Source organism: Bacteroides pyogenes DSM 20611 = JCM 6294 (genome assembly GCF_000428105.1).
Taxonomy (GTDB): domain Bacteria; phylum Bacteroidota; class Bacteroidia; order Bacteroidales; family Bacteroidaceae; genus Bacteroides; species Bacteroides pyogenes.
This window is the reverse complement of sequence record NZ_KE386626.1, coordinates 1-41,759: the sequence shown is the minus strand read 5'-3', so window position 1 is coordinate 41,759 and position 41,759 is coordinate 1. Positions and strand designations below refer to the sequence as shown.

Sequence of the window (41,759 nt, the reverse complement as noted above, 5' to 3'; positions counted from 1 at the left end):
CGTCTCGTGTCTGGGCTATGAGACGGTCAGTATGCCGGTTGGCGCTTTCAAGGCGCATGCCACCATCTATCTGTCCGAAAAAACCTTCGCGTTGAAGAACGTTGTGGTCACCCCGAAACGTATCGTGGTACGAAACGATACGCTGGCTTACTCCGTAGCCGGTTTCTCCATGCCGCAGGACAAGAGCATAGCCGACGTAATAGCCAAGATGCCCGGCTTCGAAATCAAAGAAAACGGGCGCATTGAATATAACGGCGTAGGCATCAACCGATTCTACATAGAGGGGATGGACTTGATGAACGACCGTTATGCGTTGGCAGGCAACAACCTCGACCGGCGAAAAGTGAAAACGGTGGAAGTACTTAGAAACCATCAACCGATTGCCGCCTTACGGGGAAAACTCTTTAGCGAGCAAGCCGCCGTCAATCTGGTGCTGGAGGACAACGCCAAGCTAAACTTTACCGGAACGGCAGATGTGGGATTCGGATACAATTCCGACAAATCGCTTTTGCACGACAACCGACTGATCGGGATGACATTTCAGAAACAGCGTCAACAGCTCACCATGTACAAAAGCAACAATACGGGCGCCGATATCGGAGCCGAACTGATACCCATCAGGCTTCAGCTCTCCACCGTGCGCCCTTCGGCAGAAGCCGACATCCTGACGCCGCTTACGCCTTCGGCCGGAAACGCCTTGCCGGGCAAGCGATATACGTTCAACCAGTCGCACCTCTTCGCCACCAATCACTTGTATAAGGTCGGAAAAGTAACGACTTTGCGCGCGCAGGGAAGTTACCTGTACAACGATATCCGGGGATACCGGGAAGTCATAACCGACTATCTGTTTGCCGGGCCGCAAGCCGCCATCGTTCATGAAGACTACCGGACAGGAAGCATACAAAACAAGTACGACGCAAGTCTCACTTATGAGCAGAACAGCCGCAAACTCTTTGTCAAGAACGAATGGAAGGCCTCACTGACGAGGCAATCCGACCGCGGACGCCTGTATCTGAATGCAAACCCCGTCGACATCTGGGTGAAACCGGATAAGGAGTTCTTGCGAAACGATTTGCAACTGACCATACCCACTTCTTCTTCTTCCGGAGCGATATCGGTGAGTTCGTCCGTGGCTTACAACCGGATGCCGCAAAGCCTGCTCGTATTGAACGATCGCGTTCAAAACGTCACCTATCGCAGTCTGCACGCCGACAATACGCTCACCCTGCGCGGCAAAGTGTTGGGGCTTTATGTTAAAAACGAGTTTGGATACGAATATTATCGTCAGTCGCTCATTACGTTGTCGGATGGGCAAGAGGAAAAAGCTGTCCTGAGCCGCTCCGTGCCTTCGTGGCAATCGTCGTTGACCTTGCGGAAAAACAGTCTCCGTTTTGCGGGAACGGTGGGACTGAAGTGGTGGAACATTCATAGCCCGTTGGAGAAAGTTTCTACCTGCCTTCCCGAAGGAAGTTTGTCGATGAGGTATGAGATCAGCGGCAGCAATGCGTTCGATCTGGCCTATCGCTGCACACAGGCCTTTCCCGACCTGCAACACATTTACGGCGGTTTGCTCTATACGGGCTATCGCACCGCGCAAATCAACCGGGCGAAAGTAGAAGCCGCTCCGTCGCACTCGGTAACCGCCCGTTACGAATATTCACAGCCTGTGGATGGGCTGTTTATGACCGCATCGGCACGAGTGGGAATGGATAAGCGCAACGCCGTGTTCTACGGCACGGTGCAAGACAATCACCTCTACCTGTATTCATCGGAGCCGGCAAGCTACTACCGGAAGTCGGCCAATATCCATGCGCGAATCAGTCAGGCGGTGAACTTCTGGAAGACATTGTTCGCGCTGAGCGGGAGCTTGATTTATACGGAAGACAAGCGGATGAACAACCACGTGATCGACAATGTCTATCACCGTCTGGTGGTAGGAAAGCTTTCCATTTCATCGAGACCCGCGCGCTGGCTGTCGGTGGAACTGAACGGATCCACTATCCACAGCGGTATTTCCGGTCCGGGACTGGGTAACGCGAACACCCGTCTGGTATTGGACGGCAATCTCTTTTTCATCGTGAACGATGCCTTAACCATCGGGTGGCGAAACAGCGGAAACCGCTACATGCAGCTCAATCAAAATGTTTTCTTCTCCGATTTGTCGGTGACGTACAAGCATCGCCGCGTGGATTACGAACTTACGGCGAACAATCTTTTGGGGAAAACCTCTTATCAGCAAGACGCCATTGCCGTGAACTATTACGTAATCAGGCGTTATGTGCTGCGTCCGCGCGATATATTGCTCAAGGTTTCTTTCAGTTTCTGACAAGTATGCGCCGCCTCATTTCTTCGTCGCGCGCCACCCGCCGTTATGGGGATGGGGGAATATCCGTCATGGCAGGCGGCTTCAACGTGGGGAGAAGAAAGCGGACGGGAGAATCGCAGGCGCACGAAGCTGCGGCTGCGCACGGCAGCACATGTCGTGCGAGGCTTAATGATAGAATTAAGGGTAAGAAACTGTTTCGACTTTCTGCATCGAGGCTGTCCATGCAGGGCTTTATGATAGAATTAAGGAGGTGTGTCAAAACTCCATTTTCCTTAAATCAACTGTCATTTGTAAAGAACAATCGCTATCAAAGAGCTAAAAACTCAATGATAGCGATTGTTTTATTTGATTAGAAAGGGTGGTAGTTATCAATATGAAAGGGAACTTCTCCCAATTCCATGTTTTGACACCGCCCCTTCGTTTCGTTCTTATTTGGAACTGTTTTTATTATTTCTCTTTTTCGATTCCCAGCAGTTCCACTTCGAACACAAGCGTAGAGAACGGTTTGATTTGTCCCGACTCTCTCGATCCGTAAGCCAGATTCTGCGGGATGTAAAGTTCCCATTTCGAACCTACGGGCATCATAGTCAGGGCTTCCGTCCATCCTTTGATTACCTGGTTGGCGCGGAACGTAGAAGGCTCGTTGCGTTTGTAAGAGCTGTCGAACTCTGTTCCGTCGATCAGCGTACCCTTATAATGTACTTTTACCTTGCAAGTGTCTGCGGGAACTTCGCCCTTACCTTCGGTGATCACTTTGTATTGCAGTCCGCTCGGAGTGGTCTGCACGCCTTCTTTGGCTTTGTTCTCTTCGAGGAATTTCTCGCCGGCGGCTTTGTTGTCGGCATATTTCTCTGCCATCGCTTTTTCTTTGATGGCGTCCATTGCCGTGCGGGTGTATTCTTGTGCGGTTTCCATGGTCATTACGTTGGTTTTCTCCAACGTTCCGGCAATGAAACCTGCCATGAAGTTCTCTTTGCTGATGGTCTTGGTAGAATCTCCGGCAAACAGCTCCTGATTGATACCCTTCATCATCTGGTTGCTGATTTGCTGCCCGATTTGCAGACCTGCCATATAAGCGATGTCTTTTTTGCTTGTTTTAGAAGCTCCTTCGTTCAGACCTTTGATGAAATCTGCCATGTAAGCAGTGTCTACATCCAACCGGCCCACCAAATAGCCTTTCAGGCCCTGTGTCTGCGACATACCGATAGAGTATGACAATGAGTCGATGTCTGTTTTCAGGTTTGCTTTCGGAGATTGAGCCGTACAGGAAGCGAGTCCCGCTGCGGCTGCGATTGCCATAAAAATGCTGATTTTTTTCATGTTGCTTAGAATTTTTGTTTTATATTATAATACTTCTATTAATTCGACTTCAAATATCAAGGTGCTGTGCGGGGGAATCATTTCTCCGGCTCCCTGCGCGCCGTAAGCCAGATCGGAAGGGATGTAAAGTTTCCATTTCGAACCTTCGGGCATCAGTTGGAGGGCTTCCACCCATCCCGGAATCACTTGGTTTACCCCGAACACGGCGGGTTGTCCGCGCTTCACGGAACTGTCGAACAGTGTGCCGTCTATCAGCGTTCCTTCGTAGTGGCATTTTACCTTGTCGGTAGCCTTTGCCTTTTTCCCCTTACCTTCGGTGATTACTTCGTACTGCAATCCGCTGGGCAGGGTTACGATGCCGCCTCTCTTCTTGTTCTCTTCCAGAAAAGCCTTGCCTTGTTCGATGTTGGCGGCGTTCATCTTCGTTTCCAACTCTTGGAAGTATTTGTTTACTATGTCGCGTGCTTCCTGATGGCTGATCGCTGTTTGGTTGCACTCCAATACGTCTTTTATTGCTTGCGCGAAGTCGTCTACCGCGATGCCTTTGGCACCCATGCTTACTAAGTTTTGGCCAATACCGAGCCCGATTGCGTAACTGAATTTATCCATCTTCTGTTTTGTTGTAGATTGAAGTTTTCGCCTTCATGGTTTTAACTTTCAATCGGTTGCAAATTTACAAATGACAAAAGTACATGTTTTATTTGAATGATTCGGCATTTGGTCTTTAAAATTTCTTATATCGCCGAAAGTTCGTGGGTTTTCGTTGGCTATTTCGCCCCGAAAGGAGAAAAGAGCGCCCGCCCTTGAATGGAAATCGCATTAGCCGCAGGCGGGCCCGCTTGCAAATCGAGACGAAATAAAACACGGATTGGGCATCAGCCGTTATGGGATGAGCTGTCGTCCGCTTGCAAATTAAGACGGAATAAAACTGAAAACGTTGAAAGGCTATGTGGGAAACAGCCGTCGTCCGGTTGCAAATCGAGACGGAATAAAAATCCGCCGTGTATGCCCAATCATACTAAGCCGCTATGCACAGGTTGCTGTATGTATAGCGCCCGTCGAGTTTCCCACTGGGGAAACTTTATTTTCCCAAGCGGGAAACTTTTGTTTCCCCAGTGGGAAACTTTTGTTTCAATGCTGGGAAACTTTTGAAACTCTGAAGGAGACTTTGGGAATATTGAATAGCAGCTGTTGGAACTTCGGATAGCTGCTGTTGGTTAAGGAAGCGAACGTTCTCGGACAAAAGCTGTTCAATGACGGATATATTGGTAGCAACCGGACGATGCTGAAAAGGGTATAGGTTGTGTAGATGGATTCGATGACGAATGTATCGGTAGCAGCAGTTGGAACTTCGGATAGCAGCTGTTTGTTAAGCAGGCGAACGGCTGTTACGGCGGAAACGGATAAGGCGCAAAGATTTTCTTTTTTCCGCCTTTTCTGCGTATATTTGTATGGTTTCGCGCCCGTGCTCCGACAAAGGCGGTGAGCGTTCGGCTATCAGCCTGCCGTGAAGGCGCGCGGAGCTTTGCGTGTAGAATGAATGTCGCAATAAATATGCAGGAGGATTGTTTATGAAAAATCTGGTTGTTTTGTCGGGCGCGGGGATGAGCGCCGAGAGTGGAATAAGTACGTTTCGCGATGCGGGCGGATTGTGGGACCGTTATCCGGTGGAGCAGGTGGCGACGCCTGAGGGGTATGCCCGCGATCCGGCATTGGTGACTCGTTTTTACAACGAACGCCGGAAGCAGTTGCTCGAGGTGAAGCCGAACCGGGGGCATGAGCTGGTGGCGGAATTGGAGAAGGACTTCCGTGTGACGGTGGTGACGCAGAACGTGGATAATCTTCACGAAAAGGCGGGAAGCTCTCACGTCATTCATCTGCACGGCGAGCTGACGAAGGTGTGTTCGAGCCGCGACCCGTATAATCCGCGTTACGTAAAGGAACTGAAGCCTGAGGAGTATGAAGTGAAGATTGGCGACCTTGCGGGCGACGGAACGCAACTGCGACCGTTTATCGTGTGGTTCGGCGAGGCTGTGCCCGAAATAGAGACTGCCATTCGTTATGTGGAGAAAGCCGACGTGTTCGTCATCATCGGCACGTCGCTCAATGTGTATCCCGCCGCAGGTCTGCTGCATTATGTTCCGCATGAAGCGGAGGTTTATCTCATCGACCCTAAACCGGTGGATACGCATTCGTCGAGAAGGGTGCACGTGATAGCCAAAGGAGCTTCGGAAGGTATGGCGGAATTGAGGTCGATCCTGTTGCCATAGAAGGAATACTGCGGTTGAGGAACCTGATGGGCGACGCGATGCCTTTGATGTCTCCGCGTTGCGATAGAAGGAATGCCCCGCTTGAGGACGGAGGTGCAAGGCTAAACCGAGCACCCGGAAAAGCAGATGAACTTCTGCCGCCGAGCCTGCGCTACTTCCTTTTCACAATTGCCCGCAACACGAACCATGCGTGATGCGCCAGCGTGCTCGCCCATCCGTAGTGTTTCACCATGATGCGGAAACGTTCTTTCAGCGAAGCGCGGCGGTTGCGGGTAGTCATTCCTTCGTCGAGGTAATCGACTATGGTGACGTGCGTATGATGCAGCAGTCGGGCTTTCTTCATGATGCGGATGCACCAGTCTACGTCGGCAGAGAAGCGATACTTCAGGTCGTACGACTCTGCCAGCGCGCGTTTCGGGAAAAAGGACTGATGGCAAACCACCATTCCTTGCTTGAAACTTCTCCATGTAAGCCGTTCGGGAGCCGACAGACGGCGCATGTGCAGGAAATTCCGGTTCGCGTCTACAATGGCGGTTTCTCCATACAACACATCGGGCAACGCTCCGTCGGGCAGGCTGTCCGCCATCTCTTGCAGCGTATGCTCCGAGTGAAAGCAGTCGCCCGCGTTCAGGAAACAGAGATAATCTCCGTGCGCAAGGGCGATTCCTTTGTTCATTGCGTCATACAGGCCTTTGTCCGGCTCGCTTACCACGGTCTGTATCCGCTCCCGGTATTTCTCTATCAAGGCGAGGGTATTGTCTTTCGAAGCCCCGTCTACGATGATGTACTCCACGTGCGGATACGTCTGCGACATTACGCTCCGTATGGTCGGTTCCAGCACCTGTCCGGCATTGTAGGTCACCGTGATGATGGAGAATATGGGGGCTGTCGTCCGGTTGTCACTCATGTTGTCCCGTTATTTGGTTGTATATGTTGATGTACTTTTTGGCTATCGCGCTTTCCGAATAGTTGGCCATTGCTTTCCGGCATGTCTGTGCGGAGAGTTCGGCGTAGTCCTTCTCCGTCAATACCCAGTGAATGCCGTTGGCGAAGTCCTCCGCCGATTTGTATTGCGCCACGTATCCGTTGTGCAGGTGGTCTATCATCTCGGGGATGCCTCCCGTGTCGAATCCTACGCAGGGTACGCCGCACGCCATGGCTTCCATAATCATGTTGGGCAGGTTTTCTTCGAGCGAAGGAGTCACGAAGAGGTCGACGGCATTGTAAATATCCGCCAGCTCGTGTTCGTTTTTCACATACGGCAATGCGTGTACACGGAAAGGGAGCAGGTCTTGAAGTTCTTCCGACCGGTTGCCGAATGCAACGACATTCAGCGACTCCTTCCATTCGGGATGCTGTTCGGCCAGCAGCTTGCACGATTCGATCAGATAGTCTATCCCTTTTCGTTTGTCGGTAATCTTTACGGAACCGAAAAGGAGCAGTTTCCCTTCTGAAGGAAGGTTGCATCTGCGGCGGGCTTCTTTCTTATCGTGCGGCTTGAACAAATTCGTATTGATGGCGTTCGGAATGCTGACAATGCGATGACCTGCGAGCAGTGCGCTCGCTTTTGCTTTCTCTTCGAGCCAACGGCTGCATGCGACGAATGTGACGGGAGCCGCTTCGTACAGCTTTTTCTTTTTCCGGAATATGCGTGTCGACAAGTCTTTCCTGCTTCCTCCTCCGTATAGGAAAGGGCAGTGCCGGCATTCTTCTTCATAACGGGTGCATTCGCGGGCATGGTGGCAGATTCCCGTGCAGGGCCACATGTCGTGCATCGTCCACACTACCGCCTTTCCCGTTTCCAATATGCTGCGAATATCGGTCAGCGCAAGCATCCCTTGATTGATCCAGTGCAGATGAATGATGTCGGCTTGCTGAAACTCCGGCAGTGAAGTGATGTCCGTACCCGTATTGGCGATGCTCACCGCAAAAAGGTTGTTTCGCCGGAAGCGGTTGGCTTTCCAGATCACGACACGTTCCCACACAAACCGCCATACTTGCAACCAATTGCGGTTAATCTCCACCACACTGGGGCGTTCGGTCTGCTTGTCGCGTACCAGCATTTTGGCTTTTACGCCGTTGTTCTTCAGCGCTTCCAGCAGACGACCGGCAGCTACCGCCGCGCCGCCTGTCCGTTCGGACGTATTGATGATGAGTACCCTCATAATGTTCGGAAGAAAGTTTAGGCAAAAGTACTCTTTTTTATGCTTAATCGAGAGTTTTACGCCCCGAAATCTCCTTTCAGCGTTCGTTTTATTCTCCTGATGGCTTTGGGCAGGAACGAATTGGTGCGGTGATAATAGCGGGCGAACACCCTCCGGGCTTCCTTGTTCTCTTCCACCGGAAGCAGTTTCTCTACCGGCAAAGGCTGCATCCAAAGGTCGGAGTCGTATAGTCCTTCACTTCCGCAGTGCGTTCCGCTGCCGTCGAACCCGATGTTCCGTACGAGAGAGCGACCGGTATTGAGCGATAGCACGTCGGCGAGAAACAGGCTGGCGTTCCAGCGGATGGCCCATGAATTGTTTTTTCCTTCTATCTGCCTGCGCAACATGCGTGTAAATCCGTACGTACCGTCGAAGTCGAACGTGCGGGTGAGCTTCCGCTCTTCCAGTTGGCGCAGCAGTTCTTTCCCGTCGGGGTTGAAGAGCTGCCACGCCCTTTCCCAAGTTCCCCATCCCCAGCTTCCCGTCCATTTGATATAAAAGGTATCGGGCAGCGAAGGTTCTTTGGTGAAATCGCAGGCCTGTATATGTCCCACGCGCGGTTCGTCCCGATAGGTTTCCAGCGCGTCGTTCATGAATTGCAGGAAGTAAGGCGCCACGATTAAATCGTCTTCCAGCACGATGACCCGTCCGAAGCGTTTCACCTGTGTCGTCACCCCGTCTATTACGTTCTTTGCCAGACCCCAATTTTCTGTCCGTTCGATGATGGTGACCGACGCGAATCCGTCGATGCTGCGAATGAACTGCCGGGTGGCTTCCACCGCTTCGCGGTTTTCCGGCGTGCGTGCGGCGTCGGAGTAGACGAACAGCATGCTTTGTGCCGCCGGAGCGTTTGCTTTCAGGGCGGCAATGCAACGGCGCGTATGCTCGGGGCGGTTGTAGACAAACAGCAGGATGGGAGATAGATTCGTCATCGGTTTTTATATTTCGGGTTCGACAAGGTGGATTCTTCGTTTTTGCCTTCATCGGAGCAGGACGACGGAAGTTCTGCCTGCCGTATGAAGTGAGGAGAGGGTTGACGCACGGCTTTCCGCACCTGCATGATTGCTCTGCTCCGGAGAAGCAGTTCACCGCTGATGGAGAGAAAGGCTCCGGCATTCGAGAACTCCCCTTTGGCGAGCGCTTCCGCCGCTTTTTTTATTCCTGCCAGCACTCCGTATCCGAAAGCTTTCCCAAGAGAATGGTTGATGTTGGCATACTCCGAAAGCAGATACACTTGTTCGGAGCGGAGAAAGGCCTCGCGGGTGACTTCTCTGTATTCGCGGTCGTGGCAACCGTATACGGTAGGCACATAGCCCGTCCGGTAACCGTGGAAGCTGAGGCGGTTGATGTAGTCTTTGTCTTCGCCGTAATGATAAAACAGCGAAGAGAAACCGCCCACGGTGCGTAGCACATTGGCCGGAATCATCCAGAAAGCGGCATTGACGAAGGGCACGTCGGTTATTTTTTCTTCTTCGGGCAAATCTTCTAAGGAGAAAATCCGGGCGTATTGGGCGAATCCCGGATCGGGTTTGTCGCCGTTGCCCGTCAGATGAACGGGAGAGAGTATGCCGTATGCCGGTTGACGGCGGAGCATCCGCGCCAGTGTGCCGATTGTCTTTTTATCTACCCAGGCGTCTTGATTCAGCAGAAAAACAGCATCGTACCCTTCTTCGAGGGCAATCTTCATGCCGATGTTGTTGGCTTTCCCGAACCCCAGATTCTTCGGGCTGCGTATGAGGCGCACCTCCGGATAGCGGGCGGCTATCAACTCCGGCGTGCGGTCGTGCGAAGCGTTGTCTACCACCACCACATCGGCGGGGTGTTCGCTCTCGCGGATGCTTCCCAGACATCGGTCTATCCAGCGTTCGAAGTTGTACGATACGATGATTGCGAGTATTCTCATGTTTCTTTTTTCGTTGTTAGAACCTTATTTTTTGCCACAGAGCGGTTTGCAGGTCTTTCAGCTTCTTTCGCGCGCTGATTCTCGGAATGCCGGTGTAGAAAGCGGCCTTTTTCCAAAAGGCTTTTTCGTCGGCAATGAAAGGTTGCTTGCGCAAGAGCCGGTAAAGATAATACAGCCCTCGCTTCTTCTCGTAAGGCAGATGCCATACGGCAAGCGATTCGTCGCCCTCTTTCACATTGTTGAATCGGGGGGAAGTCCACATACGTTTGGTATACCGGTTGGCAATATCGTTGCGGATGTGCAGGCGCTCCGCCAATACGCTGAAGAACAAAGCCTCTTCATTCAGCTTCGGGCGTGCATCGGCAAAGAGTTGCAGGTTGTATTCCCAAAGCGGGCGGTAAGCTTCATTCACCGCTTTCACCTTGTCGCCGCGAAGAACGATGAACTCTCCGCCGTAATAGTACAGCGGAGTCGAGGGCTTCTCGCCGTAGCAGGCTTCGTAAAGCTCGTTCATCTCTTTCAGCGTGATGCCGTTCACCATGGTCCCGGCATCGGTTGTAAACTCGTACAGTGCGCTTCCGCAGGCGGAGGCTTCTTCAAACAAAGGCGTCAGTGAGGTGGTGCACAGACAATCGGCATCGCATATCAGCAGGTTGTCGGCCGCCTGCATCCGCCCGCCCATATATTGCCATATATCGTACAGGTAAAACTGGTTTCTCCATGCTTTGTACCATCCTTTGGGGGGAATGCACCGGTAAGGAAGGCGAACGATTTCGACATCGAGCCCGGCAAACAGTTCGTCCAGATAATGAGGCAACTGCTCTACGTTGGTGAAGAACAGCAGCTTCGCGTCCGGGTTGTAATGTCTGAACGTGGTAAAGAACGGGACCTGTATCTGCATGTAGATGGAATGCACCAGCTCCGAATCTCCGGTTTTTCCGGCTTGCGGATAGAAACTGGCTTCCTCTTTCGATTCTTTGTAAAACCAGGTGGCGATGTAGTTCTGAACGGTTGGCATGGCTTTTCCTTTCTTCTTTTACTGATTGATTGAATGGAACCGGAGCTCGATCGGATCGTTCCGGTTCGTTTATTTATACCGGGCTTTTCCGGCGGATGTAGGCTATTACCTCTCTGAAGATGGCTGCATGGCTTATCCACATGGCGAATGTGTAGATGGCGGCCGCCGTCAGTATTTTAGCTCCCAGCATCAGGTATCTGTTGCCGATGGACATCGTGATATAATAGGTGGCAATCATCGTGGCGGCGGCAATCAGCGCGAACGGAAGAATGTCTTTCATCGCTTTCCATACGCTGAGCCCGGTGAGTTTCCATACGAAATATTGCCAGACGCCCAGCCATCCCACATTGATGAGCACAAACAAGAGAATCATTGTTTGAAGGCCGTAGGGGTGGGCGGCAAGCATCACGCCTAACTGAAGCAGGCTCAGCGCGATGGTATTCCACATGTAAATATCGGATTTCCCTTTGCTGAGGATCAGATTCGAATAGAGGTTGGTGACGGGAACGAATGCGCCCCACAAACAAAGCGCTTGAAGAACGGGAATACAGGCAGCCCATTTCTCGGTGATGGTAATGATGATGAACTCTTCCGAAATCAGCGCCAGTCCGAACATGGCGGGAAAAGACAGGAACGCGGTAAAGCGCAACATCTTCCGCAGCACGTTCTGCTGCCGCTCGTTGTCGTTGGATACTTCAGCGAGTACGGGTTGCGCGACGCTGTTTACCATGCCTCCGATCAGTGAGAACCCCATGGCTGTCCATTTGTTCGACTGAGTGTAGATTCCCACTTCCGCTTTCGAATAGAAGCGTCCCAATATGGTGGAAAGCAGGTTGTTGTTGATTTGAAGGAAGATGTTCGTCACAAGAATCTTGCTGCTGAATCCGAACATCTCTTTAATCGGGCGGAAGTTTATTTTGAAAGTTGGCCTCCACGGAGAGAAGTACCAGAAGCAAAGATTGATGGTTCCGATATAGACGAGGCTTTGTGTGGCGATGCCCCAATAAGACATTCCGTGGTATGCCATCAGGATGCCGACCGTTCCCGACAGGATGAGGGAAGGAATCTGTGAGATGGCTTTCTGCTTCACCATCAGATTCCGGAATAAGTAGGCGCTGTGCGCTGTGGCGGAACTTGAAAAAACAAAACCCAGAAACAGGTAGCGGGAAAGCGGAACCAGTTCGGGGGCTTTGAAGAAGCGGGCTATCAGCGGAGCGGAGAAGAACAGCACGATGTACATCCCTGTTCCCATGAGCAGGCTGAACCAAAAGACAGCGTTGTAATCTTCGTGGGTAATGTTTCGCTTATTGGCGAGGGCGGCGGTGAATCCGCTTTCCTGAAGCGTGTTTGCCACAGCCATAAAGATGGCAAGCACGCCGATCATTCCGTAGTCGGTATCGTCCAGCAGGCGGGCAAGAACAATACCGAAGAGAAGATTCAGCAATTGCTGAACGCCGTTGCTGAATCCTCCCCAGAAGAGTCCTCTGGCTGTTTTTTGTTTCAGTGACTGTTCCGTCATTTCGTTATTTTACTTCACTGCCCGGCTTTACCTCCTTTCCCGGCATGATAACGGCCAGGCTGCCGTCGTGATTTTCGGCGCTCAGAATCATTCCTTCGCTGACAATACCTTTCAGTTTGCGCGGCGGCAAGTTGGCGATGAAGCAAACCTGCTTGCCTGTCAGCTCTTCCGGAGCGTAATATTTGGCGATGCCCGAAACAATGGTGCGCGTCTCCAGCCCGTCGTCTATCTTGAATTGAAGTAGCTTGTCCGCCTTCGGCACTTTTTGGCATTCGAGCACTGTTCCCACGCGGATATCCAGCTTCAGGAAATCATCGAACTCGATGTTTGCCCTTACGGGGTTTGCTTTATGGTTGGCTTCATCGTTGGCTTTTTTGGTATCGAGCAGTTTTTGCACTTGCGCTTCGATAGTGGCGTCTTCGATCTTTTCGAACAGGAGTTCCGGCTTGTTCAGCTGATGTCCCATCGGAAGCAGGTCGCTTCGTCCGAGTTCGCCCCATTCGAAATTGTCCATATTCAGCATTTTGCGAAGTCTTTCCGAGCTGAAAGGCAAGAATGGTTCGAAAGCGATGGCAAGGTTGGCAACCAACTGCAGAGAGATGTTGAGGATGGTGCCCACACGCTCCATATCTGTTTTGGCCAACTTCCACGGTTCGGTATCGGCAAGGTATTTGTTTCCGATACGTGCCAGATTCATGGCCTCTTTCTGTGCGTCGCGGAACTTGAATACATCGAGCAGTTTCTCCACTTCGGCTTTTACGTCGGCAAACTCTTTCAGTGTTTCCCGGTCGTACTCCGTCAGTTCGCTGCAGACCGGCACACATCCGTTGAAATATTTCTGCGTCAACACCATGGCACGGTTGACGAAGTTGCCGTATACCGCCACCAACTCGTTGTTGTTGCGGGCCTGAAAGTCCTTCCACGTAAAATCATTATCCTTTGTTTCCGGAGCGTTGGCTGTGAGCACATAGCGAAGCACATCCTGCTTGCCGGGGAAGTCGGTCAGATACTCGTGCAGCCATACAGCCCAGTTGCGTGAGGTGGAGATCTTGTCGCCCTCCAGATTCAAGAACTCGTTGCCGGGCACATTGTCCGGCAGAATGTAGCTTCCTTCGGCTTTCAGCATGGCAGGGAACACGATGCAGTGAAACACGATATTGTCTTTGCCGATGAAGTGAACGAGGCGTGTTTCAGGGTCTTTCCACCAAGTCTCCCAACTGTCGGGAAGCAGCTCCTTCGTATTCGAGATGTATCCGATAGGCGCGTCGAACCATACATACAACACTTTCCCCTCGGCGCCTTCTACGGGAACAGGAATCCCCCAGTCGAGGTCGCGGCTCACGGCACGCGGTTGCAAGCCCATGTCGAGCCAGCTCTTGCATTGTCCGTATACGTTGGGACGCCATTCTTTATGGCCTTCCAGTATCCATTGGCGGAGCCATCCTTCGTGCTTGTCGAGCGGGAGATACCAGTGTTTGGTCTCTTTCATCACCGGTTTGCTTCCGCTGATGGCGCTTTTGGGGTTGATCAGATCGGTAGGCGAGAGAGAAGTTCCGCACTTTTCGCATTGGTCTCCGTAGGCTCCTTCCGAGTGGCAGTGCGGGCATTCGCCGATGATGTAGCGGTCGGCAAGAAATTGACCCGCCTCTTCGTCGTAGTACTGTTCCGATGTTTTTTCAACGAATTCGCCTTTCTCGTACAATGTTTTGAAAAAATCCGAAGCCAGCCGGTGATGAGTCGGCGAGGTAGTACGGCTGTATACATCGAACGAAATTCCGAACTCTTCGAACGATTTCTTGATGAGCGTGTGATAGCGGTCTACCACATCTTGCGGCGTGACTCCTTCTTTCTTGGCACGGATGGTGATGGGCACTCCGTGCTCGTCCGATCCGCCGATGAACAACACGTCTTCTTTCTTCAGGCGCAGATAGCGTACATAGATATCCGCGGGTACATATACACCGGCCAGATGACCGATGTGAACGGGACCGTTGGCATACGGAAGCGCCGATGTCACGGTGGTTCTTTTGAATTGCTTTTCCATTTATTGAGTGTGTATTTTGTTGTTTCCGAGTTACAAACATGCAAAGATAACGACTTTTTTCGGTTGAAACACAAATCTGTGCATACTTTCCGCCATTTCCCGGCTCTTGCTGCTTCGTCGTTTGCGCACCGGATGCGTCTCTTGCCGTTCGAAGCCTTTTCTCATTATTCCTTTTTGTCTTGTTTCCTGTATGCGGAGGGCGTTTCTCCTTTCATCGATTTAAAAACCTTGCTGAAATAGCGCAAGGACGAGAATCCCGTCATTTCCGATATTTCGGTAATATTCATCGAGGTTGTTGTGAGCAGCACGATTGATTTTTCAATGCGCTGCTTGTTCACATAATCCACGATGCCCATTCCCGTGATGGCCTTGACTTTGTTGAACAGCAGAGAACGGCTGACACACATGTTGGCAGCCAGAAAGGCGACGTCGAGCTTCGGGTCGCTCATGTGTTCTGCTATAAGGGTGTCGAGCTTCAAAAGAAAGCTCTCATCCGCATTGCTGAAGCTCATCTCTTTATGTGTGAGCAGGTTGTTCTCTTTATATCTTTTCCTGACTTGTTCGCGCTGTTTTAGCAGATTGTTGATCAAGGCCAATAAACCGTCTGCCTCGAAAGGTTTCGGCAAAAAAGCGTCGGCTCCTGTTTTGTAGCCGGTATACATGTTTTGCGAATCATGGTAAGCTGTCAATAAGATAAAAGGGATATGGCTGATGTCGAGGTCCGTCTTCACTTGCCGGCAGAGCTCGAAGCCGTTCATGCGGGGCATCATTACATCGCTGATAATGATATCCGGCAATCGCTCTTTGATTTGTTCCAGTCCGTCTTTACCGTCTTTTGCGGTATATACACGGTCGAAGTAATCGCTCAGCGTATCCTTCAGATAACCTCGTAATTCAGCGGTATCTTCGACCACCAATACGGCGAATTTTCGTAAAAAGGCAAGGTCTATGTCGTATGACTCTTTCGTTTCGACCTCCGCCGGTGTTTCCGCAAAAGCGTTGATTGCCGCTTCGCCCGCATTGGTTACGACGGGCAGTTCGAAGTAAAACACGGCGCCTCTTCCGGGAGCGTTCAACGCGCCTATATGTCCTCTGTGGTGGGTTATGAGACTTTTTGCATACGACAATCCGATGCCGCTGCCACCCTTGTCATGTTCCCCTTGATAGAAGCTGGAAAATAAAGAGTCCGTATTTACCATATTCAGTCCCATTCCTTCGTCTTTTACGGAAACCCGTACCCGGTCTCCCTCTTGCGAAAGAGCGGTAACCAACGTGGTAGTGCTGCCTGAATCACTGAACTTCAGCGCATTCATCAGGAAGTTGGAAAGAACGAACTCACACTTGTTTTTATCAAAAGGAACTTTACCTATCCGCTCGTCCAACTCATAAACCAGCTTGATGCCTTTTACTTCGTATTCAAGAGCGAATTTATCGCCGACCGACCGTACCCATTCGTTCAGAAGGTGAGGCAGGATATGCAATACATCCTTTCCTTCTTCCAGTTTTCTTACGTCCAGTACCATATCTATGATATTCTTCATCTGCCGGGCTTGTTTGTAGATAGGGACCAGCTGATTCTCCATGCTCTTATTTTCCGGCTCCCGGTCGATGATTCGCTTCAAGGGTGCGCAAATCAGAGTGAGAGGAGTGCGAAGTTCGTGACTGATGTTCGTGAGGAAATTGATTTTCTCTTCATACATTTTGTTTTTCAGCCGAATGATTTCTTGTTTTTGCCGGGCTCTTTTCTTTCGGTAGAAGAAATACGCGGTGCCGTAGACCAGCAGGGCGGTCAGCAAGATTAACGCTGCATAAAACCATCCTGTCTTCCACCAGGGAGGGGTAACGATGAGATAGAGAACCTGCTGTTTCGGACTCCATTCGCCGCTTCGTGTATAATAGGAGGCGTTTATGGCATACTCTCCTATGGGAAGGTGGTTGATGACCAGAGAGTTGGACCCGGATATCGGCAAGCCCGGATCGAGCCCGTCGATACTGAAGCGGAAGATGTTCTTGCGGAACACATCATCTTCTTTCAGCAACACCTTCAGCTGTAAAGAAGAAAAGTTCCAGGGAATTTCTATGGTTCCGGAAGTCTTGCCGGATTCCTCACCAACCGATACCGGCAAGCCGTTTAAGAGCACATCCAGCAGTTCTATCGCATGCCCGGCATCGGCGTCGAAGTGAACGGAGGCGTTTATCACCGTCATGCCCGTAGTGCCTCCCATAAAGATGTCCCCATTCTTAGCCGGAAGGGTTGCGTGGAAAATGTATTCGTTCGGCAACACCCCGTCTACCTCGTCCAGCTTGACGAAATTATGGGTAAGCGAAGAGTAGACATACAAATGGCGTCTTGTTCCGATCCATATCCGGTTCCGACTGTCGGCCACCACCGAAGTGGCTTCCTGAAACAAGCCGGTTTGTATCAACTCGCTTTTTCCTGTTTGAGGATTGTAGCGTACCAACCCTTCGGCAGAAGCCAGCCAAAAGATTTCGTTGCTGTCCATACATGCGTCGTTGATGATGTGTTCTCCCCGATAAATTGTTTGGAAACTCTTATCCGAAGAGTCGTACACACAAATATTCTTTAAATCGGAAAGGTATGTTTGGGTTCCGACAGTCTTGATAACCAATGGTGAGTTTCTTTCATAGTCCTTTCTCATACTGGCTACGATGTCGAACTTCCGGGTCCGGGTGTCGTACACGAAGATGTGCTGGGCGCTGAAGAGAATCTTATGCTCCGCTATTCTTTGAATGTTCACGGAAAAGCCGTTGATACAGGTTTTATCGTTCATCTCTTTGTCCATCAGCATGAAAGGACGCATCTGCCCGGTGTGTTTGTTGAAAACGAAAAGCCCTCTGTTGAAAGAAAAGAACAGTAGCTCGTCGGGCGTATAAGCTACGATGGAGACAACTTTTTCGTGTTGTGTGGCAGGGTAGTGCCTGAATGTTTCTGTTACCGGATCGAAACGGTTGATGCCGCCGCCATCCGTTCCGATCCAGATCATCCCTTCCTCATCTTGAAAAAAACTGTTGATGGTCTGGTTGCTCAGTCCGTACAGATTGCCGAAAGGTACGTTCCGGAAGGAGCGTGCATATACGTTCTTTATACCGATGAGTCCGTGCCGGATGCTACCTGCCCACATATTGTTCGCCGGGTCTGAGTAAAGGCGGTAAATGGTGTTTGCGGGGAATGAATGCACGTCGTCCTGCATCCGGCGGATATGGGTGAATGAGAAGTCGTCGGTAGAGATTATATTGATTCCCCCGCCGTCTGTCGCCACCCAGAGTTGATTTTCCCTTTCCGTGATATCGTGTATCACATCATACGTCAGCGGAGAGTTCGATGTGGTAAAGTGTTTCAGCAATTTGTTGTTTTCGTAACAATACAGTCCGTTGCCATAAGAGCTTATCCAAAGTCTTTTCCGCGAGTCGAGGTACATGCAGGTGTAATTCTTTTCCGTAAAGGAGTCGATTTTTTTAAGCTCATGAGTTTTCAGGTTGAACGAATAAATGCCGTGCCAGCGCGAATTGAGCAGTACTTGCTCGTTGTTGCAACGCTCCATCTGCCAAAAAGGGGTATAGAAAGCCGGATCGTCGGCATAGTATAAAGCTTCGAGCTCTTTGTTGTCGTAGGCATACTTGTAGATAGCTCCCGACCCTGCCAGTAGCATTCCGCTTTCTACCCGGAGGCAGGAGGCGACAAAAACGGGCTTGCCGTTGTTCCGCAAGGTCTTAAAGCAGTCATTCTCCCTGTCGTACAGACAGATTCCCGTGGTTGTGCCTACCCAAAGGTTGTAGAGAGAGTCTTCTGCGATGAAGAATATGTTATTGGCCGGAAGGGTTTTCTCGTTTCCCGGCTGATGAAGGTATTGCTTCAGATGGTCGCGGTCGTAGCAGTTCAGCCCCGACTCCGTGCCGACCCATAGATAGCCCCTGTGGTCGTTCAGTATGCATTGTACTCTCGATTGCGAAAGGCCTTCACCTATACCGAGCTGTTTGTAATAGTAGTAAGGAGGTTGTGCCCGGAGTATCCCTGCGCTTCCGCCAAGCAACAGAAAAAGAGAAAGTATTTTAAGTATTAAACTATTCATATTTTGTTTATAGGGCATAAGAATTCTGAAGCTGTAGAACAGGCCATACCGGTTATCGGCTTTTGTCATTAAACAAGCAATGAACCATCCCATGATTTCTCCAACTGCGGGTCTATCAAGCTGGAGAGTCGGGAGAATAACGCGATTCGATTCCGAACTGTCGGTTGACTCTTTGGCAATGATTCATACAAAAATAAGAAAGTTTTTTGTTTTTAAACCTATTACCGGTCTGAAAAGATAGTGCATCCGGCAAATCAAGAATCATTCTTTATTATGCCGAACGCGGGTTAACGTGCGTGTATACAGAAAGTTTCTATTTGTATACATGCATGTTAACCCGCGTTTGTGATAAGGTTGTAGATACTGATTGAACGGTACTATGGAAAGCTTTTCCAAAAGCTCCGGATTTCCGGAAAGCCTGCTTCCGAGAGTTTTATAGCTTCACAGTAATTGTGAAAGCAAGAGTTACTTTCTTTTAGAATCCTCTTTCAGAAAATTTCGCCCAATCATTCTCTCATATACGCCGGCAGGAACTCATTGCTCGTTGTTCAATCTGTGAGCTCTTCTCTTTTGGCTCCTACCCATAACGGCAGGAACTTATTGCTTCTTATCCAGTCCGGCTTTTACTTGTTCGATCATCCGGTTATAAGGCTTTGCAAAGGATTCGTTGAACAAGGTTACTAATTCCTCTTCTTTTTTTTCTTTCACAAATTGGGTTCCTTCATGTTGCACATATATATATCCGATATTCTTAATTTTCCCGATAAAGTTTTGTGCCAAAGTCGATAAACCGGGATGAGATTCTGCCAATGTTTGCTTGATTTGATGAGCTTTTACAAATAAGAAATTGATTTTTGCATATACGACAGCATCGTGAAAATCTTTATATGAGCTTGCGATGGAAGAGGCTTCCGATATCTCATATTGGGCACTATATTCTTTTTTCGAATATTCTATGGAAATTGCGATCCAACGTTTGATTTGCACCGAATATTCGGGAAAAAGGGGTAGCGGTCGCTGAAGCTTCTTCATTTCCTCATTCAAGTTTTCCCATTCTTGGATTACCTTAAGCAATTCTTCTTTATTGATTGCTTCTGTTGATAGCAGGTTATGCTGTGATTCCTGTGAATGGTCGATAAACGGTGCAATGTTGGGATAGAGCGTCCTCCACTCATTCCGGTTGTCTTTATTGTTTTCTGTAGATTCTTCTTGTTTTTGTTCTACCTTCTGAGGTCTTTCCGTTTCAACTTTTTTGTTCAATTCTTTTTCATCGATTCCTACTCCATCTTTTCCGCAGGAGGATAACATTACATTCAGACTAAGTGCCAAAAAAGTAAAAGCACCTACATAAATCATCTTTAAATTCTTCATTCTTTTTTCTTAATTTATTATACTTTAATTTCGTTGCAAATGTAACTTATTTATTTCTTGTGCTTTTATAGTAAGCTTTTCTTTTAAATGTATTTTCATAAAAAACCAATGTTTATACGTTTTTTATGAAAATAAAGAAGCGTTTTGAGAGAGAATCAAGGTGTCAGTCCGGAATAAGATATTTTTCAAGGGAGGCGTATCTGTAAGTTCTAAAAGTAGAAAGCTCAGGATGAGCGGACACAGCGTTGAAAGTTAAAAAAGGAGAATTTCGCAGGAAGTATGGCCGGAAAGATTATGTTTGCAGATATAAATATTTGAATAGTACAGCATTATGATTATGGGTATGAGGCGTTTTATAGTCGTAATTTTTATCTGTTTGGGTTCTCTCACGGCATTCGGACAGCAGATGACTTTCGGAGAGAAGCTCTCCGATGCAGCGCTTCTGCTTACGAAGGAACGTGTGGTTTATGATCCGGCTTATGTGCGGATCGACTATCCGAATGGAGATGTGCCTGCCGGCAGAGGCGTATGTACCGATGTCGTGATTCGCGCTTACCGTAAACTCGGCATTGATTTGCAAAAAGAAGTACATGAAGATATGAAAGCGAATTATCGGCCGGGAGATATTGTGACATGGGTGCTCGATAACGGGATGACGCATATCGGGCTGGTGGTGAATAAGAAGTCGAGAGACGGGAGGCGCTTCCTGATTGTTCATAATATCGGTGCGGGACAGGTGTTGGAAGACTGTCTGTTCCGGTTTAAAATAACGGGACACTACCGGTATGGGAAAGAAAGAGCACATCTCGGAGGAGGATAGATGGAAAAAATATCCATGTTCACAAACCTTGTTTGCAGGAGGGGATAATTATGGCTTTCGCATCAGGGAAGATACGTGAAGAATAGCTCGACCGTTATTGCTAATAAGGTGAAAATCAACTTTCTCGTTGGGGAAAACACATGAAGAATCCCCTTGTTTTATCACTACTCTACTGTCCCGACGCGAATGAGCGTTGCAAGTTTACAGTAAAACAGTGATAGAACAAGGGGATTCTCTTATCCTTATTGAGCGGCCTGTTTCGGTCGTGGAGGAGCAGACGCCTTTTCGTTTTGCTGTTTGATCAGTTCCATGCAAGCTTCCAATGTCATCTCTTTGGGAACGAATTCTTTCGGGATTTTGTAGTTTTTCCCCTGATAAGCAATATAAGGCCCGTATCGTCCGTTCAGGATTTCCAGTTCGGGTTCTTCACTGAACTTTTTGATGTGCCGCGCGGCTTCCTTGGCGCGTTTTTCCAGAATGAGCCGTTCGGCTTCTTCCAGGGTTACTTCCATAGGGTCGATCGTTTTGGGCAGCGAGACATATACTTTGTTGTGAAGCACGTAAGGGCCGAAGCGACCGACACCGACAGTGACCTTCTTTCCTTCGTATTCTCCCAAGTGACGAGGTAGCCGGAGCAATTCCAACGCTTCTTCCAGCGTAATGGTTTCTATCGACTGCCCTTTCTTTATCTGAGCAAAGCGGGGCTTCTCCTTATCTTCCGCAGTTCCTATCTGCACCATTGGTCCGAAACGTCCGATTTTCACCGACACCGTTTTGCCGGTTTCAGGGTCTTTGCCCAAGATGCGTTCGCCTATTTTATGCGTTGTCTTTATGGCCAGTGTCTTTTCTACCGAAGGGTGGAATTGAGTGTAGAAGTTCTTGAGAATGGAAGTCCATTTCACTTCGCCTTCGGCTATCTCATCGAATTCTTTTTCTACGGTAGCGGTAAAATTGTAATCGAGTATATCCGGAAAAAACTCTGTCAGGAAGTCGTTCACTACTGTTCCGGTATCTGTGGGGAAGAGTTTCCCCTTTTCCGTGCCGGTGGTTTCCGTATGGCTGGTTTCTTTCACCCGGTCGTCTTTGAGGGTGAGCACATAGAATTTGCGTTGTTCGCCTTCTTTGTTTCCTTTCTCCACATATTGGCGTTGCTGAATGGTGGAGATGGTAGGAGCATAGGTAGACGGACGGCCGATGCCCAGTTCTTCGAGCTTGCGTACAAGGCTTGCTTCGGTATATCGTGCCGGGCGTTGGGTGAAACGCTCCGTCGCAACGATGGGACCCGCCTCAAGAGATTGTCCCTTCTTCAATGGCGGCAGCAGGCGGCTTTCGTCTTCCTGCTCGTTATCGTCGTCATGCGATTCGCGGTATACACGGAGGAATCCGTCGAACTTAATCACTTCTCCGGTAGCCGTAAACACATCGCTATTGTTGCTGATGGCTATGGTAGCGGTAGTCTTCTGCAGTTCCGCGTCCGCCATTTGCGAAGCGATGGTGCGTTTCCAGATCAGGTTGTAGAGTTTCTTTTCCTGCGACTTACCTTCGATGGTCTGATTTTCCATGTATGTGGGGCGGATGGCTTCGTGAGCTTCTTGCGCTCCTTTGGTTTTGGTCTGGAAATGGCGCGTGTGCACATATTCCTCTCCCATCATCCGGGCGATGGCTTCTTTGCTTGCTGCTATGGCATATTCCGACAGGTTCACAGAGTCGGTACGCATGTAGGTAATCAATCCCGACTCGTAAAGCCGTTGGGCGATGGACATGGTCTGCGCCACCGTATATCCCAGTTTGCGGGCCGCTTCTTGCTGCAGGGTAGAAGTTGTGAACGGCGCCGGAGGCGTTTTCTTTACAGGGCGGGTGGATATGTCTTCGATGGAGAATGTCGCTCCCCGGCATGCTTCGAGAAAAGCTTTGGCTTCCTGTTTTGTCTTGATGCGGCGTGCCAGTTCGGCTTTCATTTCTACCGTTTTGCCGTCGGTATCGGGTACGAGGAAAATGGCTGTGACGCGATAAGAGGCTTCCGCTTTGAAGTTCTGTATCTCGCGTTCACGTTCCACAATCAGGCGGACAGCTACCGACTGTACACGACCTGCCGACAGCGAGGGGCGCACCTTTTTCCACAACACGGGCGAGAGCTCGAAACCTACGATGCGGTCTAATATGCGTCTTGCCTGTTGGGCATTCACCAGGTTGAGGTCGATATCGCGCGGCTGCTCGATAGCTTTGAGAATAGCTGCTTTGGTAATTTCATGAAAGACGATTCGTTTGGTGTTTTTCGATTTTAGTTTCAGCACTTCGTACAGATGCCACGAAATCGCTTCTCCTTCGCGGTCCTCATCGGATGCGAGCCATACGGTTTCTGCCTTCTTGGCTTCTGCTTTCAGCGTGTCTACCAAATCCTTTTTGTCCTCCGGAACTTCATAAGTCGGTTTAAAGTTCTTTTTTACGTCAATACTGAATTCTTTTTTCTTCAAATCGCGTATATGTCCGTAGCTGGAAAGGACCTTAAAGTCTTTTCCAAGAAACTTTTCAATCGTTTTGGCTTTCGCCGGAGATTCGACAATGACAAGGTTTTTCTGCATAATTCTTTCTTTTATAATAGCTTGTATTGCAATAATCGGCTGCAAAAGTAGGAAAAAAGATTTTCTTACCTTAATAAATAAGCGGAGAAACTGCTTTTTTTATAAAAAAAGTCTCTTTTGAACTGTTTTTATTCCAAAAACACTTCTTGCGAAAAGCTTTTTCGGGGGGCGGAGCTGTATAAGAGGGTCGCAATAAGACCTGTCATGCCGGTTTATCTGCTTGCCGAACCGTTCATATATATTCACCTCGGTAGCCATATATATCTACCGTGGTGGCCATATATACTCACCGGGGTAGCCATATATATCTACCATACATGAGTATATATGCCTACCGCGCTGACTATATATGTTTACCGGAGCGCTTGTATATCGTTGTTGCGGAATCAATATTCCGGTTCATCTTTCTTCGGTTTTGCGCGCGCATCAAGTGACTTCTTGTCGACTGTGGAAACCCCTGTGCTTAAAAGCGGAAGCTCAATCCTCCCAGAACGTTCAACCCTTCGGCGGAATAGCCCGGATAATACTGGTATTTCTTGTTCAGCAGGTTGTGCACGCGGGCATAAGCGCTGATGCCTTTGAACAGGTTGTAGTCGGCTCCAGCATGGAGGTCGTTCACCGCCTGCATCTTCATATAACTCTTCACCTCTTTGCGCCCGATGTGGGTATAGCCCAGCTTCAGGGTGAGGTTGGCAATGGGGCGTAACAGCGTATTGAAAGATAGTTCTCCGGCAGGTTTCACAGCCAAAAGGTGCTCGTTCGCCCGGCATTTCCAGTTGCGGTAGGTATATCGTGCCGATACGGCAAACAGGTCTTTGTATTCGTATGTCGCCTCTCCGCCGGCATAGAAGTTGTTGGCGTCGGCCTGTCCGAAATGGAAGAAAGAAGCCTCTTCCGCACCGGTAGGGATGGTGACGGATTCGGTGAAGATTTCGTCCTTCAGCCGTTGGTAACCGCCGTACACATGGAACCATAGTCCGGGATAGGGACCGGCTTTGAATCCTAATGATCCGTTCACCTGCTCATGAGTGCCCCGAAGCTGGGCGATGCGCGGTTCGCCCGCTGCTTCCATCGATACCGGGAGTTCGCTGTACGGGTTGATCTGCTCCATTCGGCGGAAATCATTGATCCGCTGTCCGCCCGTTGCCCGTGCGTACAGTACGTAGCTGTCGGCAAACACGTATTGTATATCTACGTCAGGAGCGATGCGGTACGAGCTTCCGAAACCGAAAGAGAGATCGACCTTCGCGCCCAGGTGCAGTCGCCAGTCATCCGTATCCAACTCGTATGACGGGTTTAGTTGAAGGGCGGTATACCCTTTCAGCAATGTTTCCTGCGTGTGCGGATCTTTCGTGTATCCTCCGTACCGAAAGTTGTTCAGCTCGAAACCGATACCGATGTTCCGTCGGTCGCCTATCATCCCCGTCACACCTCCCGCAAAGCGCAGGATGGTTTCTTTGATGGCATAGTCTTCATTCCCCGGCTGTTTCGGTCCGTTTTGCCGGCGTTCGTACATCAATACTCCGGCTGTGGCGTTGAAACGGAAAGGAGCGGTTTCGTCGGTGAAGCGGATACCTGTCTGCACATCCCCCGAAGTGAATTTTTGTTTGCCGTGAATGCCCCCCGGTTGGTAATTGAAATTGCTCAGTCCGAAGTTACCGTTCGCGTTCAGCTCGAACCTGTCGAACAGGTGCGTGTAATCCGCTCCCGCTCGTGTACGGTAGTAATGGGCATCCCATTTCTTCCTTTCCGGGTTCGCCTGAGACAGCTTGTCCAGTTCTCCGTTCATCCCATCCACTTGCAGCCCGATATTCAGCCGGTCCTTACCGGACAGACGGAACAGATAGTTGGCAAAAAGATCGAGATTGCCATAGTTGCCGTATCCCGCGCGCATGTATCCGGGTGTGAAAGCCGGTTGCAGCTCTTCTCCCGAATAAGGGTTCATGGAAAATCCCGGGATGGAAGTGGCGGGGAAAAGCGTGGTGGCGTATTCCGCGCTCTTCTTTCCCACCGTCGGCGCTTCCACTTTGGGAAGCACGTTCACTTTCGCGGCATCGAGTATGTCGGGATTGTATTCCTGCTCTACAACCACGGTGCGGCTCACGGTCGTATCCTTCGGTTGTACGTTCTGTGCCCGGAGGCTATGGGGCAGCAGCATGACACATGCCGCTCCTCCGAGTATATAAAGAGTTCTTTTCATCATCGTGTCGGTTCTTTTAATGGGTTAGTTTCTTCAGTCTGCTCTCGATCATTCTCCCGATGTCATCATTTCCCCGGTAGTTCTGTTGCAGGCTCAGCAAGTATTGGCGCGCGTCGACCGGCTTACCCGTGGCGACATACACATCCGAAAGGAGTATGAAACTCCGTGCCAGCCAATAGGCATGGGGCGTGCTTTGGTCGATGTAGTCGAGCAGCTCCTTTTCGGCGGCGGCGTATTCCTTCGCGTCGTAAAGCGATTGAGCCAACAGATATTTGGCCTCCGCGCCATACCGGTTGCGGGTGTCTTTCGCCAATTCCCTCAAGTCGTCCGTCGCTTTCTTGCCTGCTTGCCGGTTCAGGTATGCCTTTGCCCGGTAATAGAGCGCTTCGCTCTTCAATTCGGGAGTAAGTTTGGCTTCGGCGAGCAGGGCGGTAGCGGCATGAATGGTTTCCGCGTCCTCTTTCAGCAGATGCCCGCAGCGGAGGATGCCTGTCTCGGCAAGCAGGCGGCGTTCCGAAGTGCTCGCTTTTTCCTTCAGCATCTTGTAGCTCGCCAGCGCGTCTGCCATCTGCATTTGGTTGAACTGTACTTCCGCACGCGCTATGAGGGCTTCCTCAGCAAACGGGTTGTTCGGGTATTCCAGCAGTTTGCCCGAATGCAGCAACACCATGTCGTAATTCTTCTGCTCCTGTCCGATGCGGCAGAGATAATAATGGGCGTTCAGGCTGTAAGCCCCTTCGGGAAATGCTTGCAGGTATCGGTTCAGGCTGTTCTTTGCCTCTTCCGGTCTGCCGCGCATATATGTCTTTTCGGCAGCGGCATACGTCAGTGAGTCTTGTTCGTTGGCATCGAAACGGATGTGTCCCGGCATCGAATTTGCCAGCGCGGCGAATTCGTCGATACGGTTCAGGTCGACATAAATGGATTTCAGATCGCGCATCGCCATTCGTGCTTCTTCGCTTCCGGGATACTTCTCCACCACTTGCCTGTAAGCATCGATGGCTTGGCTGTAATCTCCCTTCTGGTAATACAGCAGTCCGATTTCGGCGGCAGCTTTCCGGCTCATCGGGCTTTCGGGATATTTGGCCAGCAACTCTTTGAACGACTGGATAGCTTGGTTCTGATTGTCCATCCATACATACGAGCGGCCTTTCTCGTAAAGGGCGTTTACGGCATACGGAGAAGAAGGATATTTGCCGGTGAGGCGGTTCAGCAACGTCACCTTTCCGGCATAATCTTTCTGCAACCCCGACACAAGCGCAAGCTGATAGAACGAATAATCGCCTGAGGGAGTGTTCATCTGTTCGGCTTGGGAGTAGTATTGCTTGGCCTCTTCGAAGCGGCGCACGTGCAGGTGGCAGTCGCCGAGCCGGTTGTAAGCGTCTGCCAGGGCAGTTCGGTCGTTTGCCTTATACAGCCGGACGAACCGCAGGAAATAATCTTTGGCCTCCGTGTAGGCTTTCCGGTGGAAAGCGATATAACCTAAATTATAATTGGTGAGCGCATACGTTTCGCTGTCGGTTTGCGCGGTCAGTTGCAGATAGGCGTTGAAGTCGCGGGCGGCTTCCGTCATCCGGTTGAGGCGGTAATACGACTCTCCGCACCAATAGTAAGCGTCGGCTTTTGTCTGGCGGTTATATTGTCCGAGAGCAATCGACCGGTTCAGGTACTGGAGAGCTTGTTCGAAGTCGGCATTGGCAAACGCCTGCGTTCCGAGCTGGAACAGAATCTTCTGCTTCGCTTCCAGCATGCGTGCGCTCGGACGGGCGATGCGGTCGATCGATTTCAAGGCGGCTTCGTAGCTGCGTGTGTTCATATACACTTCTATCAGGTATCCGCTTACCTTTTCGGCATACGGAGATGTGGGGAAGTCGTTGAGGAATTTCTCAAACGCTGTCACCGACTCTCCGAAAGCGGAGTAGGAAGTCTCGTGCAGACACAGCGCGTAGTTGTATGCCGCCTGTTCTTTGATTTGCCGGTTGGCATCCGATGCCGCCGCCTGTTCGAATGCCATGCGGGCTTTGTTCTTTTCCGCCAGTTGCAGGTACGAAAGCCCCAGATGCAGATTGGCGTTCTGTGTCAGGGCATCATCCGTCCCGGTCGCTCTGCCCAACGCTTCCGCCGCTTTCGAGTAAACTCCCGTTTGATAGTAGGAGATGCCTAAACGGTAAAGCGCGTCGCGACGAGGAGTGTCCGGATGTCGGTTTAAGTAAAGGCCGAACGCTTCGGTTGCCCGTTGGTATTGCCCGAGATGATAATAAGCGTCGCCCGAAATGCGGTGCATCTCGGCGGTATGCTCGTTTCGGGGATAAGCCGACAGATAATTCTGCGCCACCTTCAACGCTTTGTCGTACTCTTTTTGAATGATGTAAATCTCTGCGATGTAGTAAGGTGCGAGTGCCTTGTACTTGGCGTTGTTTTGCAGAGCGAGAAATCCGTCCAGAGCTTCCCGGTATCTTCCTTGTGTATAGCGGATATAAGAGAGGTAGTAGTTGCCGTCTTCCGAATAGCGGAAGCTTGTGCTCCGCAAGGTTTCGAACCATACGGCCGCCTCTTTCAGGTTACCCGTTTTCAGCTGCCCCGTTGCCAACTGGTAGGTGCGTTCGCCCCGCTCTTCGTCGGGTAGGAGTTCGAGGCGCGTAGCATTGAAAAGCGCCAGCGACTCATCGTAGTTTCCGTTGTAAAAATAGCACGAAGCGAGCAGTCCGTAGATGCGGTTGGCATGTGGCGTATCGGGATAACGGTTCAGGTATTTCCTGAGAATCCCGATACGGTTTTTGTCTTGCAGTTCATAAGCCGCTGCCGCCAGCATATATTCGGCATCCTGCCGATACTCTTCCGAAGTCATCTGCTTTACAAATGCTTTCAATGCCGGCACACAGGCGGCATAGTGTTTCTCGTGAAACAAGGCTTTCCCTTCTTGGTACAAATGATAAGGGGAGGTGATCTTTTCGTTTGTCTGCGCAAAGCCCGTTGCAGATACACTGAACAGGGCAGCACACACAAGCCGGATAATTTCTTTTTTCATAATCGAAGTGTTTGCACTAAATAAAACCGGATCTTCCGTCGGAAGAACTCCGGATGGTAAATTAAGTATTCCCTGACTTAATAAAACCCAAAAAGGGGAATATGTATCGGCTATTTGTTATAAATTAACGAATAGACCGCCCGATAAGAATTTTTTAAGTCCTTTTCGTATGGAATCGAGTCCGAAGTCCTCCGCCCGTATTTGCCCGATCGGGATAAAGAAGGCTTCATCCACATCGTCCATGGCAGAGAGCCGCCCGTCGCCTGTCACCTTGCAAAGGTAAAACATGTCCAGCGTGTGTACGGGAAACCCCGAATAGATATAAATATTGGGAAGCGAGAACAGGTAGGAGGCCTGTTCCACTTCGAGTCCCGTCTCTTCCCGCACCTCGCGCGCAACACCTTCTTCGCCCGTTTCACCCATATCGATGAAGCCTCCGGGAAGGTCGAGGGTTCCTTTGGCGGGTTCTTTCGCGCGCCGGCAAACCAGCAGTTCCTGCCGTTCGTTGAGAATCAGGGCTACGGTGGCGGCGGAGGGATTGAAGTAATATACGAAGCCGCATCCGGCACACTTCTTCGATTTCTCATCGTTGGTTTCGAAATCTGCGGAGCCGCATTTGGGGCAATATCCGAATTGTGAGAGAGGATGTTTCATAGTCAAGAGAACGTTTTTGTATTGACAGGACAAAAATAGGAGGAAAAGGCGACTTGCGAAAAGATATGCTTGCATATTTGGTATGTTGGGCGGAAAAACACCGGTTATTCTCATAAAATAACATAATATGGCCGGATAGTCCGATTAATTGTCTACCTTTGTGCCGTAAAACAATCGAGTTTATATTGTATCTTCCTTAGCCATGTTTCGATCTGCCGTTGTTTGGCAGCGCTTCTCATCGTCAAACCGACTTAACAATTAACTTCCTTGTTTATATAAGCCGGTAGGTTGCGAAAGTACATCATCCCATTCCGTTGTGTCCGTTCTTCGCGCTTCTCCCTTGCCTGCATCAATCTGTAAATTAAAAGACTGTATATCGATACAGCAGCATTATGACATTTAAAGAATTAAACATACAGGAGCCTGTATTGAAGGCTCTGTCCGAAAAAGGATACGAAAAGCCGACACCTATTCAGGAACAGGCTATACCGGTTGCCCTGTCCGGTAGCGACTTGCTGGGCATTGCCCAGACAGGTACGGGTAAAACGGCGGCTTTCGCCATACCGGTCATTGAATGGCTCAACCGCAAACCCGCAACCACGGGAAAGAGAAAGATACGCGCGCTTGTTTTGACTCCTACACGCGAGCTGGCGATTCAGATAGACGAATGCTTCAGAGATTATGCCCGGCATACCGATGTGAAGCATACCGTAATATTCGGCGGCGTGAAACAGAGCAGCCAGGTAGAGAAACTGAAAGCAGGAGTCGATGTGCTGGTCGCCACTCCGGGACGCCTGCTCGACCTGATAAAGCAGAAGTATGTGACGCTCGACGCTGTGGCTCACTTTGTGCTCGATGAGGCCGACCGCATGCTCGACATGGGCTTTGTGCACGACATCAAACGCCTGATTCCCTTGCTGCCGAAGCAGCGTCAGACGCTTTTCTTCTCGGCAACCATGCCCGATGCCATCGCGAATCTTGCGGCAACGATGTTGCACCGTCCCGTAAAAGTGGAAGTAGCTCCCGTTTCGTCTACGGTGGATACCATCAGGCAGAATCTGTATTGGGTGGAGAAGCCGCAGAAGAGCAAACTTCTTGTTCATCTGTTGCAGAAAGAACAGGAAAAGACTGTGCTCGTTTTCTCGCGCACCAAGCACGGGGCGGACAAAATCGCCAGAATTCTGAAAAGAGAAGGCATCGGCTGCGAAGCCATTCACGGAAATAAAACGCAAGTGGCCAGACAGCGGGCGTTGGGCAACATCAAATCGGGAAAGACGCGCGTGATTATAGCCACCGACATTGCCGCAAGGGGAATCGATATAGCGCATCTGGAACTGGTGATAAACTACGATCTGCCCGATGTGGCGGAAACGTATGTGCACCGTATCGGCCGTACGGGGCGTGCAGGAAACAGCGGAACCGCTCTGACTTTCTGCTCGCAGGATGAGGACGCGAAACTTAAAAGCATCCAGAAACTGATCGGGAAAAAGCTGAAGGTAGTGCCGGTATCGGCGTAATTTACGAATACATAAAAAAGAAAAAGGAGAGCCAATGGCGATATCATTCAATAAAAGAGAGAAAGAAAAACTGAAACAACAGAAAAGACTGGAAAAACAGCGACGTAAAGAAGAGCGTAAAGCCGAAGGAAGCGCTTCTTTCGAGGATATGATTGCCTACGTCGATGAAAACGGAAATATTACGAGTACACCTCCGGATATGAGCAAGAGGCAGGAGATCGATGTAGAAGACATAGCGGTTTCTACTCCTGTCAAGGAAGAGGTGGAAGAGGAAGTGATGCAGGGGCGTGTGGAACATTTCAACTCCGATAAAGGCTATGGTTTTATAAAAGACCTCGGCAGCACGGAGAAATACTTTTTTCACATCAGCAACGCACCGGCTTCCATCGAACAGGGAAACAGGGTTACATTCGAGTTGGGACGCGGTCAGAAGGGCATGAATGCCGTCAACATCGTTCTTGTCGACAAAGGTAACCGATAATTAATAATAAACAACAAAGAAAAAAAGATGAACATTTATGTATCAAATCTAAACTTTCGCACGGTGAGTGAAAGTTTACAGGAGTTATTTGCGCAGTATGGAGAAGTGGCTTCTGCTAATGTTATCACTGATAGAGAAACCGGCAGATCGCGCGGGTTTGGGTTTGTTGAAATGCCGGACGACGTGCAGGGCGAATCGGCAATATCCGAATTGAACGGAACCGATTTCGACGGTAAAACGATCAACGTGAACGTGGCGCGTCCCCGTACGGAAAGAAGCGGCGGAGGATATGGCTCGCGTGGCGGAAACGGCGGCGGATACAACCGCAACCGTTACTGATCTGCTACCCGCCTGGATCCGAAAGGTGTAGCCGGAGTTCGATCATAGACGGCAGACAAATGCGGATTGATACAGCATTACCCGACGATTCGCTACCGAATCGCATAAGGCTGTGTTAATCCGCGTTCTTTTGATAAATTATATCTATCGGAGGATAGATTTATTCGATTGGCTTTTTCTTCGAGAGAGGTTTTCTGCTTGTTATCTTTGCATCAGGATAAAAAATAAATGTAAGTAGAACTCTAAAAAATAAAAAGATTATGGAACCGATTTTAAACTCTTATCTTCCGGAATTCAGTGTACAGGCTTTTCACAACGGCGCTTTCAAAACAGTGACCAACAACGACCTGAAAGGCAAATGGGCTATCCTGTTCTTCTACCCTGCCGATTTCACGTTCGTATGCCCTACCGAACTGGTGGATATGGCCGAGAAATACGAACAACTCAAGTCGATGGGCGTAGAGGTTTATTCTGTAAGTACGGATACTCACTTTGTGCACAAGGCTTGGCACGATACTTCCGAAAGCATCCGTAAGATTCAATACCCCATGCTGGCAGACCCCACAGGTGTGCTGAGCCGTGCGTTGGGCGTGTATATCGAGTCGGAAGGTGTGGCTTATCGCGGTACTTTCGTTGTCAATCCCGAAGGACAGATTAAGGTGGTGGAACTGAACGACAACAACATCGGTCGCGACGCTTCCGAGCTGCTCCGCAAAGTAGAGGCTGCCCAGTTTGTGGCAAGCCACGAAGGTGAAGTTTGTCCGGCTAAATGGAAAAAAGGAGCTTCTACTTTGAAACCGAGCATCGATTTGGTTGGTAAAATTTGATAATAGCTAATCATGTAAATGGGAGAAAAGGTCGATGGCGAGAGACGCTGCCGGCCTTTTTTCCATAAAGCGCAACAGATATGTTAGATATTGCATTGAAAGAACAGTTGAAAACCATTTTCGCCGCCTTGGAGTCCGATTTCATTTTTGACATCAGGGTGCCTGCACGGCATGAGAGCCGCGAAGAGTTGATAGAAATGATGGAAGAAGTGGCGGCTTGCTCCGACCGGCTGAGTTGCAACATACGGGAGTCCGACCGGCTGGAGTTCGATATCCTGAAAAACGGAGAGCCTTCGGGTATCGGTTTCCGGGGTATCCCCAACGGACACGAATTTACTTCCTTGCTGCTGGCTGTCCTCAATCTGGACGGAAAGGGAAAGAACTTTCCCGACGAGGCTGTGGCGCAGCGGATAAAAGCGTTAAAGGGGCCTGTGGCACTGACCACCTACGTTTCTCTTACGTGTACCAACTGCCCCGATGTGGTGCAGGCGTTGAATCTCATGAGCGTGCTGAACCCCTCCGTTTCTCATCAGATGGTAGACGGCGCTCTCTATCAGGAAGAGGTGGACGCGCTGAAAATACAGGGCGTGCCTTCGGTATTTGCCGACGGAAAGCTGCTGCATGTAGGGCGCGGCGAGTTGGGCGAACTACTAGCGAAGCTCGAAGAACGCTACGGAGCGGAACCGTCTCTCGCAGATACGGCAGAAAAGAGATACGACGTGATTATAGCGGGAGGCGGTCCGGCGGGGGTATCTGCCGCCATCTATTCCGCACGCAAGGGCCTGAAGGTGGCTATGGTTGCCGAACGCATCGGCGGTCAGGTGAAGGAAACGGTAGGCATAGAGAATCTGATTTCCGTACCCGAAACGACCGGTAAGGAATTGGCCGATAACCTGCGTACGCATTTGTCACATTATCCGGTAGATTTGCTCGAACATCGCCGCATCGAGAGCGTGGAAACGGTGGAGGCAGACAAACTCATTGTTACCTCAGTAGGCGAGCGGTTGCTGGCCCCTGCGCTGATCATTGCCACGGGAGCGGGTTGGCGAAGGCTGAATGTGCCCGGCGAAGCGGAGTATATCGGACGGGGAGTGGCCTTCTGTCCTCATTGCGACGGGCCGTTCTATAAGGGTAAGCACGTGGCTGTGGTAGGTGGTGGGAACTCCGGAGTGGAGGCTGCCATCGATCTTGCGGGAATCTGTTCGAAGGTGACGCTGTTTGAGTTCATGGGCGAGCTGAAAGCCGACCGCGTGCTTCAGGAGAAGTTGGCAACGCTGCCCAACGTAGAGGTGTTTGTCAACGTGCAGACAACGGAAGTGGTGGGCAATGGCGACAAGCTGACGGCATTGCGCGTCAAAGACCGCCGCACGGATGAAGAGCGCTTGGTAGAGCTGGACGGCGTGTTCGTGCAGATCGGCCTTTCGCCCAATAGCGCCGCTTTCCGCGATGTGGTGGAAACCAATCGCATGGGAGAAATCGTGACCGATTCGCACTGCCGCACCCATGTGCCGGGCATCTATGCCGCCGGCGACGTGTCGACCGTGCCCTACAAGCAAATCATCATTTCGATGGGTGAAGGGGCAAAGGCTGCGCTTTCCGCTTTCGACGACCGTATACGCGGAGTGATTTAGCCGCCGTATGCGCAGATGCGATTGTAATATATATACGGGGAGCGTATATTTGACAGGTCCGGCAGTTCGGAATTTTCATTAACCGATTGGGTACTTATTCGTATTTCAGCGAGCGCGCAGGCTTGCCCGTCACTACTTTCACCACCTGGCGGAATACGGTGACGAACGAGATGAGCAGCAAGAGCCCGATGGGCAACAAGAAAAACCAAGGTTTCATTTCTGTGCGGAACGCATAATGTTCCAGCCATGCTTCCATACCGAACCAGGCCACCGGAAAGCCGATACAGACAGCCGTGAGGATGGGAAAGAGAAAAGTTTCTCCCAACTGGCGGAACAACCTCCCGTGGGAAGCGCCCAGTACCTTCCTGATGCCCATCTCTTTGGTGCGGATGGCGCATGAAAACACCGCCAGTCCCCACAGTCCCAGACAGGAAACAAAGATAGCCAGGCTTGCGAAGACGACCATAATAATGCCGAAAGCCTTGTCGCTCTTGTATTGCCGGTCGTAATACCGGTCGAGGAAGAAAGAGTCGAAACTGGAATCGGCAAAATACTCTTTCCATCTCTTCTCCGTTTCCGCTACGATTGCAGCGGGATCTGCTGGATGAAAGCGGATGGAGAGGTAGCGTTGGGGCAGCCATTCTATTTTGTCTTTATGAATCAGCATGATAGGGGTGTAGCCTTTGTTCAGCGACTGTTGGTGGTAGTCTTTTATCACACCGATGATTTGCATAGGCGATTCCGTGCCTTCTACCGTTATCTCTTCTCCCAGCGCTTCGTCGTTGGTCGCAAAGCCAAGGGTGCGGACAGCCGATTCATTGACCACCAGCTTGTCGACATCGTTGCCGTATGATTCGGAAAACCCGCGCCCGGCTAACACTTCCAGTCCGTACGTGTCTATATAATCGGCGTCGCAACTGAGCATTTCGTACAGCCGGTTTTGCTTGAGCGCATCCCGGGTGCGGTGGTTGGATAGGAACGTGGCCACCTCTTCGCCCGGCACAGCGCCCGACGAAGTGACTCTGTCGACAGACGGAATCTGTTTCAGCGCTTTTCGCAAGGCTTCTATCTTTTGCGGCATCCCTTCGGAGGGAGCAGGATATTTGACTGCCAAAATGCGTTCGGTGTTCACCCCTAACGGACGGCTGCGCATAAAGCTGAGTTGCGCGAATACCACCAGTGTGCCGCACAATAGAATCATGGAAGCGGCGTATTGCACTACGACAAGAAGCTCCCGGATGCGGTTGCCCCGGCGATTGTTCAGGAATTTGCCCTTCAGCAATACGACGGGGCGATAGCGAAGCAATATCCGTGCGGGATAATAACCCGACAGGCAGATGCCGGCTGCCAAAAGAAACACGACCCCAATACCCCAATAGCCGGTGAACCAGATGCGGAAGCTTACGGTGCGCCCTACCAGATTGTTGAAAGCGGGAAGTACCGCTTCTACCAGTCCGGCTGCCAGTATCAGGGCAATCAGGTTCATGAGTAACGCTTCGAACAGAAACTGCCCGACAAGCTGCCGGGGGAAGGCGCCCGCCATTCTGCGTATGCCGACTTCCTTTGCCCGTTCCATCGACTGCGCCACCGTGAGGTTCACATAATTGATCCATGCGATGAGAAGGATGGAAATGGCTGCGAAGATGAGGGCGATAAGGATGGAGCGGTTTCCTTTCTGTTCCGCTTCATAGCCGGTCTGCGGATTCAGATGAATCTCTTTGAGCGGGGTGAGCCGTACTCCCCATGTCTTATTCCTCAATGCCTCCTCGGTCTTATATTTTTCGGCCAGTCGGGGGAATGCTTCCTCTATCTCCGCCACACGTTCCGGAGAGTCGAGCTGTACGTATGTGTATGCTTCGTGCTTGTACCAATACTCTTGCACCCATGTGGGGAGGGTTTTGTAGGAGATAAGTATGTCGTACCGGATATGCGAGTTGTGAGGCATCTCTTTCATGACTCCCGTGACTTCGCATGTCGCTCTCCCTACGTTGCTGCTGAATACCAGTATTTTCCCCACCGGGTCTTCGTCGTTGAAGTATTTGTGGGCGATATGCTCCGTTATCACTACTTGTCCGGGGCGCGACAGGCAGAACTTCCGATCGCCTCTTTCCAGTTCGAAATCGAAGATTCGGAAGAAACCCTCATCGGTATAAGCGATGCCGCTCTCACGCATCGTGAGGTCATTGCGGCTGACCAGCTGTTCGGGCTGTATGATGCTTCCTATGCGGGTATAGTCTTCTATTCCGGGCAGGTTCTCTTTCATGGCCGATCCGTACCCGAACGAACTCGTCGCCCAATAGTCCGTCAGCACCCCGTTCTCACGGAAAGTGCTTTCCACCCGGTAGATGCGGGCGGCTTTCCGGTGCATCCCGTCATAGCTGAACTCGAACGCCACATAGGTTAGGATGAGCAAGGCGGAAGCCATTCCCAATGCCAGTCCGAGGATGTGTATGAAACTGAATTTTTTCCGCTTCGTCAGCCGGCGCACTGCGCTGTTCCAATAGTTCCGTATCATAACATTTCGCTTTTATCGTCCGTATCGGGGCGGTGGTTGAAGTTCTCCGCGATAATCTTTCCGTCGAGCAGGCGTATGATGCGGTGCGCATACATCGCGTCACGCTGCGAGTGAGTGACGATGACGACCGTAGTGCCCCGGCTGTTGAGCGTGCGGAGCAACTCCATCACCTCCATTCCGTTGGTGGAGTCGAGATTACCCGTAGGTTCGTCGGCAAGCAGCAGCGGGGCGTTCGTCACTACGGCACGGGCGATGGCTACGCGTTGCTGCTGTCCGCCCGAAAGCTGTTGCGGCAGGTGCCCGGCACGGTGGGTCAGGCTAACTTTGTCCAATACCTCCATCACCCTTCGTTTGCGTTCTGCCGGCTTCACATGGAGATATATGAGCGGCAGTTCCACATTTTCATACACGGTCAGTTCGTCTATCAGATTGAAACTTTGGAAGATGAATCCGATGTTTCCTTTCCGCAAAGCAGTCAGTTGTTTCTCGTTCATGCCCTCCACCCGGTGCCCGTTGAATGAGTAAGAGCCCGAAGTCGGGGTATCGAGCGTGCCGAGGATGTTGAGCAGCGTCGATTTTCCGCAGCCCGACGGCCCCATAATGGCAACAAACTCCCCTTGTTTTATTTCCAGGTTAATGTTGTTCAATGCTTTGGTTTGCACTTCGTCTGTGGCAAAGAGCATAGAGAGATTTTCTATCTTAATCATTGGATATGTTTTAAAAAGTTAGTTTTATTTTCTCGTAATCGCCGAAAGACTCGTATCCCGAAACAATCACCTTTTCTCCTTCCTCCAGCCCGGACAAGATTTCGTAATACCGGGGATTCTGCCTGCCTGTCTTTATCTCCCGCCTGAGGGCAAATGTACCACTTTTGTCCAGAACATAAATCCAGCGTCCGCCTGTTCTTTGGAAAAAGCTGCCGCGCGGCAGCAAAAGCGCTTGTGTGGGAGCGCCCAATTGCAGATTCAGGTGGTACGTTTGTCCTGCCCGTATATTCTCGGGGCGAGAGGAAGTGAAGGCGAGATCGGTTCGGAACTGTCCTGCTTTTACTTCCGGATACACTTTTGTCACTTCGAGCCTGTATGCGTTGCCGTCGCGTGTGAAATCGGCAGGCTGTCCGGCAACTACCCGCTCTACGTAATGTTCGTCGATCTGCGCCTGAATCTTCAAATCGGGAGTTATCATCTGCCCGATGTGTTCACCGGGAGCGATCGACTGCCCGATCTGTGCGTCGAGATTGCCCACCTGTCCGTTGATGGGCGCTTTCACTTTCAGATTCTCCAACCGCCGGCGAATCAGTACAAGGCTCTGCTTCATGTGGCGGATGTTCTCGTCGAGGCTGCTTACTTGTGCGAGGCGGAACAGACTGTCTTGCCTGATGCGTTCGTCGAGCGTGGCAAGCTGTTGGTGTATGGCGTCGAACGCCTCGTTTGCCCGGAGATACTCTTCGCGTGCAATGAGGTCTTCATTCATTAGCTTTCGGCATTGTTCGCGCCTGCGTTTTCTCATCAGATACTCTTTCCACATGCCGATGCGCTCTTGCTTCAGGCTGAGCCGCTCCTGCTCCATGCGGATGCGGGTGTTGCGCAGTTCGTTCTCCTGATAGGCGAGATCCGCTTCGCTTTGCAGTATGCCGATGTTGAGCAACGGATTGCTTAAGCGGAGGATGACATCTCCCTGCCTGACGACGGCTCCCTCTTCGTACAGGCGTTCCTCCACTTTTCCGCCCTCGATGGCGTCCAGATAAACCATGCGGGCAGGCACCGCTTGGCCGATGACTTGGATATAATCGTTGAACTCTCCTTTCTCGACGCTTCCCACAGTGATGCGGCTGCGTTCTACGGTAAGCGAGGCCGCGCTGTCGCGGAAGAAAAGATAAAGGGCGCATCCGGCTATTGCCAGAATACTTGCTCCGCTTACGATCTTCCGGCGCGGGAAACGTTGCCGCTTACGCTCTATTTTCGTATCCATTTCGTTATTCATGATCGGTATGTATAAAAGTTCCTGTTTGATAATAAACGATTAATCGCCTGAGCAACTCGTATTGAGCCTGTACGCGCACCTGTTCGCTGCGGGCGGACAACCACCGGCTGCGGGCTTCCATCAGTTGCAGTGTAGAAGATGCTCCTTCCTCCCATTTCCTCTTCGTTGCTTGCAGCACTTGTCGCTCCGCGTCCGCCTGCAAGCAGACTTGCCGATGCTCTTCCCAAGCCGTGCGCAAACTGTGCGACAGGCGTTCCGTCTCCGTGCGCAGCCTGAGTCGCTTCTCCGTCAGCTCATTCTGCATGCGCAGCATGTTCAACCGTTTCTTCCTGAGCCGCGTATATCGCTCCAATCCGGTGAATAGAGGAAAAGAGAAACCTATCCCGATGTAATTGCTGCGATGTTCGCGCAGCTGGCGGAGAGAATACAGCGAGTTGTAATAATCGGAGTTTAGGGAAAAACGCGCGTACACGGCAGGGAAGAACTCTCCCCGGGTCATCGCGTAATCTTTGCGTGCGGCGCGCTCTTTTATCTGCATGCTTTTGTATTCAGGCAGCACGATTACGGCCTGCCGGTATAATGTTTCCGGATCGGTCTCTTGCAAGCGGGGCGGAAGACTGTCCGCCGCTATGGGGATAATGCCGAGCGAGTCTGTTGTCTCCATGCCCATCAACTCTTTCAGGTAAAGCAAAGAAAGCCGCCTGTTGTTCAGAGAAGCGATGTAGCGCAAGAGGTCTCCTTGCCTCCGCGCTTCTATCTCCCGGACATCCGCGGCGGACTTCAGTCCCAGCCCGTAGTAAGCGTGCGCCTGTTTCAGGTACTGATTGCCCAACTCCAACTGTTCTTCGGCAAGCAAGTACAGCTGTTCGTTCAGTGCAGCCTTATAATAAGCCTCTGTGATTTGGATGGCCAGCTCGTTTTTTCCTGCGTCCAAATCATACATCTTCTCTTCGCGGTTGAGGCTTCTCAGCTTCAGGAGGTTGATGCGCGAGAATCCTTCGAACAGAGAAAGAGTGATTTCCAGTCCGGCTGTTCCCTGATTGTAAGCTTCGGATGTATAGCCGTTAGTACGCGGGTCGATGGAACGCCCGGTGTATCTTCCCACTTCCCCTTTCATCGATATTTGCGGGAGAAACTTCCCTATGGCCGACACATAATCGGCGCGAGCCTCTTTTGTAGCGATCTGCAGTCTTTGGATAGACAGGTTGTGCTGCCAGGCATAGCGGATGCAGTCGTCCGGTGTGGCTTGTCCCTGCAAGTTCGAGGACGTCGCCGCACCCAACCATAAACACACAATCGATAAGCATTTATTCATTTATTCCTGTTGTTTTTATTGTCATTCCGGAAAAAGAGAAGCAAGCGATGTGCCGTAATCGTTTTCTGTTTGATAATTAGACCGTTACTCTTTTATGTAGTTTGCAGACTGTCCAAATCTTAGACGCTCCGTCGTCCAGGAATGAGACGATGAGATGACAGGAGATTTAATTTCCAATAATCCTTTTGCGGATGAAACAGGCTTAACACGCTCCGCTTCACTGTTCAAGGCGGCACGCCAACTGTGTATGTTGAACGGTATAAATCCGGTTGTGTTCCTGTGGGCGATGCTTCAAAGAAAAAAGATTAGATGGCATTCATCCCATTGGCAGAGAGTTGCTTTCGGTTCCATTCTGATATTGCTTTGTTGTATTCGTCTCCTATATACAGATGAATAATGATTACAAACTTACATGAGAATTAATACCTAAAATAGAAAGAAACTAAGCTTTGCCACACCTAAAAGCGGATTTTACCATTCTTTCCCTTAAATTTGCTGTCGGAATCTGTCATCGGAATCGAATGATTTAAATGTAATTGCAGGAATGCTTGGACATGCAGGATTTTCCAAAGGCACATTGGATACGTCATGGTGTGCAGCATTTATAAGTGCTGTTTTTGATGAATCGGGCATTATTTGTTGACGAAATCTATGTAACCTGTCTTTTATTACACTTATTGTCGCTTTTTATGGAAAATAGATTTATTAAACATTTTTGTTTGTACAAGTTTAGCTTGTCGTTCAAAACGTATATTTTTATTTTGTTTGTTTTATTTGGTTTTTCCGGCACTAAAGCAGAGCCAAGAGACAAATATTCGCAAACAGTATGTTTTGTTTCATCATGGAAAACCGGTCTTGGTTTTTATGACTGTGTTATTAATATTGATTCTGCGGGAATCATAAACGCAACGAGAATCTCACAAAAAAAAGGAAGAGATCTTGAATGTAAAATATACAATGGGATGATTGTAAATGCTTATGAATCAGACTCGATATCTGTTAATTTTAGATGTAAAAGCAATAACATAGCGGTTGCTGATTTAATTATTCAATCTTATGATACTCATGGATTGCTGTGCTATTCCGATAGTATTGACATAAATCCAAGAACAAATGATGCTGAATTTTTTAGCATTAAGCAACCCTGTTTTGATACGAGCTATTTGCGTTTTACTATGCATATCAAAGGGAAAAATAATGAATTAAATCAAAACTTTCATTTCACGGATATGCAGATTAAACTTCCTTCCCGAGCGTATGTCAGCACACTCCCCAAAGATATTATGAGCAATAAGCAAGACATTATTCCTCTTTCTTTTGACGACTCATTGCTATATCATAAGATTCCGAGAATAAATTCTGTTAAGATTTTGGCACTTGGAGAATCTATTCATGGTGGATTGTCTATATCTCAGTCTGTTATTCAGATGATGAAACATCGAATTTTGCATTCCGATTGCAAACTAATATTGCTTGAACTCCCGTTTGATATATCGTTAGGCATAAACCGATATGTTCAAGGAGATGCTCGTTACGGATTGGAAGTGATGAGTAGTTTAAAATATGCATTATATCCTAATAATAGTTCGTTAAAAATTCGCCAAGGCTAAGCGGCTCTGGCAGTAAATAAAATGAGTTCTTTGAAAAGTTTGTCAATAACTTGCGGGTCTGGGTTAATCCCGAACACGCAAATAAATCGTTCAAGCATATAAGCATTGTGTATGAATGACTTGCAAGAGGATATGGAATAGACTATTCCGAGCCTCTTACATGCCGCTTTGGCCAAGTTGATGGCAGCCAG

General features: G+C 50.1%; 28 protein-coding genes and 1 pseudogene. 9 read left to right on the top strand and 20 right to left on the bottom strand.

Going from position 1 to position 41,759, the window contains the following annotated elements; translation table 11 throughout:
• The coding region (locus C234_RS0115415; RefSeq protein WP_161625920.1) for a TonB-dependent receptor at positions 1–2,326 on the top strand (2,326 nt) is incomplete at its 5' end.
• Positions 2,327–2,773: 447 nt separating this feature from the next.
• Here C234_RS0115415 and bamJ (C234_RS0115405) read toward each other — a convergent pair.
• Positions 2,774–3,646, bottom strand: a complete 873-nt coding sequence (gene bamJ, locus C234_RS0115405) for a BamJ family beta-barrel-assembly machinery protein (RefSeq protein WP_027326490.1) — start codon at positions 3,644–3,646, stop codon at positions 2,774–2,776.
• Between the two features lie 24 nt (positions 3,647–3,670).
• The gene (gene bamJ / locus C234_RS0115400; RefSeq protein ID WP_027326489.1) at positions 3,671–4,255 is read right to left on the bottom strand and encodes a BamJ family beta-barrel-assembly machinery protein; all 585 of its coding nucleotides are present in this window, start codon (positions 4,253–4,255) and stop codon (positions 3,671–3,673) included.
• 962 nt (positions 4,256–5,217) lie between these two features.
• Between bamJ (C234_RS0115400) and C234_RS0115385 the strand changes: the two genes are divergently transcribed.
• A complete protein-coding gene (locus tag C234_RS0115385) occupies positions 5,218–5,916 on the top strand; it encodes an SIR2 family NAD-dependent protein deacylase (protein ID WP_021644908.1) in 699 nt (232 codons plus the stop codon).
• Between the two features lie 151 nt (positions 5,917–6,067).
• On the opposite strand, the gene C234_RS0115380 is transcribed toward C234_RS0115385, so the two are convergent.
• From C234_RS0115380 to C234_RS0115335, 9 genes are all read right to left on the bottom strand, one after another.
• Positions 6,068–6,823 (bottom strand): glycosyltransferase family 2 protein, encoded by a 756-nt coding sequence (locus C234_RS0115380; protein WP_027326487.1) that lies wholly within the window; start codon positions 6,821–6,823, stop codon positions 6,068–6,070.
• Positions 6,816–8,081, bottom strand: coding sequence for a glycosyltransferase family 4 protein (locus C234_RS0115375; protein ID WP_027326486.1), 1,266 nt, complete (start codon positions 8,079–8,081; stop codon positions 6,816–6,818). Before C234_RS0115375 ends, C234_RS0115380 begins: the two co-directional genes overlap by 8 nt.
• 56 nt (positions 8,082–8,137) lie before the next feature.
• Complete coding sequence (locus C234_RS0115370; protein WP_027326485.1) at positions 8,138–9,052, bottom strand: glycosyltransferase; 915 nt, start codon at positions 9,050–9,052, stop codon at positions 8,138–8,140.
• Positions 9,049–10,023 carry a glycosyltransferase family 2 protein gene (locus C234_RS16655; RefSeq protein ID WP_081688178.1) on the bottom strand — a complete coding sequence of 325 codons (975 nt, stop codon included), beginning with the start codon at positions 10,021–10,023 and terminating at the stop codon, positions 9,049–9,051. The genes C234_RS0115370 and C234_RS16655 overlap by 4 nt, the downstream gene beginning before the upstream one ends.
• Before the next feature lie 16 nt (positions 10,024–10,039).
• Positions 10,040–11,041 carry a hypothetical protein gene (locus C234_RS0115360; protein WP_027326484.1) on the bottom strand — a complete coding sequence of 334 codons (1,002 nt, stop codon included), beginning with the start codon at positions 11,039–11,041 and terminating at the stop codon, positions 10,040–10,042.
• Between the two features lie 73 nt (positions 11,042–11,114).
• Positions 11,115–12,560 carry a lipopolysaccharide biosynthesis protein gene (locus tag C234_RS0115355; RefSeq protein ID WP_027326483.1) on the bottom strand — a complete coding sequence of 482 codons (1,446 nt, stop codon included), beginning with the start codon at positions 12,558–12,560 and terminating at the stop codon, positions 11,115–11,117.
• 4 nt (positions 12,561–12,564) lie between these two features.
• On the bottom strand, positions 12,565–14,604 hold the full coding sequence (metG, locus tag C234_RS0115350) for a methionine--tRNA ligase (RefSeq protein WP_027326482.1): 2,040 nt from the start codon (positions 14,602–14,604) through the stop codon (positions 12,565–12,567).
• A 164-nt stretch (positions 14,605–14,768) separates the two neighbouring features.
• Complete coding sequence (locus tag C234_RS0115340; RefSeq protein ID WP_027326481.1) at positions 14,769–18,695, bottom strand: two-component regulator propeller domain-containing protein; 3,927 nt, start codon at positions 18,693–18,695, stop codon at positions 14,769–14,771.
• Between the two features lie 597 nt (positions 18,696–19,292).
• A complete protein-coding gene (locus tag C234_RS0115335) occupies positions 19,293–20,066 on the bottom strand; it encodes a hypothetical protein (protein WP_027326480.1) in 774 nt (257 codons plus the stop codon).
• Between the two features lie 343 nt (positions 20,067–20,409).
• Here C234_RS0115335 and C234_RS0115330 point away from each other — a divergent pair, with 343 nt between their 5' ends.
• On the top strand, positions 20,410–20,886 hold the full coding sequence (locus C234_RS0115330; protein WP_034537030.1) for a DUF1287 domain-containing protein: 477 nt from the start codon (positions 20,410–20,412) through the stop codon (positions 20,884–20,886).
• 242 nt (positions 20,887–21,128) lie between these two features.
• On the opposite strand, the gene topA is transcribed toward C234_RS0115330, so the two are convergent.
• From topA to C234_RS0115310, 4 genes are all read right to left on the bottom strand, one after another.
• Positions 21,129–23,468 (bottom strand): type I DNA topoisomerase, encoded by a 2,340-nt coding sequence (topA, locus tag C234_RS0115325; RefSeq protein ID WP_027326478.1) that lies wholly within the window; start codon positions 23,466–23,468, stop codon positions 21,129–21,131.
• Positions 23,469–23,931: 463 nt separating this feature from the next.
• Positions 23,932–25,668 carry a TonB-dependent receptor gene (locus C234_RS0115320; RefSeq protein ID WP_027326477.1) on the bottom strand — a complete coding sequence of 579 codons (1,737 nt, stop codon included), beginning with the start codon at positions 25,666–25,668 and terminating at the stop codon, positions 23,932–23,934.
• Between the two features lie 16 nt (positions 25,669–25,684).
• On the bottom strand, positions 25,685–28,696 hold the full coding sequence (locus C234_RS0115315) for a tetratricopeptide repeat protein (protein ID WP_027326476.1): 3,012 nt from the start codon (positions 28,694–28,696) through the stop codon (positions 25,685–25,687).
• A gap of 117 nt (positions 28,697–28,813) precedes the next feature.
• The gene (locus C234_RS0115310; protein WP_027326475.1) at positions 28,814–29,350 is read right to left on the bottom strand and encodes an NUDIX hydrolase; all 537 of its coding nucleotides are present in this window, start codon (positions 29,348–29,350) and stop codon (positions 28,814–28,816) included.
• 392 nt (positions 29,351–29,742) lie between these two features.
• Here C234_RS0115310 and C234_RS0115305 point away from each other — a divergent pair, with 392 nt between their 5' ends.
• The 5 genes from C234_RS0115305 to ahpF all read left to right on the top strand — a co-directional run bounded on the left by C234_RS0115305 (position 29,743) and on the right by ahpF (position 34,145).
• The gene (locus C234_RS0115305; protein WP_027326474.1) at positions 29,743–30,867 is read left to right on the top strand and encodes a DEAD/DEAH box helicase; all 1,125 of its coding nucleotides are present in this window, start codon (positions 29,743–29,745) and stop codon (positions 30,865–30,867) included.
• A gap of 34 nt (positions 30,868–30,901) precedes the next feature.
• The gene (locus tag C234_RS0115300; protein ID WP_027326473.1) at positions 30,902–31,348 is read left to right on the top strand and encodes a cold-shock protein; all 447 of its coding nucleotides are present in this window, start codon (positions 30,902–30,904) and stop codon (positions 31,346–31,348) included.
• A 27-nt stretch (positions 31,349–31,375) separates the two neighbouring features.
• Complete coding sequence (locus C234_RS0115295; protein ID WP_021644886.1) at positions 31,376–31,687, top strand: RNA-binding regulator; 312 nt, start codon at positions 31,376–31,378, stop codon at positions 31,685–31,687.
• A gap of 260 nt (positions 31,688–31,947) precedes the next feature.
• Positions 31,948–32,514: an alkyl hydroperoxide reductase subunit C gene (gene ahpC, locus C234_RS0115290; RefSeq protein ID WP_027326472.1), complete on the top strand. Its 567-nt coding sequence runs from the start codon at positions 31,948–31,950 to the stop codon at positions 32,512–32,514.
• Between the two features lie 80 nt (positions 32,515–32,594).
• The gene (ahpF, locus tag C234_RS0115285; protein ID WP_027326471.1) at positions 32,595–34,145 is read left to right on the top strand and encodes an alkyl hydroperoxide reductase subunit F; all 1,551 of its coding nucleotides are present in this window, start codon (positions 32,595–32,597) and stop codon (positions 34,143–34,145) included.
• Positions 34,146–34,239: 94 nt separating this feature from the next.
• Here ahpF and C234_RS0115280 read toward each other — a convergent pair whose 3' ends face one another.
• From C234_RS0115280 to C234_RS0115265, 4 genes are read right to left on the bottom strand one after another with little or no spacing between them, the layout of a single operon-like run.
• Entirely contained in the window at positions 34,240–36,660 is a 2,421-nt protein-coding gene (locus C234_RS0115280) for an ABC transporter permease (RefSeq protein WP_027326470.1), read from the bottom strand.
• Positions 36,657–37,367, bottom strand: a complete 711-nt coding sequence (locus C234_RS0115275; protein WP_027326469.1) for an ABC transporter ATP-binding protein — start codon at positions 37,365–37,367, stop codon at positions 36,657–36,659. Before C234_RS0115275 ends, C234_RS0115280 begins: the two co-directional genes overlap by 4 nt.
• A gap of 10 nt (positions 37,368–37,377) precedes the next feature.
• Positions 37,378–38,631 carry an efflux RND transporter periplasmic adaptor subunit gene (locus C234_RS0115270; protein ID WP_027326468.1) on the bottom strand — a complete coding sequence of 418 codons (1,254 nt, stop codon included), beginning with the start codon at positions 38,629–38,631 and terminating at the stop codon, positions 37,378–37,380.
• 4 nt (positions 38,632–38,635) lie between these two features.
• The gene (locus C234_RS0115265; RefSeq protein ID WP_027326467.1) at positions 38,636–39,958 is read right to left on the bottom strand and encodes a TolC family protein; all 1,323 of its coding nucleotides are present in this window, start codon (positions 39,956–39,958) and stop codon (positions 38,636–38,638) included.
• Positions 39,959–40,647: 689 nt separating this feature from the next.
• Here C234_RS0115265 and C234_RS0115260 point away from each other — a divergent pair.
• Positions 40,648–41,568 carry a hypothetical protein gene (locus C234_RS0115260; RefSeq protein ID WP_027326466.1) on the top strand — a complete coding sequence of 307 codons (921 nt, stop codon included), beginning with the start codon at positions 40,648–40,650 and terminating at the stop codon, positions 41,566–41,568.
• Here C234_RS0115260 and C234_RS0115255 read toward each other — a convergent pair.
• A pseudogene (locus C234_RS0115255) lies at positions 41,565–41,759 on the bottom strand (transposase); the annotation flags it as partial. The gene C234_RS0115260 and the pseudogene C234_RS0115255 overlap by 4 nt on opposite strands.

What these genes read in the sequence shown, in the direction of transcription:
- bamJ (WP_027326490.1), bottom strand. Translation starts at nt 3,646, where the DNA reads ATGAAAAAAATCAGCATTTTTATGGCAATCGCAGCCGCAGCGGGACTC.
- bamJ (WP_027326489.1), bottom strand. Translation starts at nt 4,255, where the DNA reads ATGGATAAATTCAGTTACGCAATCGGGCTCGGTATTGGCCAAAACTTA.
- C234_RS0115385 (WP_021644908.1), top strand. Translation starts at nt 5,218, where the DNA reads ATGAAAAATCTGGTTGTTTTGTCGGGCGCGGGGATGAGCGCCGAGAGT.
- C234_RS0115380 (WP_027326487.1), bottom strand. Translation starts at nt 6,823, where the DNA reads ATGAGTGACAACCGGACGACAGCCCCCATATTCTCCATCATCACGGTG.
- C234_RS0115375 (WP_027326486.1), bottom strand. Translation starts at nt 8,081, where the DNA reads ATGAGGGTACTCATCATCAATACGTCCGAACGGACAGGCGGCGCGGCG.
- C234_RS0115370 (WP_027326485.1), bottom strand. Translation starts at nt 9,052, where the DNA reads ATGACGAATCTATCTCCCATCCTGCTGTTTGTCTACAACCGCCCCGAG.
- C234_RS16655 (WP_081688178.1), bottom strand. Translation starts at nt 10,023, where the DNA reads ATGAGAATACTCGCAATCATCGTATCGTACAACTTCGAACGCTGGATA.
- C234_RS0115360 (WP_027326484.1), bottom strand. Translation starts at nt 11,041, where the DNA reads ATGCCAACCGTTCAGAACTACATCGCCACCTGGTTTTACAAAGAATCG.
- C234_RS0115355 (WP_027326483.1), bottom strand. Translation starts at nt 12,560, where the DNA reads ATGACGGAACAGTCACTGAAACAAAAAACAGCCAGAGGACTCTTCTGG.
- metG (WP_027326482.1), bottom strand. Translation starts at nt 14,604, where the DNA reads ATGGAAAAGCAATTCAAAAGAACCACCGTGACATCGGCGCTTCCGTAT.
- C234_RS0115340 (WP_027326481.1), bottom strand. Translation starts at nt 18,695, where the DNA reads ATGAATAGTTTAATACTTAAAATACTTTCTCTTTTTCTGTTGCTTGGC.
- C234_RS0115335 (WP_027326480.1), bottom strand. Translation starts at nt 20,066, where the DNA reads ATGAAGAATTTAAAGATGATTTATGTAGGTGCTTTTACTTTTTTGGCA.
- C234_RS0115330 (WP_034537030.1), top strand. Translation starts at nt 20,410, where the DNA reads ATGAGGCGTTTTATAGTCGTAATTTTTATCTGTTTGGGTTCTCTCACG.
- topA (WP_027326478.1), bottom strand. Translation starts at nt 23,468, where the DNA reads ATGCAGAAAAACCTTGTCATTGTCGAATCTCCGGCGAAAGCCAAAACG.
- C234_RS0115320 (WP_027326477.1), bottom strand. Translation starts at nt 25,668, where the DNA reads ATGAAAAGAACTCTTTATATACTCGGAGGAGCGGCATGTGTCATGCTG.
- C234_RS0115315 (WP_027326476.1), bottom strand. Translation starts at nt 28,696, where the DNA reads ATGAAAAAAGAAATTATCCGGCTTGTGTGTGCTGCCCTGTTCAGTGTA.
- C234_RS0115310 (WP_027326475.1), bottom strand. Translation starts at nt 29,350, where the DNA reads ATGAAACATCCTCTCTCACAATTCGGATATTGCCCCAAATGCGGCTCC.
- C234_RS0115305 (WP_027326474.1), top strand. Translation starts at nt 29,743, where the DNA reads ATGACATTTAAAGAATTAAACATACAGGAGCCTGTATTGAAGGCTCTG.
- C234_RS0115300 (WP_027326473.1), top strand. Translation starts at nt 30,902, where the DNA reads ATGGCGATATCATTCAATAAAAGAGAGAAAGAAAAACTGAAACAACAG.
- C234_RS0115295 (WP_021644886.1), top strand. Translation starts at nt 31,376, where the DNA reads ATGAACATTTATGTATCAAATCTAAACTTTCGCACGGTGAGTGAAAGT.
- ahpC (WP_027326472.1), top strand. Translation starts at nt 31,948, where the DNA reads ATGGAACCGATTTTAAACTCTTATCTTCCGGAATTCAGTGTACAGGCT.
- ahpF (WP_027326471.1), top strand. Translation starts at nt 32,595, where the DNA reads ATGTTAGATATTGCATTGAAAGAACAGTTGAAAACCATTTTCGCCGCC.
- C234_RS0115280 (WP_027326470.1), bottom strand. Translation starts at nt 36,660, where the DNA reads ATGATACGGAACTATTGGAACAGCGCAGTGCGCCGGCTGACGAAGCGG.
- C234_RS0115275 (WP_027326469.1), bottom strand. Translation starts at nt 37,367, where the DNA reads ATGATTAAGATAGAAAATCTCTCTATGCTCTTTGCCACAGACGAAGTG.
- C234_RS0115270 (WP_027326468.1), bottom strand. Translation starts at nt 38,631, where the DNA reads ATGGATACGAAAATAGAGCGTAAGCGGCAACGTTTCCCGCGCCGGAAG.
- C234_RS0115265 (WP_027326467.1), bottom strand. Translation starts at nt 39,958, where the DNA reads ATGAATAAATGCTTATCGATTGTGTGTTTATGGTTGGGTGCGGCGACG.
- C234_RS0115260 (WP_027326466.1), top strand. Translation starts at nt 40,648, where the DNA reads ATGGAAAATAGATTTATTAAACATTTTTGTTTGTACAAGTTTAGCTTG.